The sequence below is a fragment of the Rhodococcus sp. IEGM 1354 genome (assembly GCF_030056855.1).
GTDB lineage: Bacteria > Actinomycetota > Actinomycetes > Mycobacteriales > Mycobacteriaceae > Rhodococcoides.
The window spans coordinates 1-57,083 of record NZ_JASHKT010000017.1 but is presented as its reverse complement, the minus strand read 5'-3'; the positions used below and the strand labels follow the sequence as shown (position 1 = coordinate 57,083).

General features: G+C 64.0%; 53 protein-coding genes and 2 pseudogenes (1 of these 55 running past the window's edge). 35 read left to right on the top strand and 20 right to left on the bottom strand.

Annotation, left to right across the window (positions count from 1 at the left end):
* A protein-coding gene (locus QM588_RS24030; RefSeq protein WP_283317098.1) for an MFS transporter crosses the window boundary here: on the bottom strand, positions 1 to 512 show its start. The gene continues 781 nt to the left of window position 1, outside the view; 512 of the gene's 1,293 nt are visible here — the first part of the coding sequence; its start codon is at positions 510 to 512; the stop codon falls past the left edge of the window.
* Positions 509 to 2,146 (bottom strand): class I adenylate-forming enzyme family protein, encoded by a 1,638-nt coding sequence (locus QM588_RS24025; protein WP_283317097.1) that lies wholly within the window; start codon positions 2,144 to 2,146, stop codon positions 509 to 511. The genes QM588_RS24030 and QM588_RS24025 overlap by 4 nt, the downstream gene beginning before the upstream one ends.
* A gap of 154 nt (positions 2,147 to 2,300) precedes the next feature.
* On the opposite strand from QM588_RS24025, the gene QM588_RS24020 reads away from it, so the two are divergent.
* The 3 genes from QM588_RS24020 to QM588_RS24010 all read left to right on the top strand — a co-directional run bounded on the left by QM588_RS24020 (position 2,301) and on the right by QM588_RS24010 (position 5,237).
* Positions 2,301 to 2,930: a TetR/AcrR family transcriptional regulator gene (locus tag QM588_RS24020; protein WP_283317096.1), complete on the top strand. Its 630-nt coding sequence runs from the start codon at positions 2,301 to 2,303 to the stop codon at positions 2,928 to 2,930.
* An 82-nt stretch (positions 2,931 to 3,012) separates the two neighbouring features.
* On the top strand, positions 3,013 to 4,221 hold the full coding sequence (locus tag QM588_RS24015; protein WP_283317094.1) for an acyl-CoA dehydrogenase family protein: 1,209 nt from the start codon (positions 3,013 to 3,015) through the stop codon (positions 4,219 to 4,221).
* The gene (locus tag QM588_RS24010) at positions 4,218 to 5,237 is read left to right on the top strand and encodes a phosphotransferase family protein (RefSeq protein WP_283317093.1); all 1,020 of its coding nucleotides are present in this window, start codon (positions 4,218 to 4,220) and stop codon (positions 5,235 to 5,237) included. The genes QM588_RS24015 and QM588_RS24010 overlap by 4 nt, the downstream gene beginning before the upstream one ends.
* A 14-nt stretch (positions 5,238 to 5,251) precedes the next feature.
* Here QM588_RS24010 and QM588_RS24005 read toward each other — a convergent pair whose 3' ends face one another.
* Both QM588_RS24005 and QM588_RS24000 read right to left on the bottom strand, forming a co-directional pair.
* Entirely contained in the window at positions 5,252 to 6,154 is a 903-nt protein-coding gene (locus tag QM588_RS24005; RefSeq protein WP_283317138.1) for an arabinofuranosidase, read from the bottom strand.
* 111 nt (positions 6,155 to 6,265) lie between these two features.
* Positions 6,266 to 7,873 (bottom strand): diguanylate cyclase domain-containing protein, encoded by a 1,608-nt coding sequence (locus tag QM588_RS24000; RefSeq protein ID WP_283317092.1) that lies wholly within the window; start codon positions 7,871 to 7,873, stop codon positions 6,266 to 6,268.
* Positions 7,874 to 8,065: 192 nt separating this feature from the next.
* On the opposite strand from QM588_RS24000, the gene QM588_RS23995 reads away from it, so the two are divergent.
* Positions 8,066 to 9,223 carry a beta-ketoacyl synthase N-terminal-like domain-containing protein gene (locus tag QM588_RS23995; protein WP_283317091.1) on the top strand — a complete coding sequence of 386 codons (1,158 nt, stop codon included), beginning with the start codon at positions 8,066 to 8,068 and terminating at the stop codon, positions 9,221 to 9,223.
* A gap of 56 nt (positions 9,224 to 9,279) precedes the next feature.
* On the opposite strand, the gene QM588_RS23990 is transcribed toward QM588_RS23995, so the two are convergent.
* Both QM588_RS23990 and fdhA read right to left on the bottom strand, forming a co-directional pair.
* Positions 9,280 to 9,486 carry a zinc-ribbon domain-containing protein gene (locus QM588_RS23990; protein WP_032368853.1) on the bottom strand — a complete coding sequence of 69 codons (207 nt, stop codon included), beginning with the start codon at positions 9,484 to 9,486 and terminating at the stop codon, positions 9,280 to 9,282.
* Between the two features lie 109 nt (positions 9,487 to 9,595).
* Positions 9,596 to 10,813, bottom strand: a complete 1,218-nt coding sequence (fdhA, locus tag QM588_RS23985) for a formaldehyde dehydrogenase, glutathione-independent (protein WP_027496167.1) — start codon at positions 10,811 to 10,813, stop codon at positions 9,596 to 9,598.
* Between the two features lie 207 nt (positions 10,814 to 11,020).
* Here fdhA and QM588_RS23980 point away from each other — a divergent pair, with 207 nt between their 5' ends.
* From QM588_RS23980 to araA, 9 genes are all read left to right on the top strand, one after another.
* Positions 11,021 to 12,031, top strand: coding sequence for an aldose epimerase family protein (locus tag QM588_RS23980; protein WP_283317089.1), 1,011 nt, complete (start codon positions 11,021 to 11,023; stop codon positions 12,029 to 12,031).
* Positions 12,032 to 12,147: 116 nt separating this feature from the next.
* Positions 12,148 to 13,149 (top strand): ABC transporter substrate-binding protein, encoded by a 1,002-nt coding sequence (locus QM588_RS23975; protein ID WP_283317087.1) that lies wholly within the window; start codon positions 12,148 to 12,150, stop codon positions 13,147 to 13,149.
* A gap of 10 nt (positions 13,150 to 13,159) precedes the next feature.
* The gene (locus QM588_RS23970; protein ID WP_283317085.1) at positions 13,160 to 14,809 is read left to right on the top strand and encodes a sugar ABC transporter ATP-binding protein; all 1,650 of its coding nucleotides are present in this window, start codon (positions 13,160 to 13,162) and stop codon (positions 14,807 to 14,809) included.
* Positions 14,806 to 15,870, top strand: a complete 1,065-nt coding sequence (locus QM588_RS23965) for an ABC transporter permease (protein WP_283317084.1) — start codon at positions 14,806 to 14,808, stop codon at positions 15,868 to 15,870. Before QM588_RS23970 ends, QM588_RS23965 begins: the two co-directional genes overlap by 4 nt.
* Positions 15,867 to 16,904, top strand: a complete 1,038-nt coding sequence (gene yjfF / locus QM588_RS23960; protein ID WP_283317082.1) for a galactofuranose ABC transporter, permease protein YjfF — start codon at positions 15,867 to 15,869, stop codon at positions 16,902 to 16,904. The genes QM588_RS23965 and yjfF overlap by 4 nt, the downstream gene beginning before the upstream one ends.
* Positions 16,905 to 16,936: 32 nt before the next feature.
* Entirely contained in the window at positions 16,937 to 17,962 is a 1,026-nt protein-coding gene (locus tag QM588_RS23955) for a LacI family DNA-binding transcriptional regulator (protein ID WP_283317081.1), read from the top strand.
* On the top strand, positions 17,952 to 19,625 hold the full coding sequence (araB, locus tag QM588_RS23950; protein WP_283317080.1) for a ribulokinase: 1,674 nt from the start codon (positions 17,952 to 17,954) through the stop codon (positions 19,623 to 19,625). The genes QM588_RS23955 and araB overlap by 11 nt, the downstream gene beginning before the upstream one ends.
* Positions 19,622 to 20,299, top strand: coding sequence for an L-ribulose-5-phosphate 4-epimerase (locus QM588_RS23945; RefSeq protein ID WP_032401214.1), 678 nt, complete (start codon positions 19,622 to 19,624; stop codon positions 20,297 to 20,299). The genes araB and QM588_RS23945 overlap by 4 nt, the downstream gene beginning before the upstream one ends.
* Before the next feature lie 35 nt (positions 20,300 to 20,334).
* A complete protein-coding gene (gene araA, locus QM588_RS23940) occupies positions 20,335 to 21,819 on the top strand; it encodes an L-arabinose isomerase (protein ID WP_283317078.1) in 1,485 nt (494 codons plus the stop codon).
* A gap of 18 nt (positions 21,820 to 21,837) precedes the next feature.
* On the opposite strand, the gene QM588_RS23935 is transcribed toward araA, so the two are convergent.
* From QM588_RS23935 to QM588_RS23920, 4 genes are all read right to left on the bottom strand, one after another.
* A complete protein-coding gene (locus tag QM588_RS23935; RefSeq protein ID WP_283317076.1) occupies positions 21,838 to 22,776 on the bottom strand; it encodes a TAXI family TRAP transporter solute-binding subunit in 939 nt (312 codons plus the stop codon).
* Between the two features lie 25 nt (positions 22,777 to 22,801).
* Complete coding sequence (locus QM588_RS23930; protein ID WP_135046222.1) at positions 22,802 to 24,166, bottom strand: MFS transporter; 1,365 nt, start codon at positions 24,164 to 24,166, stop codon at positions 22,802 to 22,804.
* A 123-nt stretch (positions 24,167 to 24,289) separates the two neighbouring features.
* The gene (locus QM588_RS23925; protein WP_283317074.1) at positions 24,290 to 25,705 is read right to left on the bottom strand and encodes a sensor histidine kinase; all 1,416 of its coding nucleotides are present in this window, start codon (positions 25,703 to 25,705) and stop codon (positions 24,290 to 24,292) included.
* Between the two features lies 1 nt (position 25,706).
* Positions 25,707 to 26,366 carry a response regulator transcription factor gene (locus tag QM588_RS23920; RefSeq protein ID WP_283317073.1) on the bottom strand — a complete coding sequence of 220 codons (660 nt, stop codon included), beginning with the start codon at positions 26,364 to 26,366 and terminating at the stop codon, positions 25,707 to 25,709.
* Between the two features lie 172 nt (positions 26,367 to 26,538).
* Between QM588_RS23920 and QM588_RS23915 the strand changes: the two genes are divergently transcribed.
* The 4 genes and pseudogenes from QM588_RS23915 (at position 26,539) to QM588_RS23900 (ending at position 30,009) form a co-directional block, all read left to right on the top strand.
* On the top strand, positions 26,539 to 26,826 hold the full coding sequence (locus QM588_RS23915) for an antibiotic biosynthesis monooxygenase (protein ID WP_283317071.1): 288 nt from the start codon (positions 26,539 to 26,541) through the stop codon (positions 26,824 to 26,826).
* Positions 26,827 to 26,895: 69 nt separating this feature from the next.
* Positions 26,896 to 28,293, top strand: a pseudogene (locus tag QM588_RS23910) (LLM class flavin-dependent oxidoreductase); the annotation flags it as partial.
* Between the two features lie 403 nt (positions 28,294 to 28,696).
* A complete protein-coding gene (locus QM588_RS23905) occupies positions 28,697 to 29,458 on the top strand; it encodes a hypothetical protein (protein WP_283317137.1) in 762 nt (253 codons plus the stop codon).
* Between the two features lie 41 nt (positions 29,459 to 29,499).
* Positions 29,500 to 30,009 (top strand): hypothetical protein, encoded by a 510-nt coding sequence (locus QM588_RS23900; RefSeq protein ID WP_283317070.1) that lies wholly within the window; start codon positions 29,500 to 29,502, stop codon positions 30,007 to 30,009.
* On the opposite strand, the gene QM588_RS23895 is transcribed toward QM588_RS23900, so the two are convergent.
* Complete coding sequence (locus QM588_RS23895; RefSeq protein WP_283317069.1) at positions 29,999 to 30,565, bottom strand: TetR/AcrR family transcriptional regulator; 567 nt, start codon at positions 30,563 to 30,565, stop codon at positions 29,999 to 30,001. The genes QM588_RS23900 and QM588_RS23895 overlap by 11 nt on opposite strands.
* Before the next feature lie 79 nt (positions 30,566 to 30,644).
* Here QM588_RS23895 and QM588_RS23890 point away from each other — a divergent pair, with 79 nt between their 5' ends.
* The 5 genes from QM588_RS23890 to QM588_RS23870 all read left to right on the top strand — a co-directional run bounded on the left by QM588_RS23890 (position 30,645) and on the right by QM588_RS23870 (position 35,669).
* Entirely contained in the window at positions 30,645 to 31,439 is a 795-nt protein-coding gene (locus tag QM588_RS23890) for an SDR family NAD(P)-dependent oxidoreductase (protein ID WP_283317136.1), read from the top strand.
* Positions 31,440 to 31,484: 45 nt separating this feature from the next.
* Positions 31,485 to 32,435 (top strand): alpha/beta hydrolase, encoded by a 951-nt coding sequence (locus QM588_RS23885; protein ID WP_283317068.1) that lies wholly within the window; start codon positions 31,485 to 31,487, stop codon positions 32,433 to 32,435.
* 42 nt (positions 32,436 to 32,477) lie between these two features.
* Positions 32,478 to 33,011, top strand: coding sequence for a DUF6924 domain-containing protein (locus QM588_RS23880; RefSeq protein WP_283317067.1), 534 nt, complete (start codon positions 32,478 to 32,480; stop codon positions 33,009 to 33,011).
* Positions 33,012 to 33,060: 49 nt separating this feature from the next.
* Positions 33,061 to 34,119 (top strand): GGDEF domain-containing protein, encoded by a 1,059-nt coding sequence (locus QM588_RS23875; RefSeq protein WP_283317066.1) that lies wholly within the window; start codon positions 33,061 to 33,063, stop codon positions 34,117 to 34,119.
* Positions 34,120 to 34,181: 62 nt separating this feature from the next.
* Positions 34,182 to 35,669: an FAD-dependent oxidoreductase gene (locus tag QM588_RS23870; protein WP_283317065.1), complete on the top strand. Its 1,488-nt coding sequence runs from the start codon at positions 34,182 to 34,184 to the stop codon at positions 35,667 to 35,669.
* 30 nt (positions 35,670 to 35,699) lie between these two features.
* Here QM588_RS23870 and QM588_RS23865 read toward each other — a convergent pair whose 3' ends face one another.
* On the bottom strand, positions 35,700 to 36,107 hold the full coding sequence (locus QM588_RS23865) for a DoxX family protein (protein ID WP_032364793.1): 408 nt from the start codon (positions 36,105 to 36,107) through the stop codon (positions 35,700 to 35,702).
* Positions 36,108 to 36,247: 140 nt separating this feature from the next.
* Between QM588_RS23865 and QM588_RS23860 the strand changes: the two genes are divergently transcribed.
* Positions 36,248 to 37,534, top strand: a complete 1,287-nt coding sequence (locus QM588_RS23860; RefSeq protein WP_283317064.1) for a competence/damage-inducible protein A — start codon at positions 36,248 to 36,250, stop codon at positions 37,532 to 37,534.
* A 9-nt stretch (positions 37,535 to 37,543) separates the two neighbouring features.
* On the opposite strand, the gene QM588_RS23855 is transcribed toward QM588_RS23860, so the two are convergent.
* From QM588_RS23855 to QM588_RS23845, 3 genes are all read right to left on the bottom strand, one after another.
* Positions 37,544 to 38,299: an alpha/beta fold hydrolase gene (locus QM588_RS23855; RefSeq protein WP_283317062.1), complete on the bottom strand. Its 756-nt coding sequence runs from the start codon at positions 38,297 to 38,299 to the stop codon at positions 37,544 to 37,546.
* Between the two features lie 79 nt (positions 38,300 to 38,378).
* Complete coding sequence (locus QM588_RS23850) at positions 38,379 to 39,173, bottom strand: SDR family NAD(P)-dependent oxidoreductase (RefSeq protein ID WP_283317061.1); 795 nt, start codon at positions 39,171 to 39,173, stop codon at positions 38,379 to 38,381.
* 54 nt (positions 39,174 to 39,227) lie between these two features.
* The gene (locus QM588_RS23845; protein WP_283317059.1) at positions 39,228 to 39,902 is read right to left on the bottom strand and encodes a TetR/AcrR family transcriptional regulator; all 675 of its coding nucleotides are present in this window, start codon (positions 39,900 to 39,902) and stop codon (positions 39,228 to 39,230) included.
* A 156-nt stretch (positions 39,903 to 40,058) separates the two neighbouring features.
* Here QM588_RS23845 and QM588_RS23840 point away from each other — a divergent pair, with 156 nt between their 5' ends.
* Positions 40,059 to 40,499 (top strand): DUF3237 domain-containing protein, encoded by a 441-nt coding sequence (locus QM588_RS23840; protein WP_283317057.1) that lies wholly within the window; start codon positions 40,059 to 40,061, stop codon positions 40,497 to 40,499.
* Positions 40,500 to 40,532: 33 nt separating this feature from the next.
* Positions 40,533 to 41,978: an amidase gene (locus QM588_RS23835; protein ID WP_283317055.1), complete on the top strand. Its 1,446-nt coding sequence runs from the start codon at positions 40,533 to 40,535 to the stop codon at positions 41,976 to 41,978.
* A 21-nt stretch (positions 41,979 to 41,999) separates the two neighbouring features.
* On the opposite strand, the gene QM588_RS23830 is transcribed toward QM588_RS23835, so the two are convergent.
* Positions 42,000 to 42,695, bottom strand: a complete 696-nt coding sequence (locus QM588_RS23830; protein ID WP_283317053.1) for an SDR family NAD(P)-dependent oxidoreductase — start codon at positions 42,693 to 42,695, stop codon at positions 42,000 to 42,002.
* A 101-nt stretch (positions 42,696 to 42,796) separates the two neighbouring features.
* Between QM588_RS23830 and QM588_RS23825 the strand changes: the two genes are divergently transcribed.
* Positions 42,797 to 43,672 (top strand): helix-turn-helix transcriptional regulator, encoded by an 876-nt coding sequence (locus tag QM588_RS23825; RefSeq protein ID WP_283317052.1) that lies wholly within the window; start codon positions 42,797 to 42,799, stop codon positions 43,670 to 43,672.
* 41 nt (positions 43,673 to 43,713) lie between these two features.
* On the opposite strand, the gene QM588_RS23820 is transcribed toward QM588_RS23825, so the two are convergent.
* Both QM588_RS23820 and QM588_RS23815 read right to left on the bottom strand, forming a co-directional pair.
* Entirely contained in the window at positions 43,714 to 45,093 is a 1,380-nt protein-coding gene (locus tag QM588_RS23820) for an alpha/beta hydrolase fold domain-containing protein (protein ID WP_283317050.1), read from the bottom strand.
* Positions 45,094 to 45,099: 6 nt separating this feature from the next.
* Positions 45,100 to 45,588 carry a nucleoside deaminase gene (locus QM588_RS23815; RefSeq protein ID WP_283317049.1) on the bottom strand — a complete coding sequence of 163 codons (489 nt, stop codon included), beginning with the start codon at positions 45,586 to 45,588 and terminating at the stop codon, positions 45,100 to 45,102.
* Positions 45,589 to 45,755: 167 nt separating this feature from the next.
* Here QM588_RS23815 and QM588_RS23810 point away from each other — a divergent pair, with 167 nt between their 5' ends.
* The 3 genes from QM588_RS23810 to QM588_RS23800 are packed head-to-tail and all read left to right on the top strand — an operon-like array spanning position 45,756 to position 48,466.
* Positions 45,756 to 46,355 (top strand): sulfite oxidase-like oxidoreductase, encoded by a 600-nt coding sequence (locus QM588_RS23810; protein ID WP_032401208.1) that lies wholly within the window; start codon positions 45,756 to 45,758, stop codon positions 46,353 to 46,355.
* A gap of 1 nt (position 46,356) precedes the next feature.
* Complete coding sequence (locus tag QM588_RS23805) at positions 46,357 to 47,109, top strand: ferredoxin reductase (protein ID WP_283317047.1); 753 nt, start codon at positions 46,357 to 46,359, stop codon at positions 47,107 to 47,109.
* Positions 47,110 to 47,158: 49 nt separating this feature from the next.
* Positions 47,159 to 48,466 carry an NAD(P)/FAD-dependent oxidoreductase gene (locus QM588_RS23800; protein WP_283317046.1) on the top strand — a complete coding sequence of 436 codons (1,308 nt, stop codon included), beginning with the start codon at positions 47,159 to 47,161 and terminating at the stop codon, positions 48,464 to 48,466.
* A 6-nt stretch (positions 48,467 to 48,472) separates the two neighbouring features.
* Here the strand turns inward: QM588_RS23800 and QM588_RS23795 are convergent, their stop codons facing one another.
* On the bottom strand, positions 48,473 to 49,033 hold the full coding sequence (locus QM588_RS23795) for a TetR/AcrR family transcriptional regulator (RefSeq protein WP_283317045.1): 561 nt from the start codon (positions 49,031 to 49,033) through the stop codon (positions 48,473 to 48,475).
* Positions 49,034 to 49,192: 159 nt separating this feature from the next.
* On the opposite strand from QM588_RS23795, the gene QM588_RS23790 reads away from it, so the two are divergent.
* The 6 genes from QM588_RS23790 (at position 49,193) to QM588_RS23765 (ending at position 56,355) form a co-directional block, all read left to right on the top strand.
* Positions 49,193 to 50,536, top strand: a complete 1,344-nt coding sequence (locus QM588_RS23790; RefSeq protein ID WP_283317044.1) for an alpha/beta hydrolase family protein — start codon at positions 49,193 to 49,195, stop codon at positions 50,534 to 50,536.
* 203 nt (positions 50,537 to 50,739) lie between these two features.
* Entirely contained in the window at positions 50,740 to 51,576 is an 837-nt protein-coding gene (locus tag QM588_RS23785) for an alpha/beta fold hydrolase (protein WP_283317043.1), read from the top strand.
* 222 nt (positions 51,577 to 51,798) lie between these two features.
* A complete protein-coding gene (locus QM588_RS23780; protein ID WP_283317042.1) occupies positions 51,799 to 52,245 on the top strand; it encodes a hypothetical protein in 447 nt (148 codons plus the stop codon).
* Positions 52,246 to 52,353: 108 nt separating this feature from the next.
* Positions 52,354 to 53,238 (top strand): universal stress protein, encoded by an 885-nt coding sequence (locus QM588_RS23775; protein WP_283317040.1) that lies wholly within the window; start codon positions 52,354 to 52,356, stop codon positions 53,236 to 53,238.
* A 23-nt stretch (positions 53,239 to 53,261) separates the two neighbouring features.
* Positions 53,262 to 54,815: an APC family permease gene (locus QM588_RS23770; protein WP_283317135.1), complete on the top strand. Its 1,554-nt coding sequence runs from the start codon at positions 53,262 to 53,264 to the stop codon at positions 54,813 to 54,815.
* A gap of 376 nt (positions 54,816 to 55,191) precedes the next feature.
* A complete protein-coding gene (locus tag QM588_RS23765) occupies positions 55,192 to 56,355 on the top strand; it encodes an epoxide hydrolase family protein (RefSeq protein ID WP_222089547.1) in 1,164 nt (387 codons plus the stop codon).
* Between the two features lie 27 nt (positions 56,356 to 56,382).
* Here the strand turns inward: QM588_RS23765 and QM588_RS23760 are convergent.
* Positions 56,383 to 57,083, bottom strand: a pseudogene (locus QM588_RS23760) (ABC transporter); the annotation flags it as partial.

Sequence of the window (57,083 nt, the reverse complement as noted above, 5' to 3'; positions counted from 1 at the left end):
GATCCACCGAAGATGGCGACGAACGCGACGCTGCCCCACATGCCACGTCGGTTCGGTGGTGCGATCTCACCGACGTAGGAGTACGCCGTCGCCGACTCGCCGCCGTGCGCGAAACCCTGCATGACGCGTGCGAGCAGCAGCAGTACCGAGGCCCAGGCCCCGATCGCACCGTAGGTGGGCATGATGCCGATCAGCAAGCTGCCGGTTGCCATCATGAGCATCGTGGTGACGAGGACGAACTTACGGCCCTTCTTGTCCGCGATCCGTCCGAACACGATGCCGCCGAGAGGCCGCATCAGGAATCCGACGGCGAACACCGCCAGCGTGGACAGCAATGCCGAGACAGGATCGGCCTGGCTGAACATGGCCGCCGCGATGAACGGCGCGAACACTGCATAGGCACTCCACTCGTACCATTCGAGTACGTTGCCGATCGTGCTGGCGAACAACGATTTCTTCCGCGAGGAGATGTCCGGTGCCGAGCGGGTGTCGCGCGATGATCCGACAGTCATGGAGTGCCACTTTCGATCGAATAGTCGTTCACAGGAACAGGTTTGAGTGCTGCACGTCGAATCTTCCCGGTCTGCGTCTTGGGAAGTTCGTCGATGATGTGGATAAATTTCGGACGCTTGTACGCGGCCAGTCGTTCACGCGCGAAGGCCATCAGTTCATCCGGCGTCGTGGTGGTGTCACGCCGGAGTGACACGTACGCCACCACCGATTCCCCTTGATAGTCATCCGGCCTGCCCACCACAGCGGCCTCGAACACCGCTGAATGTTCGTAGAGTGCATCTTCGACCTCTCGGGGCCACACTTTGTATCCCGACACGTTGATCTGGTCCTTGAGCCGGTCGACGAGATACACCCAGCCGTGTTCGTCGATGATTGCCACATCTCCCGTGCGCAGACGTCCCTCTGGCATCGTCGACTCGGACGCGTCGGGATTGCGCCAGTAGCCCGAAACCACCTGCGGACCCGAGATCTCCAGTTCCCCTGCAAGTCCCGGGGGTGTCGGCCGGCCCGAAGGATCGAGCGTTCGTAACGTCACGCGCGGAAGAGGCAACCCGACGGACAGTGAACCGCTGGCCGCGTCCACCGGCGCGCGCACGCCGGGTGGCACGGCAATGACTCCCGCCGTAGTTTCGGTCATCCCGTATGCGTTGTGGATGTAGCAACCGAATTGGGACTCGAACGCGGCAACGGTGGCGGGCGGAATCGGTGCGCCTCCGGAATACAACGCCTTCACCGACTCGAAGTGGGCCCTCGTCGCACCCTCGGTTGCGGAGATCGCGTTGAACACCGTGATCGAACCGATGGTGTAGGTGACACGATGCTCGACGAAAGCGTCGAGAGTGACTGCCGCGTCGAAACGATGCGCGAACACGAGCATGCAGTCGCGGATCAGGGCCACCGCCGCGTCGAGCATCGCGCCGGTGATGTGAAACAGCGGTGCGACGGCAAACACGACGTCGCCGTCGTCGAGACCGGCCCGTTCCCCGAAATCGAGGGCAGTCGCGAAGGCGTTCGCGTGCGAGATCTGCGCGCCTTTCGGCGGACCCGTGGTTCCTGACGTGTAGGCCAGTAGCGCGAGATCGTCCGGCTTGGGATCGAACCCGGGGAAAGATCGACCGCGGTAGCGGTCGATCAGACCCATCAGATCGTCGTCGGGCCGTGGTGTCACGCGTGACGTCGACGCAAAGACTCGTGGGTCGTCGCGTGTCTGCAGGTCCAGTCCGCTGGTGCTCACGAGCAGTCGAATCGAACTGCCGCGCAACGTCGCCCCCACAGAATCGAGATCGTGTTCGTCGCAGACGAGCGCGACAGGTTCTGCATCGTCGATCAAGGTGCGAAGTTCACGGTTGCGGTACATCGGGTTGAGGATCAACGCGACCGCCCCGATCTTCCACAGCGCGAGGAACGTCAAGGCGTACTGCGGAATGTTCTGCAGATAGATGCCGACGCGATCGCCCTGTGACACTCCTCGATCGAACAGTGCGGCGGCAAGTGCATCGGACGCCTCGTCCACCTCGCGCACCGTGAGCACCGCGTCGAAGTACGCCAGCGCCGGCCGGTCCGGGGTGTCGGCGACCCGGTTACGCCAGGCGTCGAGAACAGTTGCAGGCCCGGTCGCGCTGTCGAGGGTCATGAACGGCCCTTCCGCTCGAGCAGACTTTCGGCCCACGTGGACCGACCGAACACTCGTTCGGTCTGCTTTCTCGATAGTGTTGCGGATCACAACTTTGGTGTCAACCCGGTGCGTAACCCCCAGCCCTGCTCGCGCTGCCCTCTACGGTGATCGCATGACCTCCATCGACGACTGGCGAACGTACGACGGCGCGGCACTGTCCCCAGCGCTGGCGTCGGCCCTGCAGATCTTCGTCGAGCAGGGTTACCACGGCACGTCGGTGCGGCAGATCGCCGCGGGTGCCGGCTTGTCGGTTCCTGGCCTGTACCACCACTTTCCGTCGAAGCAGGCCCTCCTGGTCGGCATCATGAATGCGTCGATGGACGAACTGCTGGACCGAACTCGGTCGGCCATGGGCGGGGCGGGTTCGTCGCCGAAGGAACGATTCGACGCGGTCGTGGAGTCCTTGCTGCTGTTCCACATCCATCGCCGCGATGCCGCGTTCGTGTGCTCCACCGAGATTCGCAGTCTCGAGCCGGCAAACCGCGCCGCCTACATCGCCAAGCGCGACGAAGAGCAGCGGTTGCTCGACGCGATCGTCACAGAAGGAGTCGAGTCCGGGGTCTTCGACACCCCGCACCCGGCAGATGCCGGCCGGGCCGTCACCACGATGTGTATCGGAGTGGCCACCTGGTATCGACCCGACGGTCCGCTGACGCCGGCCGAACTGGTCGAGGTGTACCTCGATATCGCACGCCGAACGGTCGGTGCTGCTACCGGCCGGGGCACTGCGCACGGGACGTGAGTTCCTTGACCGGAACCGGCGTATATGTCAGTCTTCAATCAACCGAGCGAGTGTTCGGTCGGTATCGACCAGGGAGTGCAGAATGGCCATCGACCTCACCTTCGACGCAGACGTCGAGAAGCTGATCGACCGAACGCGTACGTTCACCCGGGAGTACGTACTTCCGATCGAGGATCGATTTCTGGGCAATATCGCCGATGCAGGCGGCGACGTCCTTCGGGTCGAGATGCAGTCCGCAGCCAAGGATGCGGGCGTGTTCGCACCGCATGCACCCGTCGAATACGGCGGGCACGGTCTGTCGATGAGCGACCGCGCACCGGTGTTCGAGGAAGCGGGCTACTCCCTGTTCGGCCCCATCGCACTCAATCTCGGCGCGCCCGACGAGGGCAACGTCCACATGCTGGCGCACATCGCATCACCGGCACAGAAGGATCAGTTCCTTGCCCCTCTTGCCCGCGGCGACCAACGATCGGCATTCGCGATGACCGAGCCGGCACCGGGTGCCGGCTCCGATCCCTCGGCCCTCACCACCGCGGCCGAACGAACCGACGGTGGATGGAAGATCAACGGGCACAAGTGGTTCATCACCGGAGCCGACGGCGCTGGATTCTTCATCATCATGGCCCGTACATCCGGAAAGCCGGGTGACCGAGGCGGAGCCACGATGTTCCTGGCCCCGGCCGACACACCGGGCATCACGGTCGGCCGTCATATCGGCACTCTGGACAAAGCCATGATCGGCGGGCACTGCGAGGTGTTCTTCGAGAACGTCTTCGTGCCCGACGAGAACGTTCTCGGAGCCGTCGACGAGGGCTTCGCCTACGCCCAGGTGCGATTGGGGCCCGCCCGCATGACCCACGTGATGCGGTGGCTCGGAGCCTCGAGACGGGCGCACGACATCGCTGTCGCCCAGGTGGCTCAGCGCGAAGGGTTCGGCGGCAAGCTCGGCGATCTCGGCATGATCCAGAAGATGGTCGCCGACAACGAGATCGACATCGCCGCATCCCGTGCCCTGTTGGTCAAGGCCTGCTTCGAGCTGGATCGCGGCGGCCACGCGAGCAACGAAACCTCCATCGCCAAGACGTTCGCCGCCGAGGCAATATTTCGTATCGTGGATCGCAGCATTCAGATGTGCGGTGGGCTCGGGGTATCGGACGACCTGCCACTGGCACGGCTTTCGCGCGAAGTACGTCCGTTCCGGGTCTACGACGGCCCGTCCGAAGTGCATCGCTGGGCCATCGCCAAACGAGCGGTCGGGGCCGCGAAGCGCGCCGCACAGGAGCAGTCATGAGCGACCTACCGGGCATGAATCGCGTTGCTCTGGAACGATTCCTGCGTGCCGAGGGCATCGATGTCGACGGTGAGCTGACGGTCGAGATGATCAGCGGCGGTCGCTCCAACCTGACGTACAAGGTGTACGACGACACCTCGACGTGGGTGGTTCGTCGGCCCCCGACCAGTGGCCTGACCCCGTCGGCGCACGACATGGCCAGGGAGTGGGCAGTGACCGACGCGCTCGCGTCCACCGCGGTGCCGGTGGCCGAGACCGTGGCCTTCGACCGAGACGGTGCCGTACTCGGTGCTCCGATGACGGTGGTCCGTTTCGTTCCCGGGCGCGTCGTGCGAACACGCGAGGATCTGCGCGATCTGACCGACGAGCAGGTCGCAGACAACGCCGCCGAATTGGTGCGGGTGCTCGCCGAGCTGCATGCCGTCGATCCTGCGGCCGTGGGTCTCGAAAAGTTCGGTCGCCCGGACGGTTTCGTTGCTCGCCAGGTCGCCACGTGGGCGCGTCAGTGGCAAACGGTGAAGACACGGGAGCTACCCGACGTCGACCGACTTCACCGCGCCCTCGAAGCTGCGGTGCCCACCACATCGACGGCGTCCATCGTGCACGGCGATTTCCGAGTCGACAATACGATCCTCGATTCCGAGGACGTCAGTTCTGTTGCGGCCGTGGTGGACTGGGAGATGTCCACACTCGGCGATCCGTTGACCGATGTCGCGCTGATGTGCGTGTACCGGCAACCCGTGTTCGATGCGGTTCTCGGTGCCGACGCAGCCTGGACGAGCGACCGCTACCCCTCGGCGGCGGATCTGGTGCAGCAGTACGCTGTTCGATCGGGCCGCGAGGTGGACAACTGGGGCTTCTATGTGGCGTTGGCCAACTTCAAGCTCGGTGTGATCGGTGAGGGCATCACCCATCGGGCACTGTCGGGCTCCGATACCGGTGCCGGAGCACGCAAGGCCGCCGAAGCAACTGGAGAATTCATCGCGGCCGGCCTCCGAGCACTGTCGGAGGCCTGACCGCAATACTGTTGCTACGCAGCTTCTCTCATGATACCGATGTGGCGAACGATTCCGGACAGGGCCGGAAGCTCCTGAGGTGCGGACCAGCCGCTCAGGTCGGCGCTGTCGGAGTAGAAGTACTTCTGGTTCGTGTAGTCGTCGTAGTACAACCGCCAGGTGCCGTCGGGCAACTCGACGACGGCGGGCCCTTCCTTGAAGGGACCGAAATCGCGGAAGGTGAGGTCCCGAACGTAGGGACCGCCCAGAGCGGGTGCGATCCAGTGTTCGATGACCTTGTTGCTCTCACCTTTGGTGAATGCGTGGTAGGTCGACCCGTCCTTCACCACCGTGGTGTCGATGTGGTCGTTGACGATTCCCACCAACGGAACCGGCGAGCTCCACGTCGTCAGGCCGGGATCGGTCGCCGTGATGAGATACGGCACGAACCCTCCGCCGGCAGACAACGACACGATGATGCTGACGCGGTCGCCCTCGACGAACCACTCCGGTGCCCACGCCTTGGTCGTGAACGGCGACAGCGACGGGAGTTCCGAGGACCCCGCCGAGCCGGTACCCGCCCCGGTACCGGGCAGCAGCAGGCAGCAGAACGGGATCGGAAGGTTCTGCAGAAATTCCCAATCGACACGATTCGCGCTGCGCGCGAAGCCGATTTCCGCACCGCCGCCCGTCGTGTACGTCACGTAGTACATACCGTCGGCGGCTCGGAAGATGCTCGAGTCACGAACCACACCGGAGGGCGGGGTGTATGCGGCGGTCTTCACCGTGGTGAAGTCCGTTCCGTTGCTGGACTGGTACACGTCCATGTTGCGATCGCTGTCGTTGCTGAAGGCCACCATGGTGTACGTCACCGCAGGCGCAGCTGCCGCCGTCCCTGCTGCGCCGAACAGCATTCCGACGGCGGCGACGAGCGTCATGGGAACGACGAGTGCGCGCTTGCGCAGGGTCCTGATCACCGCTGAAGTATGTACGACGCACGAGTCCCACGAGCAACAACAGTGAACAGTCGTGCCTGTTCGTTACCGAATCTACGACTGCGCCGAGTACTGCGATACCGGCTTGGACTGATACATCTCGTGGTCGGCATCGTCGAGAATGTCCAAGGCAGTGCGAGGATCACCACTGCCGACGGTCACGCAGCCGATACTGGCGGTCACCGTCAGTTCTCGGTCTGCGGTCGCGATCGGGGTTGCGAGTTCCGCCCGGACGTCGTCCGCCTCCGACCCCACACTGCACGGCACCACAGCCACGAATTCGTCACCGCCGATGCGTCCGACGAATGCGTCGTCGGGCAGAGCCCGCGTCAAGCGCGCGGCCACGATCCCGAGCACGGCATCACCGACCGTGTGTCCGTGCAGGTCGTTGATGGTCTTGAAGTTGTCGAGGTCGATGAACAACACCGCCATGGCATCCTCCCGACTCGACCGGGACAGCTCCTGGTCGAGCCGCGCCAGAATCAGTGGGCGATTGGGAAGCCCGGTGAGGTCGTCGTGTGTCGCCGCATGTTCGAGCTTCATGCTCGTCCGATAGGCATCGGTGACATCGACGAACGTTGCCACGATCGAGGGTGACGGGCCGCCGAAATTGAGCATGGTCGCAGTCAGAGACAGCCAGAAATGTCGACCGTCCCGTCGGCGTTCGACTCCGATCACCGACTGGCTGGGCTTCCCGGTCCTGCCGGTGACGGCCACGGGGTGTTCGAGTCGCCGAATGGGTTGCTGATCGGTGCCGTACACCCGGAAGGGCAGCACAGCGGACTGTCCCGCCGTCGCCGATCCCACCTGGATGTCGAGGATCGTCTTCGCTGCGAGGTTCGCCGACGTGATGCGCCCGGCGTGGTCGAGTACGACGACGCCTGCCTCCAGTGATTCCACCACGGCGGTGTAATGCTCCTCGGCCCGGCGGACGGCACTCTGGTCGGCGCAGACCAACACGTACCCGTCGGGCATCTGAGCCGCGGAGACCACCATCGCCAGCGCCGTCCCGTCCGCGCGCAGATGCGAGTCCCACAGCCGGCCGCCGGCCGCGAGGATGGCCACCGGGTCGCAGGGCACCCCCACCGCGTTCGATACGGAGAGGCCGAGCACATCTGCTGCGCGCCGTCCGTAGACCGACTCCGCGGCCGGATTCCAACTGGACACGACGCCGTCGGAGGACACCCCCACGATGGCGTCGCTGACATGATCGACCAGCGCAGCTTGATACTGCAGCGCCTTCTGTGCGGCCTTGTGTTCGGTCAGGTCGCGCAGGATGACCTGAAATGCGGGTTCTCCGTTCCACACCGTGCGGACCGAGACCGCCTCCATGGTCAGAGTCGATCCGTCGAGGGCGAGCACCTCCGCCTCGGAGGCCGAACTGGCGGTTCCGTGCACGTCCAGGGCGGCGATACGCTCGAGCATCGGCCCGATCGACTCGGCCGCGATGAAGTCCGTGATCGGACGGCCCACCACCGCACCGAGACGGTCGGCGCGCAGATACCGGAGCCCTGCAGGGTTGACATAGACGAGGTTGCCTCGCCTGTGGACGACGATCGCGTCCGGCGAGTGTTCGATCAGAACCCGATAGCGATCAGCGAGACCGGGCGACCCGGGATCGGCTTCGGGGTCGCCGACGACGTCGCGCTCCCCTGGGGCCATCTGCGGTCCTCGCGTTCGTAGGCGGTCGGTCGACACTCGATTCAACCACTTCTGTGGGCCGAGCCGGAATTTTCTGCGCGGTTCGATGCCTATGTCCGTTTTCCGGCTGGACCCAGTGCTTGTTTGCGGGGCTAAATCGAGGAACCAGCCGAAAACGGCTCGTACAACTCGAGAAGGAACGGGAAATCGATCATGACATCTCACGGCATCGACATCAGTGGGATCGGCGCAGTGTCCGGCTACGGCTGGGGTACGGCCGCGTTGTGGACCGGTCTGGCCAGCGGTAAGGCTGCCGCCACCTTGCACCACAACCGGTCGCAACCGGACCGCAACCCGGTCTGGCTTGCGAAAGTGCCCGACGGCGGGCAGACGAACGACGGCACCAGCCGCTTCGGGCGCGCACTGCGCGGCGCAGCACGCGAGGCCATCGACGACGCACTTGCTCGTGGCTGGCGGCCCGGTCGGCGCGTCGGTCTGGTGCATGCCGTCGTCCTGGGTGAAGTGGACGAGTGGCGCAACTTCTACCTGGAGGACGGCGGTTCGCGGCGGGTGCGTGACTACCTGACGCTGATGCCGTCGACTCCGGTATCACTGCTCATGCAGGAGCACGGCTTTCACGGCCCGGCGATGAACGTCTCGGCCATGTGCGCGTCGGGCAATGCCGGCCTACTCACCGCCAAGATGTGGCTCGACACCGGCTTCGTCGACGACGTCGTCTTCGTCGCCACCGATCTGTCTCTGACACCGGAGAACATCGAGCATTTCGTCGCGCTCGGCGTCGGGGTGGTCGACGTGGAACCTCAGGAGGGCTGCCGACCGTTCCAGGAAGGAAGCCGCGGGTTCGGAATGGGCGAAGCAGCAACAGCTTTCGTACTCACCAACCGTAGCGATGCTGCGTACGCCCGGGTACTGGGCGGTTCGATGACTCACGACGCGTTCCACGCGACGTCCATCGACCCGGCCCTTACCCAGGTGCGCGACTGCTTCGAAGCCGCCCTGACGGACGCCGGTGTCACGGCACGGCAGGTGCGCTATCTCAATGCGCACGGGCCAGGCACCGCTCAGTGCGATGCCGCAGAAACGGAGATGCTGAAGACGGTGCTGGGCTCACACGCGCAGGTGTATTCGGTGAAACCGCTGACCGGGCACTGCCAAGGAGCGGCGTCGGCCGTCGAAACCATCTCTGCCGTCATGGGATTCGATCGCGGACTGGTTCCCGCGGCCCCGCAGGTCTCCGACGGACACCCACTGTTGCTCGACGGATTCACAGCCGCCGAGCCGGGGCTGACGATGAAATCCTCCCTGGGAATGGGAGGACACAATTCGGTGGTGGTGCTGGCTCCTGCGTGAGCGACGGTCGGCCGGATGGTTCGCGCGCCCGCACCGTCACGGGCGCGCGAGCCCGTTCAGATCGACACCCCGGCCCCGCAGATTCCGCATTCCTCGAATTCGACGCGTTTCCACCGCGCAACCGGAACGAAGAACAGCGTGAATTGCTGGTATTGCTTCATTCTCGCCCACTGGGTCGTGTTGTGGCACCGCGGGCAGTTTCGCGTTGCGCCAGGGCCGACGTGTTTGCGCTTGCTGCCGAATCCGAAGAGTAGGAACATCATCCCAGCATAGGTGGCTCGAACAGGTGCCGGACTCTGCGCAGCAGTCGTTCGAGCCACCCTCGCGTTTCGAGGCGTCGGTGGCTCGAAACGAATGCTGGGCCGAACGCTGTCAGCTCGCGATCATGCCGTGCGGGTCGATGACGAATTTCTGTGCGACTCCGCTGTCGAATTCACGGTAGCCGCGTGGTGCGTCGTCGAGAGTGATGACCGTTGCGTTCACCGCCTTTGCAATCGAAACTCGTTCTTTGAGAATGGCATTCATCAGTTCTCGGTGATAGCTCATCACCGGGCACTGCCCGGTGGCGAACGAGAGCGACTTCGCCCAACCGGTGCCGAGACTGAGCGAGAGCGCGCCACGCTGTGCGGCCTCGTCCACGCCGCCCGGATCGCCGGTGACGTAGAGCCCGGGAATTCCGATGCCACCGCCCGCCGTGGTGATGTCCATGAGCGAATTGAGCACCGTGGCAGGTGCCTCGTGGGACGAGTCTCCGCCGTGCCCGCGGGCCTCGAATCCCACCGCGTCCACCGCAGCGTCGACCTCCGGGACACCGAGGATCTGTTCGATCTGATCCTGCGGCGCGCCCTTGCCCACGTCGACGGTCTCGCAACCGAATGTTCGCGCCTGTGCCAGCCTGTCGGCGTTCATGTCGCCGACGATCACCACCGATGCGCCCAGCAATTGTGCGCCGACTGCGGCCGCCAGACCGACCGGGCCCGCACCCGCGATGTACACCGTCGCACCGGGTTTCACGCCCGCGGTGACCGCGCCGTGATATCCGGTCGGGAAGATGTCGGAGAGCATGGTCAGGTCCAGGATCTTCTCCATCGCCTGATCCCGGTCCGGGAACTTCAGCAGATTGAAGTCCGCATACGGTGCCATGACGTATTCGGCCTGCCCACCCACCCAACCGCCCATGTCCACGTAACCGAACGCAGAGCCAGGTCGATCCGGGTTGACGTTGAGGCAGATACCGGTCTTGCGCTCCTTACAGTTTCGGCACCGTCCGCAGGCGATGTTGAACGGAACGGAGCAGATGTCGCCGACCTTCAGAAATTCGACGTCTCGCCCGACCTCGACGATCTCGCCGGTGATCTCGTGCCCCAACACCAGACCCTCGGGTGCCGTCGTGCGTCCACGGACCATGTGCTGGTCGCTGCCGCAGATGTTGGTCGAGACGACCTTCAGGATCACGCCGTGTTCGCATTTACGGCCGACATTGGCCGGATTCACGCCGGGGCCATCGGTCAATTCCAGGCCCGGAAATGCGATGTCCTGAACCTCGACTTTGCCTGGTCCGGCGTACGTCACTGCTCTGTTGTCTGCCACGATTTCTCCTGTTCGACGGTGTCCGGCTGCGATCGACAGACCGAGCTCCCCTGCGCACCAACTGTTTTCATCTCATCGAGCCAGTCGATACGCAGTGAAGTGGCCTGCATCACACCATAGTATGCGCACCTACGAATACACGGTGTGTCGCCCGCCGCACGAAGCAATCCGGGGGCCGATCTCACTCCACGGAGCTATCGTCGACCGGTGCCCACCGACGACGCTCACAACGAGACCATCACCATCGGAAGTTCGCCCGGGGTGGAGGTGGAGGTACTCCCCTACGGCGCGACCATGCAACGAATGTCGGTGACCGGAGGAGACGGCGAGCGCCGCGACGTTCTCGTCGGCGTGGCGGGCGAGCGCGAGCTTCGTTCGTCCACCGCCTATTTCGGCTCCACCGTCGGCCGGTACGCCAACCGGATCAAGGACGGCCGGTTCGAGATCGACGGACAAGCGGTGCAACTGACGATCAACGACGGCACCAACCACCTGCACGGCGGAACCGACGGCTTCGACTCACGACCCTGGACGGTGATCGGCCGATCACCGGATTCGGTCGAGTTCGAGTTGATCAGCCCCGACGGCGATCAGGGCTACCCGGGCGAAGTCCGTGCGCGGGCCCAGTTCTCCGTCACGACCGATCGCGTGCGGTTGGAGTCGACGGCGACGACCACCGCGCCGACGGTGGTGAACCTGACGTCGCACGCTTATTTCGATCTCTACGGCCACGGTATCGACGATCACACCCTGCAGGTGTTCGCCTCGACGTACACCCCGGTCGATGCCGAGGGAATTCCGACCGGTGCCGTCGATTCCGTCGACGGCACCGCGCTGGATCTGCGCAGGCCCGGACGGGTCGGAGACCTGGCCCGAGCCACTCATCCGCAGCTGCGGACCGCCCGCGGTGTCGACCACAACTTCGTCGTCGACGGTACGGGGCTTCGGCGTGCGGCGATTCTCGGCTCCGAGAGCAGCCGGACGGCTCTGGAACTGTGGACCGATCAGCCCGGCGTGCAGGTGTACACCGGCAACTTCCTGGACGGCAGCGACGTGTCTCGGCGCGGCGCGATGCTGCGCCAAGGCGACGGCATTGCGCTCGAACCCCAGCTGTTCCCCGATTCACCGAATCACCCGAACTTTCCCTCTGCGGTGCTGCGACCGGGCCAGACGTACCGGTCCGTGATCGAGTGGAGATTTTCTGCACTTCACGCTTGAGTGAGCGCTCACAAAATTTTGGAATTCAAACGTTTCAAGTCTTGACGTAGCCCGATGTTAACGCTCACACTGTGTTGCACACGTCACACCGGAGTGGCGACATTGAGGAGATCACCATGGCGTCGAAGACAATTTTTGCGGCGAGCGCGCTCATCCTGAGTGGTGCGATCGTCCTGAGCGCGTGCAGTAGCGGAGGCGGCGGCGACGCATCCGGCGGCGGTGACGGTGCAACGGTTCTGGGCTTTTCCCAGGTCGGTGCCGAGAGCGGCTGGCGCACGGCCAACACCACCTCCATCCAGGACGCAGCCAGTGCAGCCGGCGTGGACTTGAAGTTCTCCGACGCGCAGCAGAAGCAAGAGAACCAGATCAAGGCGATCCGCACCTACATCCAGCAGAAGGTCGACGTCATCGCGTTCAGCCCCGTCGTCGAGACAGGATGGGAGCCGGTTCTGCAGGAAGCCAAGCGCGCGAACATCCCGGTGATCCTCACCGACCGCTCCGTCGACACCACCGACGATTCGCTGTACGCCACGTTCCTCGGCTCCGACTTCGTGGAGGAAGGCAAGAAGGCGGGCGATTGGCTGGTGCAGAACAGCGCCACCGCGGACACCACCGGCGACGGCAAGATCAACGTGGTCGAATTGCAGGGAACCACCGGTGCCGCACCAGCCATCGACCGGGCCGAAGGATTCCGCGACGCAATCGGCGGCCAATCCAACATCGCGATCACCGCGTCACAGACCGGCGATTTCACCCGTGACGGCGGCAAGCAGGTGATGGAGTCGTTCCTCAACTCCAATCGGGGCCAGATCGACGTGGTCTTCGCACAGAACGACGACATGGGCCTGGGCGCAATCCAAGCCATCGAGGCCGCCGGACTGGTCCCCGGAAAAGACATCAAGATCATCACCGTCGACGCCGTCAAGGACGGAATGCAAGCTCTCGCGGACAAGAAGATCGACTTCATCGTCGAGTGCAACCCCCTTCTCGGACCGCAGCTGATGGAGCTGACGGACAAGGTCGTCAAGGGCGAGGACGTCCCCAAGAGGGTCGTCACCGAGGAGACCACCTTCACGCCCGATCAGGCGGCAGCAGTACTCGCCGACCGTCAGTACTGAGAGTCGACCGATGAATGCCGACGCCGTTGTCACCACGGATCCGAATTCCACTGCGCAGCAAGACTCTTCTGCGGTGCCGGTTCCGCTGGTGGAGATGAAGGACATCTCCATCACCTTCGGAGCCGTCCGAGCCCTCGACGGGGTGTCGTTGCGACTCTTCCCCGGCGAGGTGCATTCGCTGATGGGTGAGAACGGCGCCGGCAAGTCGACGTTGATCAAGGCACTGACCGGGGTCTACTCGATAGACAGCGGCACCGTCACGATCGACGGCACAGTGCACGAGTTCGCCACCCCGGGCGCGGCCCAGGCTGCAGGGATCAGCACCGTCTACCAGGAAGTCAACCTCCTTCCGAATCTGACGGTCGCAGAGAACATGCTCCTGGGCCGCGAGCCCCGACGCCTACCCGGAAAACTGTTGGGTGCCATCGGCGGCATCGACACCCGAGCGATGAACCGCCGTGCCAGAACGACTCTCGACCGGCTGGGGCTCGACATCGAGCCGTCGTCGGTCCTCGGGGACCATCCGATCGCCGTGCAACAGCTCGTCGCCATCGCCCGTGCAGTCGATGTCGACGCCCGCGTCCTCATACTGGACGAGCCGACCTCGAGTCTGGACAAGGACGAGGTCGAAACCCTGTACTCCGTCATCGAACGGCTGCGGGAAGACGGAACCTCGATCGTCTTCGTGTCACACTTCCTCGACCAGATCTACCGTATCTCCGACCGAATGACGATCCTGCGCAACGGAAAGCTCGTCTCCGAGCGCCTGGTCGCCGACACTCCGCAGTTCGAGTTGGTCGAGTTGATGATCGGGCGAGAACTGGACACCTTGCGCGAACTCGACAGCCGCGAGCCGGTGATCGTCCCCGCAGAACGAACGCCCGTCGTGGAAGTACTCGGGATCGGCCGCAAGGGCGCACTGGAAGCAACCGATCTGCGTCTGCATGCGGGACAGGTCGTCGGCATCGCAGGTCTGCTCGGGTCCGGCCGTACCGAGCTCGCGCGACTGCTCGGTGGAGCCGATCGATCGGACTCCGGATCGATCGAAGTGCATTCGACCAAGCGCAGCATTCGCAGTCCACGCCAGGCCGCCGATCAACGCATCGCCCTCACCAGCGAAGATCGCAAGGCCGACGGTGTCGTGGCCGATCTGACGGTGGCCGACAACATGCTGCTCGCGCTGCAGGCCAAGCGCGGATGGCTTCGGCCCATCCCGCGTTCCACCCGCACCAAGCTGGTGGAGAAGTACATCTCCGCTCTCGACATCAGGCCCGCCGATCCGAACGCGTTGATGCGCAACCTGTCCGGCGGCAATCAACAGAAGGTGCTCCTGGCCCGCTGGCTCATCACCGAACCCGAACTGCTGATTCTGGACGAACCCACACGCGGCATCGACATCGGCGCGAAAGCCCAGATCCAAACTCTGGTGGCCGATCTGGCCGAACGCGGGATGTCCGTCGTGTTCATCTCCGCCGAACTCGAAGAGATCCTGCGCCTCAGTGACCGCATCGTGGTCATGCGAGATCACCGCAAGATCGACGAACGTATCAACGACGGTGTGTCGGTCGGTGACGTGCTCGCCACCATCGCAGCCGGGGTTCGCACCGACGAGCCCGTCGCAGCCACCACATCGACCACCGACAGGAATGTCGCATCATGACCCGCACCCTGGAACCGTCGGCCACCGCGCCGGCACGCGTACGCGCCGCGTTCTCCCAGCCCGTCCTCTGGCCGCTGTTGGCGTTGATTGCCCTGATCGTGGTCAATGTCGTTGTCACACCGGACTTCCTCGACATCAGGATCGAGAACGGTGGCCTGTTCGGAAACGTCGTCGATATCGCACGCAACTCCGCCCCGCTCATTCTGGTGGCCGTGGGCATGACACTGGTGGTGGCCACCCGCGGCATCGACCTCTCGGTCGGCGCGGTCGCGGTGATCGCTGCTGCCGTTGCGTGCACTCGGATAGTCGCGGCACCGGACGAGGGTGCCACGACGACCATGATCATGGCCGTCGTGTGGGCGCTGGCAGCGTGCCTGCTGCTCGGTCTGTGGAACGGGCTGCTGGTCTCGGTCTTCGGCATTCAACCCATCATCGCGACGCTGATTCTGATGGTCGCGGGCCGCGGCCTCGCCATGTTGATCACCGACGGAAACATCACGACCGTCAACAACCCGGCTTTCAGCACGCTCGCGTCGGGAACGCTCCTCGGATTGCCACTGGCACTGATCATCGCGCTCGTGGTGGTCGCGGCGACCGCACTGCTGACTCGGCGGACTGCACTGGGAATGCTCGTCGAGGCCGTCGGAATCAACCCGGAGGCAAGCAGATTGGCCGGTGTCCAGTCGCGGACGATCGTCTGGACGGTCTACGTGTTCGCCGCAGTGTGCTCGGGAATGGCCGGGCTGATCATCGCTGCGAACACCAACTCGGTGAATGCCAACAGTCTGGGCCAGTGGATCGAGCTCGACGCCATCCTCGCGGTCGTCATCGGCGGCACCGCCCTGACGGGTGGTCGATTCTCGATCGCCGGCACGGTCGTGGGTGCCTTGCTCATCGGCACTCTCACCCGCACCATCACCAACGTCGGTATCCCGTCCGAGGCCAACTACCTGTTCAAAGCGGTCGTCATCATCGTGGTCTGCCTGTTGCAGTCACCGCGAGCCCGCGCATCCCTGCGGACGTGGTTCCGCACCGACTCCTCCAAGGCGGTACGACCGTGAGCGACCTTTTGACAGCTCCCCCCACGACGACCGCCGCCGCACCCGGCCCCGCGCCCTCGACCTGGGATCGCGTGAAGCGATACTCGCCACCGACTCGTTTTCTCCCTGTCATCGCCACGTTCGCTCTGTTCGTCGGCCTGTTCGGACTCGGCGAGTTTCGCTACAGCGGCTTCGCCGATCCTCAGGTGTTCCTCTCACTGTTGATCGACAACTCGTTCCTCATCGTCCTGGCGGTAGGAATGACCTTCGTCATCCTCACCGGCGGAATCGATCTCTCCGTCGGGTCCGTCGTCGCACTGTCGACGATGATCGCCGCGCGCACACTGCAATTGGGCTGGCCACCGCTGCTGGTCATGGCCGTGGTGTTGCTGTGCGGCGCCGTGCTCGGCACCGTCATGGGTGTCCTCATCCACTACCTGCAGATTCAGCCGTTCGTCGCCACCCTCGCCGGGATGTTCCTCGCCCGGGGCCTGTGCTACATGATCGGTGTCGAGTCGATCCCGATAACCGACGACACGTTCTCCTCCATCGCATTCGCCGTCATCGAACTACCCGGCGGCTACACCATCACCTGGAGCGTGGTGATCGCGCTGGTCACGGTGGCGATCGCTGCATACGTGTTGGCCTGCACTCGTTTCGGACGTTCGGTTTACGGAATCGGTGGCAACGAAGCGTCCGCGCTGCTGATGGGGCTCAAGGTGGCGGCTGTGAAAGTCGGCGTCTACACGATCAGCGGATTCTGCGCGGCGCTCGCCGGCCTACTGTTCTCCTTCTACGCCCTCTCGGGCTACAGCCTCAACGCCGTCGGCATGGAGCTCGACGCCATCGCTGCGGTGGTGATCGGCGGAACGTTGCTCACCGGTGGGCGCGGGTACGTCCTCGGCTCGCTGGTGGGGGTCCTGATCCTCGGTGCCATACAGACTTTCATCGCCTTCGACGGAACCCTGAGCTCGTGGTGGACGCGAATCACGATCGGAGTGCTGCTCCTGGTGTTCGTTCTCGCCCAACGTCTGCTGACGGCGAGAAAGAGGTGACCAACACAGGGATCGACGGTAAGGCGCCGGTCATGACCGACGTCGCCCGATTGGCCGGGGTATCCCATCAGACGGTCTCGCGAGTCATCAACGGCCAGAACAACTTACGCCCCGAAACCCGCGACCGGGTACAGAATGCCATCGACCAACTGGGCTATCGTCCCAATCGTGCCGCCAGGGCACTGGTCACCAAACGCTCCGCGTCGATCGGAATCATCGGCTCCAAAGGCGGGTTCTGGGGGCCGAGCACCACGCATCGCACCGTGCAGAGCGCGGCACGTGATGCCGGATTCTCCGTCAGCGCAGTCAGTCTCGCAACGCTGACACACGACGAACTCGTCGGCGCACTGCATCACCTGCACGACCAGGGCGTCGAGGGCATCGTGTTGATCGCCGCCACCGACGACGCTGTGGCAGCGGCTCGATCCGAGGAGTCCGTCGTTCCCGTCGTGGTCGTCGAAGGTGACCCCTCCACCTCGACCTGGACCGTGGGCATCGATCAAATCGGCGGCGCTCGGTTGGCCACCCGACACCTGATCGAGGCAGGTCACCAACGGATCGTGCATCTGTCCGGCCCGCAGGGATGGACCGAATCCCGCGGCCGTGAACAAGGGTGGCAGGATGCGCTCGACGAGGCCGGGCTGGCGTGGACGCCGGTCCTCCGCGGCGACTGGTCCGCACGCAGCGGCTACGAGAACGGGCTCCGCCTCGCCGAGGACCACACCGTCACGGCTGCATTCTGTGCCAACGACCAGATGGCCCTCGGCTTGCTGCGCGCCTTCCACGAGAGCGGCCGCCGTGTGCCCGAGGACTTCGCCGTCGTCGGATTCGACGACATCCCCGAGGCTGCTTTCCTGATTCCACCACTGACGACGGTCCGCCAGGACTTCACCGAAGTCGGCAGACGCGCGATCGACGTCCTGCGCGCGGCACTGGACAACACTGGCGCGCCCGAGGCGTCCATCGATCCTGAACTCGTCGTTCGATCGTCCAGCACCACTGCACCGAAACCGACCACAACCGTTGCACCGCAACAAGGAGAATCGCATGTCCAATGACCGCTACACGGTAGGAGTGGACTACGGCACTCTCTCCGGCCGTGCCGTAGTCGTCCGTGTGTCCGATGGTGCCGAAATTGCATCTGCCGTACACGAATACCGCCACGCCGTACTCGAGGAAACCCTGCCCGGCGGTACCGTCCGACTGCCCGACGCGTGGGCTCTGCAGGTGCCGGACGACTATCGCGACGTCCTACGCCGCGCGGTCCCCGCTGCGATGGCCGCCGCGGGCATCGCGCCGGAGCAGGTGGTGGGTATCGGGACCGACTTCACCGCATGCACCATGGTGCCGACCTACGCGGACGGCACGCCGCTCAGCGAGGACCCGCGGTTCGTCGATCGCCCACACGCCTACGTCAAACTGTGGAAACACCATGCGGCGCAGGGGCAGGCCGACCGCATCAACGAACTGGCCGCCCGTCGCGGCGAGAGCTGGCTCCCCCGCTACGGCGGCTTGATCTCCTCGGAATGGGAATTCGCCAAGGCGCTGCAGATTCACGAGGAGGATGCCGAGATCTACGAGGCCATGGACCGGTGGGTCGAGGCGGCCGACTGGATCGTCTGGCAATTGTGCGGAAACTACGTGCGCAACGCCTGCACCGCGGGATACAAGGGCATATATCAGGACGGCAAGTACCCTTCCGTCGATTTCTTGACCGAGCTCGCGCCCGGTTTCGGCGGATTCGTGGCCGACAAACTCGATCAGCCGCTGGGCGAATTGGGGTCGCGTGCAGGCACGTTGACCGCGGAGGCCGCGGCATGGACGGGGCTGCCCGAGGGGATCGCCGTCGCGGTCGGCAACGTGGACGCTCACGTCACGGCGCCGGCTGCGGGTGCAGTCGAGTCGGGCCGAATGGTCGCCATCATGGGAACTTCCACCTGCCACGTCATGAGTTCCACCGTGTTGAACGACGTTCCCGGCATGTGCGGCGTCGTCGACGGCGGCATCGTCGCGGGGTCGTACGGGTACGAAGCCGGCCAGAGCGGGGTCGGCGACATCTTCGGGTGGTTCACCCGCACCGGAGTTCCCGCGTCCTACAGTGAAGCGGCAACTGCCGCAGGCGAGTCCGTGCACGAATACCTGACGCGGCTCGCGTCGGCCCAAGAGGTGGGCGAGCACGGTCTGGTCGCGCTCGACTGGCACAGCGGCAATCGGTCGATCCTGGTCGATCACGAACTGTCCGGCCTGGTCATCGGATCGACTCTCGCGACGCGGCCCGAGGACACCTACCGCGCACTGCTCGAGGCAACGGCGTTCGGTACCCGCGTCATAGTCGAGACGTTCCGCGACAGCGGCGTGCCCGTCGAAGAATTCGTCGTGGCGGGAGGGCTGGCCCGCAACCCACTGCTGATGCAGATCTACGCCGACGTGCTACGAATGCCATTGTCCGTCATCGCGTCCGCACAGGGCCCCGCATTGGGCTCCGCCATCCACGCGGCAGTGGCCGCAGGCTGCTACCCGGACGTGCCGGTGGCGTCGAAATCGATGGGCAAGGTTCGCCGCGGTGCATTCGTTCCGGACGAGTCCCGGTCGGAGGCATACGACTCGCTGTACGAGATCTATCTGGAACTGCACGACCGCTTCGGTCGGGACGTGCCGACCATGCGCCGGCTGCGATCACTTCGACGCGCCGCCCTGACGAGGAAGCTGGAAGCGAAATGACAGTTGTCGACGATGTTCGCGAGGTCGTCGAGGAGATTCGCAAGGACGTGTGCGCACTGCATGCGGAATTGGTGCGCTACGGATTGGTCGTGTGGACGGCGGGCAACGTGTCCGCGCGCGTTCCCGGTCGAGACCTCATGGTCATCAAGCCGAGCGGCGTCTCCTACGACGATCTGACACCGGGCAACATGGTGGTGTGCGATCTGCACGGTCGAGTGGTCGAAGGTGACCACGCGCCGTCCTCGGACACCGAGGCGCAGGCATACGTCTATCGGCACCTCGACCACATCAACGGTGTGGTGCACACTCATTCGCCCTACGCGGTGGCGTGGGCCGCGCGAGGAGAACCCATTCCGGTCGTGACCACGATGTGCGCCGACGAATTCGGCGGCGACATTCCGGTGGGTCCGTTCGCCGTGATCGGCGACGACTCGATCGGGCGCGGCATCGTCGACACCCTCGCAGACAGCCGCTCTCCGGCAATACTCATGCAGAACCACGGCGTCTTCGCGGTTGGCCCGTCGGCCCGATCTGCGGTGAAAGCGGCGGTCATGTGCGAGGACGTGGCCCGATCGGTACACCTGTCTTATCAACTGGGACAACCACTTCCCATCCCCCGCGCGTCGGTCGACGCACTCTACGACCGCTACCAGAACGTCTACGGCCAGCGCTGATCAGCGCCACATTTTTCCACGGAAGGTACATCTCCATGTCCGAAGTATGGTTTCTCACCGGCAGCCAAGGCCTCTATGGTCCCGAGACGCTCGAGCAGGTAGCAGTCCAGTCACGGGAGATCGCAGACAAACTCGACGGCGCACTACCGGTATCCGTCGTCTGGAAGCCGGTGCTGCTCGACGCCTCGTCCATCCTGCGGTGCATGCGTGAGGCCAACGCCGCCGAGGACTGCATCGGCGTCGTCACCTGGATGCACACTTTCTCGCCGGCCAAGATGTGGATCGCGGGCCTGGACGCGCTGGATGTTCCACTGCTGCACCTGCACACCCAAGCCGGAATGTCGTTGCCCTGGTCCACGATCGACATGGAGTTCATGAATCTGAACCAGGCTGCGCACGGTGATCGCGAGTTCGGGCACATCGAGTCCAGGGTCGGCGTACTGCGCACCACCATCGCGGGCCACGTCGACAATCCGTCGGTACGGACGCGGGCGGAGCAGTGGGCGCGCGCGGCACTCGGCCGGGCAGAATTGCGTTCGCTGAAACTGGCCCGCTTCGGCGACAACATGCGCGACGTCGCGGTCACCGAGGGCGACAAGGTGGAGGCGCAGCTGCGGTTCGGCGTCTCCGTGAACACCTACGGCGTCAATGATCTCGTGGACGTGGTCGACAGCGTCGGCGAGTCGGCCGTCTCGGAACTCGTCGACGAGTATCGGTCGCTCTACGACATCGCACCGAGCCTCGACAAGGACGGGGACCGGCACGACTCGCTCCGCTACGGCGCACGCGTCGAAGCGGGAATGCGTCAGTTCCTGACCGACGGTGGCTTCAAGGCATTCACCACCAATTTCGAGGATCTCGGCGGGCTGCGTCAGTTGCCGGGGTTGGCAGTCCAGCGACTGATGGCCGACGGCTACGGCTTCGGCGGCGAGGGCGACTGGAAGACCTCGATGTTGTTGCGCGGCATGAAGGTGATGGCCGAGGGACTGGACGGCGGCACGTCCTTCATGGAGGACTACACCTACCACCTCGTCCCCGGTGAGGAGAAGATCCTCGGTGCACACATGCTGGAGGTGTGCCCGTCCATCACGACGTCTCGCCCCACGCTGGAAATCCATCCACTCTCGATCGGCGGCCGCGAGGATCCGGTGCGGCTGCGGTTCACCGCCGATCCGGGGCACGGCGTCGTCGTCGGACTGTCCGACGTCGGTGAGCGATTCCGACTGACGGCCAACGTGATCGACGTGGTCGAACCCGACGAGGCGCTGCCGAAACTACCCGTGGCATGCGCAGTGTGGGAACCGCGGCCCTCACTGTCGGTCTCGGCCGAATCGTGGCTGACCGCAGGCGCACCCCACCACACGGTGTTGAGCACCGCCATCGGTCTGCCTGTGCTGGAAGCGTTCTCGGACATGATCGGTGTCGAGCTGCTCGCCATCGATTCCGGGACCACGACGCGTGGGTTCCAGCAGACTCTTCGATGGAACGCGGCGTACCACCGACTCGCAGCGAGATTGTGAGCTGGTAGCGCCCACCGTTCAACCGTGTCGAGCGCGGTATTCCTCTTCGGCCCCGGGGTGCAGAGGAATACCGCCCGTCATGATCAGCGAGCGTGCGTCGAGAAATTGGCTGCCGATCGCCTGCCCGGGGACCAGCGCCGACGATCGGTCGAGCAAGACGCTCACCAGTGCGGCGACAACCCGGTTCGGCACATCGGGATGGGCCAACAGCAGATTCGGAATTCCGACGGTCGTCACCTCCGGGTGCGAGCCGTACACGTTCGCCGGAACCGGGACCGCCTCGTACGCGGTGCCGAACACCCGACGCAGGTTCGGAACCAGACTGCCCAGTTCGAGCAACCGGATCTTTTCGCGCGGGTCGGCGAAGGCCGGGGTCGGCAATCCACCCGCCCACATCACCGCGTCGATCTCGTTGTCGGACAACGCGGTCGCGGCGGAACTCATCGACAACCGAACTTCACGAACTGCATCCGGTCCCGAGACGCCGGCCGCGTCGAGGATCCGATGCGAGAGAACCGTCGCCCCCGATCCGGGCGCGCCGGTACTCACCCGTCGCCCCCGCAGATCACTCGCTGAGAAGATGGTCGAGTCCGCCCGCACAGCGACCTGAAAGTAGTTCTCGTAGACGCATCCGACCGCGGCGAGGTCGGTACTCGGGTGGCTGTATGCGGCGTCGATCAGCGTCATCGCCAGTTCGGCACGACCGGAGATCAACGCGTCGAGGTTGTCGAGGGAACCGGATGTCGTGAGCGGCACGACCTCGACCTCCGACAGTCCGGCAGCCGCGTCGGACAACAGGCCGGAGAACTCCCAGAAGAAGCCGCCCACCTCACCCGCCGCCAGGCGCAGTTGCATCGGCGGGTCCGAGGCGCAGGCTCCCATGGCCACCGCGGTCAGCGAAACGACACCGGCCCGCAGAGCTGTTCTTCGAGAGAACAACGCAGCGGGCCGGAGCATGTCACTCACTGTAAGTCGTCACAGGTCACGCGAAGGCCTTGCCCTGCTCCCTGTCGAGGACGGTCTCGGTCTTGTTCCGCAGCACGAAGATGTACACCAGTAGCGAGATGCCGATGACGACGGTCACGTACAGAATGAACCACCCGACGTGCCCACCGTTCTTCGCGGCCTGGTAGATCAACGGAGCGGTACCGCCGAACGCGGAGTTCGCCAGCGCGTAACCGAGGCCGACTCCCAATGCGCGGATGTGCGAGGGGAACAATTCGGCTTTGACGATCGCGTTGATCGAGGTGTAGCCGGTGAGGATGACGTAGCCGACGCAGACCAGCGCCAAGGACTGCACCACCGACGTCGCCGACGGCAAGTACGTGATGAGCACGTAGGTGTAGAGCACGCCGCCGATGCCGAAGAAGACGAGCAGCGGCTTGCGACCGACCTTGTCGCTGATCAACCCGCCGATGGGCTGGAGCAACATCAGGAATATCAGCCCGAACAGGTTGATCCAGGTTCCGGTCATTCCGCGGTCTTCGTACGCTGCCTTGATCATCGAAGGTGCGTTGACGCTGTAGGTGTAGAACGCGATGGTGCCACCGGCGGTCACCATGAAACAGATCACCAGAGCGCGCCAGTGCTTGCCGACCAACTCCTTGAGAGATCCGGACGCCTGGTCGGCACCGCTACGAACTGCCTCGAGCTGATCCTTGGTCAACGACTCGTCCATGCTGCGGCGCAGCCAGAAGACGACCACCGCGGCGACGCCACCGATGAAGAACGCTATGCGCCAACCGAAGTCCTCGATCTGCTCCCGCTCGAAGAAGACCTGCATGAGCAGCAGCGTGACTTGCGCCAGAACGTGGCCGCCGATCAGCGTGACGTACTGGAACGAGGAGAAGAATCCGCGACGCTCACGAGTGGCGGCCTCGGACATGTACGTTGCCGATGCTCCGTACTCACCACCGGTGGCGAAGCCCTGCACCAGACGGCACAGGATCAGAATGACAGCGGCCCACACACCGATGCTCTCTCGGCCGGGGGTGAACGCAATGACCATCGAGCAGGCCGCCATCAGCGAGACGCTGAATGTCAGTGCGGCTCGGCGTCCGTTTCGGTCTGCGTAGCGTCCGAAGAACCAGGAACCGACCGGACGCATCAGGAACGTGACCGCGAAGATGCCGTAGACGTAGATGGTCGAATTCTTGTCCGCCGAATCGAAGAACTGATTCTCGAAATACGTCGCGAAGACGGTGTAGACATACACGTCGTACCACTCGACGAGGTTGCCCGACGACCCACGCAGAGTGTTGTAGACGGCGCGACGGGTGGCTGCGGGAGACGAGACCGGCGGGTTCGCACGAGACGAACCAGCGGTCGAAGTGGCCTCGTTGGCCATGGGCAGGTCCTTCCACAGATAGCTTGCGGGTGGGTCGCCGAACGCATGACGGCAACCGAAGTCCCTCTACTGTGACCCCCGGCACAGCCAGAACCAAGCTGTTTCGAGTTTCCTAACACTCCCTTAGGACAGGGACCCGCTCGAGCCGTGACGCGGGAGCAACAACCGGACGATCAATCCGGACGGTCGATGAGCGTCGACCTCGAGGCGTCCGCCCACACGCTCGATCAGGGCCGCGACTATTGCCAGGCCGAGCCCGGTTCCGGCCCCGTGAGCACTCGATGCCCGAAAGAACCGGTCTGCGATCATCGGCAATTCGGCAGCGGATACACCCGGGCCGGTATCGGCGATCGACACCGCGACGTGATCGTCGCCGGCCCGACAATCGACGTCGACATCCGCTCCCGAACCGGCGTACTTGGTCGCGTTGCTCAGGATCGCGTCGAGCATGCGCACCAGGTCCTCCTCCGGTACCGCAGCAGTGTGATCGGCTCCCGCGTCGGGATCCGCCAGATGGACGGTCAACCCGGCCACTGTCAGTGCGCTCGACCAGAATCGGACTCTGTCCGTGAGCACGAACAGCACGTCGCACCCGGTGTCGCGGTGCAGTACCGGCGTCTCGGCAGCAGCGAGAACGAGAAGATCCTCTACGACGGAGTCGAGCCGATCGACCTCCAGTGTCGTTCGCTGGTGCGCTTCGGTGACCGATTCGGGCACCCGCATTCCCAACACGTCCAGTCGAATTCGTAATGCCGCCAGCGGGTTACGCAGCGCGTGAGCGGTGTCGGCCACCAGACGACGCTGCGCAGCGGTCGCGTTCTCCACATCCTCGGCCATCGCGTCGAACGCGCGCGCGAGCGCTCGGACCTCGGGTGGACCGACGTGTGCGTCCGACTCGATACGTGGCGCGTCGTCGAGGGGACGGCGATCGTGAAAGGCGTCGCCGAACGATTGGACTCGCATCGACAACGACGTCAGTGGACGAACGACCCAGCGCGACAACGCAGCAGCGATCAGCGCCACCGTGGCCAAGATCAGCAGCGCACCGACAGCGATCACCGCCCAACCGATCGCGACATCCCGGCGGGCCGCGTCGGTGGACGCTGCGATCACCACGGCACCGTCGACCTGCGTTCCCCCACCGATCGGCGCAGCCACCAGAACCGACGACGGCGACCACGGCGTCACACTCGACGGAAGGCCACCGCGTTGATTGCGCAGGGCACCGGCCACCGCCTGTTGCACGTCCGTGCGCGTCGTATCCAGACCCGACGCAGCACGCAGACCTCCGGTGCGGTCGACCACCACGATCCCCTCGCCGTACAGATCGTTGTAGCGCTGCACCGACTCTCGGATTCGAGAATCACCCGACTGGTCCTCCCGGGAGCTCAGTTCTGCGAAATACGTTGCAGCGGCAGCTCGATTCTCACCGAATCGTTGGGCGCGTTCGCGCCCCAGCAGCAATCCCAGCGGAATCGAGAGCGCGAGAACGACGACGGCGGAGTAGACCATCAGCACCACGAGAACCCGGCGCCGCACGTCAGCTGTCCCAGCGGTAGCCGAAGCCGCGGATCGTGGCAATGGTCCCGGGTCGGCCGAGCTTGGCACGCAGCGTCGTCATGTGCACATCGAGCGATCGTGAGATCGCCACGTACGCATCGCCCCAGATCGCGTCCATCAGCTGTTCGCGGCTCACCGCTTCACCACGTCGAGTCGCCAGGTGCGCGAGCAGGTCGAACTCTTTGGTGGTCAGCCCGATGTCTCGTCCGTCGACTTCGACACTGCGCCCGACCAGATCGACGACCACGTCGCCCAACTCGAGCCGATCCACCGCCGCATCACTCGTTGCGCTCCGACGCCGCGCCGCCACTTCCAGCCTCGCGTGCAACTCCCCCAACCGAGCGGGCTTGACGACGTAGTCGTCCGCGCCCGCGCGCAGAGCTCGGACCACCGACCGCTCGTCGTCCCGCGCGGTCAGCACCACCACGGGCACCCTACTCAGGGTCCGCAGCTTGCGAAGCGCCTCGAGGCCGTCCATGTCGGGCAGGCCGAGATCGAGGAGAACGACACCCATGCCGTGGTACCCGAGCAGCAGGTCGGCACCGCGGCGCATCCGGACAGGGTCGTGCCCCACCTCGGTCAGCGCGTCCACCAACGCGTCGCCGACGCCGTCGTCGTCCTCCACCACCGCTATTCGCATCGCCTCGAGATTAGGCCACCATCCGCTCTCGCACGCTCGGCGACCGTTGGCCAGGCTTCGAATCAGGGTGATTCGAACCGTCGCTGCACGGACTCGGACGGGTTAGCTTCGGTAACGATGCTCGATTCGTGGTGGACGTCGGTCTGCCAAACAGTGAGGACAGTCGCACCGCATGGCGCTCAACAACGGAACTCTGATCCACCTGGTCGCACGAGAGGGAAAGCAGGACGAGGTCGCCGCGATCCTGGGCGAAGCACTCGGATCGGTGGCGCGGGATCCGCAGACCGCGACGTGGTACGCGTATCGAATCACCAACACCGAGTTCGGAATCTTCGGTTCGTCCGAAAGCAAGGCACCCCTCGGCCAGGACGGCCTTCCGGTGCTCACCCGACTCTCCGACGACCTGCTCGCGCACGCGCCGTCGGTGCAGTCTTTCGACGTGCTCGCCGCCAAGGTCTGATGTCGACCGACCTGCGATGAGCAGCAGGTTCACCCCAGTACCCCGACCCGCTGATCGAAAGAGCCGAACATGAACGCAGGGCCCGACACCGCACGCAAGCAGCTGGTACTGAGCGCTTTCGACATGGCGTGCGTGGTGCACCAGAACCCCGGCATGTGGACCGACGCCGATGACCAGACCCACCGCTACACCGACATCGAGTACTGGGTGGAATTGGCCCAGACGCTGGAAGCGGCGGGTTTCGACATCCTCTTCCTGGCCGACGTCCTGGGGTTCTACGACGTGTACGGCGGCAACCGAGACGCTGCACTGCGTACCGCTGCGCAGGCGCCGGTGGCCGATCCACTGTTGACGATCTCGGCCATGGCCGCGGCGACGAAGACGCTGAGTTACGGTGCGACGGTCTCGTCCACCTACGAGCTGCCGTACAAGTTCGCCAAGACCATGACGACACTCGATCACCTCACCAAAGGCCGGGTGGCGTGGAACGTCGTGACGTCCTACCAGCAGAGCGCAGCAGTCAATCTCGGCCTGACGCAGCAGATCTCGCACGACGAACGGTACGAGATCGCCGACGAGTTCATGGAGGTCTGCTACAAGCTGTGGGAGGGCTCGTGGGAAGAGGACGCGGTGGTGCGCGACCGCGCTCGTGGCGTCTACACCGAGCCGTCCAAGGTGCACGACATCGGCCATGCCGGTAAGTACTTCACCGTTCCCGGTGCGCATCTGGGCGAACCGTCCCCGCAACGCACGCCGTTCCTGTTCCAGGCCGGGGCGTCGGCCCGGGGGCGCAAGTTCGCTGCCAAGCACGCCGAGGCCGTCTTCCTCGTCGGAGTCAACCCCCACGATGTTCGCCCCATCGTCGACCAGTACCGCATGTTGGCCGCCGAGCAGGGACGCGATCCGCGAAGCCTGAAGATCATCATGATGCTCACTCCGATCGTCGCCGAGACCGACGAACTCGCGCACGAGAAGCTGCTGCAGGTTCAGAAGCACGCCCAGGTCGACGCCGCTCTGGCACTGTGGGGCGGATGGACTGGAGTCGATCTCTCGGGAGCCGACCCCGACAAGCCGTTGGATCAGTTCCGAGGCGACGGCATCCGCGCGTTCAGCGACATGCTCACTCGGGTCGACAGCGAATTGGTCTGGACACCACGCAAACTGGCGGAGTGGCTGTGCGTGGGCGGAATGAGTGCCAGCATCGTGGGCTCACCGAAGACGATCGTCGATCACTTCGAGGAGTGGATCGAGGTTGCGGACGTCGACGGCTTCAACATTGCGCGCGTCACGAATTTCGAGACGTTCCGCGACTTCGGTGAATTGATCACCCCCGAACTCCGTCGCCGCGGATTGATTCCCGACACCAACCGCACCGAGGCAACCTCCCTGCGTGAACTGGTGCTGGGGCAGCCCCGGCTGCGCGACGACCATCCCGGCGCGGCATTTCGGCCCGCCGCGACGACGGGTCCCCGTCCGGCCCCGCCGACGACGATTCGCGTCGCACCCCGCAATGTCGGACTCCTGGTCACCCTCACCGCCAAACCCGACACGGCAGACGCCCTCGAAAACTGGCTCACCGAGATGCATGCTCACGCGCTCGACGAGCCGGGCACCACAACCTGGTACGCAATCAAATTGAGCGAGAACACGTTCGCGATCTACGACACGTTCCCCGACGAGGACGGCCGACAGGACCACCTGCACGGCAGCATCGTGAAGTCGCTTCGCGAACGTCAGCAGGAGCTTCTCGCCGAGCCGCCGACCATCCGTCAGGTGGACCTGCTCGCAGTGAAATCCTTGTTGACGGTCTGATCCACGAACGCCAGCAACTGGATTCTGCTGATACCAGAAATGACTGGACGTGGCTGACATGATCGAAGACATGATTGTCACCCCGTCCGTCGAACAGTTCCGTCGATTGGCACAATCGTCTCCGTGGCGGTGGAGAACTGTCGAGCTCGCATTCGTGCGCGCCGGTCACACATCTTCGGTGCACGCATGGATTCGACGCCCGGGTTATCTTCGCGTGGAGAACGCCGCTGGTGAAGTCGTCGAATTATCCTCCGCTGCAATCCCGTTCGATGGGAGGGCAGCTGTGTACTCGAACGGAGCCGATGCCGACCGTCCCAGTGCACTGTGGGCATCGGATACGACACCGGTGTTCGACGCCGATGGGTTGGTGTCGGCGTTACCATCGGAAACGGATTCATGGTTCGTGGACTGGGACGATCCGTTCTACGAGAACTACCAGTGGATCGCGATGCTCAACCCGATCGAACTCACTCGTTCACCGCACGACCATTCGTCCGCCGCGACAGGCACCGCCGTATCCGAGGTCGAGGTTGTCGAGCACGGCGGGCGGCAAGCGTGGGAGGCAACCGTCTGCACCACTCCGGAGTACGACGCTCGATGCGAATGCTGCGCGTTACTGAGCGGGTACTACGACTTCGATACCGGGCACTGGGTTCCCGGGCCACCGGTATCCGTGAGGCTCGACGTACAGACCGGAATCTGCGTCTACGTCGGTCCGACGACGGAGGGTCCGACCGATGACTGCGACATCGACGTGACGATCCTCGCCGTCGACGAAGCTATGGACGACGGCATGTTCCTGCGGGGTGGCCGAACATAATTCGGTGTCGCCCCTGCACGCTCGTATGCCAGCCTGAAGCGATGGAATGGCAGGCTTTCGAATGCGTCGAGGAATGGCGTCTTCCGTTCGTCCCGGACTCCGGTCACGGTGCACCCACTCAGATCGTCGACGCGTGCGGTGCCGTGGGGCGTGATCTGTACTGCCGCAAGCACGGCAGCGAACAGCACATCGAGCGGTCGGAATGGACGATCGCACTGATGGAGACCGGGCACTGCCATGTCGGGCTCGAACCCGTCCCGCATCACCGGAGGCCCGCCATCGAGCAGTTCCGGGGCTTCTCGTTCGGCGCGTTGCACATCGATGACACGCTCGCCGAGGCCACGGTCGTCGTTGCCGACTCGGTACAGGGCGAACTCGCAGGCTATTACCCGTTCATCCAGTGGCCGATCCAGGAGAAGCGACTGCTCCTGCCGGTGGTGCGTGACGGAACGGCCGTGTGGCGGGACCCGCGGACCGACCTGACTGTTGCCGAGATCGGGCTGCTGACCGACCGACCACGAGATCCGCAGCGCACCAGAGTCATTCGATAGAGCTGGTACGAGAAACAGGCGGTATGGTCGCGACCAATCGATCGATCACCGAACGGACGACCTCCGGAGCCGGGGCGTGCGTCAGCAATCCCTCCACGACGAACGTCCCGATGCGCAGCATCGCATCGGCTTCGGACCCGGACAGTCCAGCCTTCTCGATATCGGAAGCGAACAACGATTCCGCGAAGTGGTGGAAACCGTTGTGCCAGTGTTCGATTGCTGCCGACTTGGCAACTCGATCGTGCACCGTCGATACCAGAGGGCCCACCCTCTGCAGTTGCTCCACGAGCCAGACCAAACGGTCGGCCAGGGATCGATCCGCGACGGTCGCATAATCTGCCGCGTCCTCGGCCGCGATAGCGGTCAGCACTGCGACGAGGATGTCGTCCTTGTCGTCGAAGTACCAGTACACGGTGTTCGGGGTTATCCCGACAGCTTTCGCCAGACGGCTGATCGATGCGCGCTCGAAACCGTCGGATACGAACATGTGGCGGGCCGCTGCGACGATGTCGTCTCGTTTGCTTTCTCTGTCGTGCAGTCCGCGGTTCTTGGGCATGCCCCAAAGTTTATCTTGAATGCCATTCAAGACGCTGCTACCGTTCTTGATGACCGTTCAAGAGATGGAGACGTGGCAGATGTCGAATACCGGACGCACAGCCCTGATCACCGGCGCATCAGCAGGTATCGGCGCGGCCTTCGCCCGTCACCTCGCCGCCGAGGGCCACCACCTCGTTCTTGTAGCCCGTCGCGAGGATCGGTTGACTGCACTGGCAGACGAGCTCAGCACCCGCCACAGCGTGCGGTGCGACGTGGTGGCCGCAGACCTGGCCGATCGCGACGCTCCCCGCGCGATCATGGAGCGCACGCGAGCCCTGGGTGTCGATATCGACATACTCGTCAACAACGCTGGAATGTCCGGGAATTCGAAATTCGCCGACGCCCCCTTCGAGTCGCTGGCCGCGGAGATACAGGTGATGGTCACCGCCGTCACCGAACTCGCTCACCTCACGGTTCCCGGCATGAAAGAGCGAGGATACGGTCGTATCGTCAACCTCTCGTCGCTGGCGGCCCTGCTTCCCCCCGCGGCCAGTTTGCTGTACACCGGCATCAAGTCCTACGTACTCGACATGTCGCAATCACTCGACATGGAGCTGCGTCCCCACGGCATTCACGTCACGGCGCTCTGCCCGGGCTTCACGCACAGCGAGTTCCACGACGTCATGGGGACCAGGGAGGCGGCCACTTCCAAGCTCCCCTCCATGCTGTGGCAGAACCCCGAGGACGTGGTTCGCGAGGGATGGCGCGCGGTCGAGAACGGCACTCCGGTGTGCGTGCCCGGATTGGTCAACAAAGTGACTGCTGTTGCGGCCAAACCGATTCCGACTCGTATCGGGTACTACCTCGGCAGGACACTCAATCCCTTCAAGTGACGAGTTTCGATCCATACAGTCTTTGCTGAACAGAGGAACAATCGCATGATCACCGACGACCACACCGGTTTCACCCGTACCGAGACGTCATTCCACTCGAACGGAGTTCGTTGCGCTGCTACGGTTTTCCGGCCGCGCAGCCCCGCCTCCAACCTTCTGCCGGTGATCGTCATGGCCCACGGGTTCGGTAGTCCCCGAGCCATGCGCCTGTACGCCTACGCAGAGCGTTTCGTCGCCGCCGGTTACGTGGTGTGCGTCTTCGACTACCGGTTCTTCGGGGACAGCGAGGGTGAACCTCGCCAGCTGTTGGACGTGAACGAACAGCTCACCGACTGGCGAAACGCAGTCGACTTCGCTCGCGTACTGGACGGAGTCGACGAGAATCGAGTCGTCGCATGGGGGACATCGTTTGCCGGTGGGCACGTATTGACGTTGGCGGGCAGCGGGGTTCGATTCGCAGCCGTCATCGCTCAGGTACCCCACATCGACGGCATCGCTGCCGTTCGTGCAACCGGATTCAGACAGGCTGTGCGGCTGGCACCGGCCGCGATCTCCGACAGCGTCCGCGCGGTCCTCGGGCGATCACCGCGCTACGTCGACAGCGTCGGACTACCCGGCCAGCGCGCCGTGATGGTCTCGCCCGACGCGATGAAGGGACGTGACCGTCTCGTCCTCGAGTCCGGACTGTCCGACGGCGACTACCCAGAAACCGTGGCTGCACGAATCCTTCTGAAGATCTGGCGCTACTCCCCCGGAAAAACGATGTCGGACATCGACTGCCCCACTTTGGTGCAGATCGCGTCCGAGGACACAGTGACCCCGGCGTCCGTCGCACAACGCGCCGCGGCGAAAGTTCGCGGTGCGACGGTTCGAACCTACGTAGGCGGTCATTTCGACCCGTACGTGGAGCCGCTGTTCTCCTCGGTGATCCGAGATCAACTGGCCTTCCTCGCCGACACTGTGCCCGTGCAGCTCCGGGCTGTCCCCTCCGCCTGAACGCACGTTCGGTGCACCCCACAGTTCTCGGATTGGATCACCATGCCCGACGGCACGAGCAGCTCCGAACTTTGGCTGTTGCGAACATATTTCGGTGAGGAGGACGACGCTACCTGGACGTCTTTGACGGAGTCGGCGCGCAGCACACGATCTTCCGTCCCGAGGGCCGAGCTGGTCGTTTCCTCGGACCGGACGCAGTGCCAGCAGCGCATTCGGCGGGTCGTCGTGCGACTGGCGACGCGCGCCGAGGCGAACGACGGACTGTATGTCGCGCTGGCCGACAAGCAGACGTTCGCTCGCCCGGATCGAACGCTGCTCACCATCGACTGTTCGGCGGTTCCGCGCAACGCCGAACGCATACCCTCGACTCGAATGACTCCGGACAGTGCCTTCCGGTTGGGCATCGACGGGCATGCACCGAAGATCGAACCGGCCCGGTTGTCGAAACCGAAACAGGCGACTACGTTTCACCACTCCGAGCCCCTCGCCGCCGACCTCGCCGACCGTGTCGGGGAGGCAGTCCGAGCCAGTCTGCGCTGGCGATCGGACATGACACGAGACGGTTTCGGTGGGTAGACATCGGGACTCACCGGCAAGACGTGCGCCCACCGAGCGACCGGCCGGCATGCGGGCGAACGACGAGACACCCGACCCGCTGCTGCGGACGGGGGTTGTCGTTCAGACTCTGCTGTTCGGGCTGCTCGGCATCGGCACCACGTTCACGCAGGACGGCCCCACCGAAGGACTCGGCACCGTACTGACCTACGCCGTGTGCATCAGCACGATTCCCGTCGCCCGGATCATGAGCAAAGCCGAATTCGGGATGGACTGGTGGTCTCGCCGCGCACCCGTCAACAACTGGTTCGTCGTGTATTGCGAACTCGGTGTCACCGTGGTGACGGCAACCTACGCTGATCCTCTTGCAGCGCTCCAGGGTGCGATGCTTCTCGCACTGGTCGGTGCGTACGCCGCGCACTTCGCTAGACCGAAAGTGGTCTGGTTCCACGTCGTGTGGAGCACGGTGTACATGCTCGTACTCGGATATTCAGCGCTGGCGAAGACCCCTACCGACGCCGTATCGGTCGTCCTCCGAGTCGTGGTGGCCATCACGGTGATCAACGGCGCTGTCACGCTGCTGTCGGCGTTCTCACGAGCAGTACTGCACTCCTCTCGGGTTCATCTGTCCGACGCGATGACCGACCCACTGACCGGAGTGCTGAACCGGCGCGGCCTGGAAGCCAGAGCAGTCGGTGCCGGCAACGACCCCGTTCGTCCGGCCTTGTTGCTGATCGATATCGACCACTTCAAAGCCGTCAACGACCACCACGGCCACTCCGCGGGTGATGTCGCGTTGAGGCTGACGGCAATGCGATTGACCATGAGCGCCGGCCGACACGCGACGGTCTCACGACTGGGCGGCGACGAATTCGTCGTCCTCGCCCCGGATCCGACGCCGACGCTCGGCGAATTCGCCGAGCGCCTTCGACAGGCCGTCCATAACGTCGCAGACGACATCCCGATCACCGTCAGCGTCGGTGCCGCACTGCCACAGGTAGATCCACGCTCCACCCGCACCGTGTTCGACCGAACACTCGCCGCCGCCGACGAGGCTTTGTATCGCGCGAAACGCAACGGCCGCAATTGCGTCGCTCTTGCGCGTCCGCCCGGCGATATCGTTCACTGACGACGGCGTACGGCGATCTGGTTTCCCGGGTTTCGCGACGACGAAGGCGGGAACTCGGTTGTATGCCGCCCAACTCGCTCTGGCTCGACCGACCCGACCGCTTGCCCTACCGCGCGATCGATTTCACCCAGAAGTACGACACCGTGGTCATCGGGGCCGGACTCACAGGTTTGGTCACCGCCCTGCTGTTCGCACGAGCCGGAGAACGCGTCGCGGTGCTCGAAGCCCGCACGATCGGTGCCGTCGCGACGGGAAACACGACAGCCAAGATCAGTGTTCTGCAGGGCACGAAGCTGTCGTCGATAGCGTCGAAACATTCGCAACAGCAGGTGCGACGTTACGTGCAGGGCAACACTGCTGGGCAGCAATGGCTGCTCGACTACTGCGCGGAGCGGGGTATAGCGGTCCAACGCGAGACGGCGTACACGTACGCCACGACCAGCTCCGGTCTCACCGCCGTTCGCGATGAATTGCGCGTCGCTCTCGGTGCCGGACTGAACGCCTCCTACGGCACCGACACCGAACTTCCCTTCGATGTCGCCGGTGCCGTGTCTGTTCCGGACCAAGCTCAATTCGATCCGATGGACGCCCTCATTGCCCTGGCCGAGGACGCCTCGAGCGCGGGTGCGGACATCACCGAAGGCACCCGAGCACTCGGTGTGAGACGAAGGCTTCGTCACGTCGACGTCAAGACGGATCAGGGTCCACTCCGCGGGTCGCGGGTCGTCTTGGCCACTGGCACACCCATTCTCGATCGCGGTGCATTCTTCGCTCGAATGGAACCGATGCGGTCGTATGCCGCCGCGTACGAGATCGACGGCGACGTTCCACGCGGAATGTACCTCTCGGCCGACTCCCCCAGCCGATCGATCCGGTACGCGCCCACCCCGGCCGGCGATCTACTCCTCATCGGTGGAAACGATCACGTCGTCGGGCGCGAGTCTTCTCCGCAGGCACAGGTGAACGACCTCGACGAGTGGACCGCAGAGAACTTCCCCGGGGCCCGACGACGATACAGATGGTCCGCGCAGGACTACGGGTCGATCGACGCGCTGCCGTACGCCGGACCACTGCTGCCCGGCGACGATCGCATCTGGGTCGCCACCGGGTACGACAAATGGGGAATGACGAACGCCGCGGCGTCCGCGCTCGTTCTTGCACAGCGGGCGTTCGGCGGTCGAACCGACTGGGCCGGCGCGTACGACAGCTGGAATCTGCGCCAATTCACCGGCATCGTCGACGCGATCCGTATCAATGCCAACGTGGGACTGAACATGACGAAAGGATGGGCGAAGCCGATCACCGGGGGCTCGAAAACCCCACTGGTCGAGGGTCAAGGCCACGTCGAGCCCGGCATCGCACCGAAGGCTGTCTGCACCGTCGACGGCGTCACCCACCGCGTGTCTGCGGTGTGCCCACACCTCGGCGGCATCGTGGCGTGGAACGATGCCGAAAAGTCCTGGGACTGCCCGCTGCACGGTTCGCGTTTCGCTGCCGACGGCTCCGTGTTGGAGGGTCCCGTCACGTCGGGTCTGAATCCGTTGTCCTGACCCTTACATGTGTCGACAGGCGGCGTCTCGCTACCGCACTATCGGCATGACCTGACGCACCTTCGGATCCCGTAGGTACAGCGCACCCCATGCAAGAATCCCGACGTAGACCGCGAACAGGACCGTGCTGAAGAGCGGCTTGTCGACCCGCCAGTTGGTGAGAACGGCACCACCGAGATAGCCGGTCAGGAGAACGGCACCCAGAAATGCGGTGCGGGGCACCACGTACAGCACCAAGCACACCAGTAGCACGACGCCGATGACGGGCGTCATCTCGTCGCGCAGCCCCAATTCCACCGTCGCGTCTTTCACCTGCTGCACATTCAGCAATTTGCCGACGATATCGAAGATCAGAAACAGCGCCAGCAGGCCGGTGAGGACCCAGCCGACGCGCGCAGCGGTACGTGACGTGGTTGCAGGAGTGGTCGTCGTGGTCATGATGTTCTCCGATGTTCGAGATGCACGATGTCGCCGGTATCGACTGCCGTCGGTACGGAAACTCACCGCGGCCCCGGATTCGGTGTCGATCGAACCACCGTCACGAGTCCACTCGAACCCGGTGACAGTAAAGTCGAAGAATGTCAGTGCGAGCAGGTGTTGTGGTTACGGGAACCGAGGTTCTTTCGGGTCGGGTGTCCGACAGGAACGGCCCATGGGTCGCCCAACGTCTCTTGGAACTGGGCGTCGACGTCGCCCACATCACCGTGTGCGGGGACAGGCCCGATGATCTCACCGCACAACTTCGTTTCCTCGCCGATCAGCGTATGGACCTCATTGTCACCACTGGCGGGTTGGGGCCGACCGCCGACGATCTCACGGTCGCGACCGTTGCCGCGCTCTACGGTCGAGAACTGCAACTCGACGTCGAACTGGAGCAGCGCATCCAGCAGATCGTGCAGCGTTGGCGGAGCCGCCTGAGTTCCTCGACCGATTCGGAGCCCCTTCTCGCGGGGATCCGCAAGCAAGCCATGGTTCCGCAAGGCGCGCAGTCCATTCCGCCGACCGGCACTGCTCCCGGCGTCGCGATACCAGCGAGTGACTCCGGGATGCTGCCTGCGGTTCTGATTCTGCCGGGCCCACCGCGCGAACTACAGGCCATGTGGCCCGAAGCTGTGCAGACAGCGACTGTCTCGCGAGTGTTGGCCAGGAGTACTGCGGTTCGCCAGGACACCATCCGCGCGTACGGTCTGTCGGAGGCCGACCTCGCGGCGACCTTACGAACAGCGGAGCGCGAGGTAGCGGGATTCGGCGACCTCGAGATCACCACCTGCCTGCGCCAGGGTGAACTCGAAATGGTGACGCGCTATGCCGAATCAGCGGCGGCCGCATACGCCGACGTCGCAGCACTCATCGAAAAACACTATGGAGCACAGGTCTTTTCGACCGACGGATCCACTATCGACGACATCGTGGCGAGTCGCTTGACGGGCCGTCGCATCGCAACGGCGGAATCGTGCACGGGCGGCATGATCGCCGCGCGTCTCACCGACCGTGCCGGGTCGTCGGCATATGTGATCGGCGCGGTGGTGTCGTATGCAAACGAGGCGAAGACCGAACTTCTCGGTGTTCCAGCCGAGGTCATCGAGCAGCACGGAGCCGTGAGCGAACCGGTGGCAGCACTGATGGCGGAGGGCGCGTTGAACCGGGTGGGCGTCGACATCGCTGTCTCGACCAGTGGCATCGCGGGCCCCGGTGGTGGCACCGAACTCAAACCCGTCGGCACCGTGTGCTTCGCAATTGCCGTGCGAGATCAGCCGACTGTCACCCGGACACTTCGACTGCCCGGTGACAGGGCAAGTGTGCGTTCCCTTTCCACCACCGCAGCAATGCACATGCTCGCCGACGCTCTGGAGCCGACGGTCTGATTCTTATGGTCAACGACCGACGATGGACTCCTCGATCGTCTTCGCCACCAGTGCCGCATCGTCGATCATCGGCACATGGCCGACGTTTGCCAGCGTGACGAAATGCGCCCCGGGTAGCCGCTGACGGGCCGCAGGGACGAAATGTTCGGGCGGGAAGATGCGGTCTCCACTCGACCACGCCACAGTGACGGGGCATGGCATTTCGGTGAACGGTGCCACGCTCTCGCGGGTGTTCAACAGGTCGTGAGCCGCATCGCATCCGACGAGGTCTTCGAATGATTCGGCAGCCTGCTGGTGCGTCATCTGCTTGCCGCGCAACGCAATATCACGCATGGCGAGCTGGCGAACGAACCCGAACCGCATCAGCGGCGGCATCAGTGAGCTGGTGGCGTCGGCCAGCTTCTTGGTTCGGATCAACGTCGCCCGACTCTTACCGGGATCGGCGTCGGGCTCCCAGAAACCGGCGGGCGAGAGTGCGCACACCGAACGGGCCCGGCCTCTGCGAGCGAGCTCGATGCCCATCCACCCTCCCATCGAATTGCCCGCGATGTGCACGGTGTCGAGACCACGATCATCGAGGAGTTGCTCGGTGACATCGGTCAGAGCTTCGATGCTCGCGTGATCGAGACGACGTCCACCGCGATGACCCGCTGCGGTCGGGACGAGGAGGTCGTAGTTCCTCGCGAGCAGCGGTGCGACGGTGTCCCACGCTCGAGCCGACATCGTCACTCCGTGCAGCAACAGAAGTGGAGGTTTGGTGCTCATCGATTTCTCTCGTTCCGTCGAGGGTGCCAGCTCTGCGTCGCCGTCGAGTATCCGCTACTCGACGTTGGGGTTCGAGTAGTCACGCGTGCGTGCCGCGGCCTCGCTCTTCGGCGATGGAGTTACCGCCGTCGACAACGAGGACCTGGCCGGTAATGTACGACGCCGATGCGGATGCGAGGAATGCGACGAGTGCCGCGACTTCGTCGGGCCTTCCGGAACGCCCCAGCGGGCTGGCCGCTCCCATTGCGTTTTCGTGTTCGGTTGCCGATCCCGTCGCGATCCAGCCTGGCGCAACGATATTGGCAGTGATTCCGCGATGCGCGTTATCGATCGCTATCGACCGCGTCAAACCCACCAATGCTGACTTGGCAGCGTGGTACGAGGCATCTCCTCCGTAGGCCATCACCGAGCCGGATACCGACCCTACGTTCACGATTCGTCCGAACCGCTGCTCCGCCATGGGCTCGAGCGCGGCGCGGGTGACGAAGAAGTTCGTGTCGAGGTTGCGTGAAATTGCCGCGTGCCACTGATCGTCCGAGGTGAGCTCGGCCGGGGTCTGTTCTTCGCTGCCCGTTGTTGCGGTCATGCCCGCGTTGTTCACCAATACGTCCACCCGGCCGAACTGTTCGACTGCGTCGTTCACCAGTTGCTTCGCGATCGACGAGTCGGTGAGATCGCCGACGAAGCCGACAACCTGCGCACCGGTAGCAGTCAACTCCGCGACACGAAGCTCGATCCGCGACGACGTCGCAGCGATGACGAGCGAGTGTGTTGCCGCCAATGCTCGTGCGCAGGCGAACCCGATACCGTCGGGGCCGCCTGCACCCGTCACCACCGCCACGGGCCTATCGATCTGGGCCGCAGTCGAAACCATGAGTCGAGCACCTCCAAAATCGAACGAGCGAACGATGAAACCTGGGGGAAGGACCTAATCTCGGTCCCTCGAAGCAAGAGCCTCGAGCGCATCGAGGTACATCTCGATCTGCTTGGCGAACACCTCTTCGTAATTCATCCGTGCCAGTGCGGCTTTGGCTTGCTCCGCATACGGGAACTTCTCGGGATGCTTCGGGGCGTAGACCTGGACCCACCCTTCCTCCACTTCGCGCGGGTCCGACGCACTGAGCCGAGCGCCCTCGGCACTGACCGAACCGAGAACCAGATTCGCGAAGACCTGATACTGGATCACCGCGGCACGGCCTCGCAAACCGGCCATGTGCATCGCCCGAAGAACCCATTCGACGGCCCTGAGTTCGTTCGGTCCGTTGGTTATCAGGAAGAACGTGGCAGCGGCCGCCGCCGGGTGCGCCGTCGTCGTTCGCCACGCACGCCACGCGAGATCTTCGAGATCCGCGCGCCAGTCGTCGGTCGGCTCGTAGCCGTCCAGAGACAGCTCGTCGAGATGATCGGCCACTGCGGTGAGCAGGTCGTGGCGACTTGCGAAGTGTCGGTAAACCGCCGTCGGGGACGCCTTCAACTCGTCACCCAGTCGCGAGAATTTCAACGACGGCTCGCCCTCGGTATCGAGAATTCGCAATGCCGCGGCGATGATCTCCGCCTGCGACAGCGATCCCCTCTTGCGACGCTTGCGTACGTCCGAACTCATCGACACATCCCTTCGCGTCCGACGCATCGAGCGCGTGTGGACGTATTTCCGTCTCGCTCTACGCAATTTCTCTTAGTGAATGCTATTGACTATCACCCTGACTATGACCATAGTCACTGCAACACCAAAAAGATACGACCCGAGACAGGACGAGCCATGGACGCCCCCACGGCACCCGAGCTGCGATTCGCATTCCGCATCGTCGCCGACACCGGCCCCTATCTACCCCTCGAACAACGAGCCACCGAGCTGCTCGAGTTCATTCCCATCACCGGCGGAACCATCGAAGGCGATGTTTCCGGAACGATCATTCCCGGCGGTGGTGACTGGTGCCTGACTCGCGCGGACGACGCCTACCGGGTCGAAGCGCGATACCTGATTCGTACCGATCAGGACGACATCGTCGACGTGGTCAACCTCGGGATAGTCCGCCACCTCCCCGGTGAGTCGGGCGAAGAGATGGGCTACTTCCAGTCCACTCCCCGATTTCGCACGACGTCACCACGACTTCAGTGGCTCACGCGTTCGGTGTTCGTGGGCCGCGCGACATCCCACGCAACCGACACCACGATCGACGTCTTCGAAGTTCTGGCCTGATCACTCCCCGTCCCACTCCACAGGAGGCACAGCATGACTCAGGCACACCCCGTTCTCTGGACGCTCAAAGCCCGCGAGATAGCACGACTGGTTCGATCTCGCGCGGTCACCGCACGCGAGGTGATCGACGCGCACCTGGACCGCATCGCCGAGGTCAACGGTCACCTCGGCGCTCTCACAGTCGTATTCCACGACCGCGCATGCGAACTCGCGGACACTATCGATCGCCGAATCGCCGACGGTGAGGATGTCGGTGAGCTCGCCGGGGTACCGATCTCCGTGAAGGAGAACATCGATCTGACGTGGTCTGCGTCGACGCAAGGCTGGACCTTCCTCGCGGATGCGATTCCGTCGTCGGATTCGACGATGGTCCGACGGCTGATGGAAGCAGGCGCGATCCCGATCGGCCGGGGAAACATGCCCGACACCGGATTGCGTTGGGACACCGACAACGAACTCTTCGGGCGGACCTACAACCCCTGGGATCGTGACCGAGTCGCCGGCGGCTCCAGCGGCGGAGACAGCGTCGCCGTGGCCACCGGCATGTCCGTCATCGGACTCGGCAACGACTACGGCGGATCTCTACGATTGCCGGCCTACGCTGCCGGTATCTGCGCACTGCGACCGTCGGCGGGCCGAGTGCCTGCACCCTCACCCGTCGAGGCCTGGCCCCTGACGGAGCAATTCTTCGCAGTGAACGGACCGATCGCTCGCCGGGTCGACGACCTGGACACCGCCTTCTCGCTGATGCACGGGTCGGACGGCCTGGATCCGATGGCGTCCTCGATTCCTCACCCGACCACCTACGACGGCGTACGTCGCGTCGCCGTCACGCGCGATCCCGCCGGCTGGGGTGTGGATCCGCAAGTGGCCGAAGCAATCTCGGTAGCTGCCGATGCTCTGGCCGCTGCGGGGTGGGAGGTCGTCGAGGCCGAGGCACCCATGATCGAGGAAGCTGCGGTGCTGTGGCGTCGACTCTCGGTCACCGAGTTCGTCGGCAATTTCCAGCCCGACAGCGGTGCCGAGCCCCTCGGCGCGGGCGCAACGCAGTATTTCCTCGACAACTCCTCGGAGACCGAGGTCTACGAGTCGATCGCGGAGTACAAGGCTGCGTGGGGTCAGCGTGTGCTGATTGCGGCAGCGTGGGAGAGATTCCACGCCGAGTACCCCATCGTGTTGGGCCCGGTCTCGGCGCGGCGGATGACGGCCATCGGCTACGACTTGTCCGGTCCCGAAGCGACCACGCAACTGTGGCGTGATCACCGGTTACTGGTGACGGTCAACCTCCTCGGCCTGCCCTCGGTCGCCGTGCCCACCGGGCTCGACTCCGACGGCATCCCGTCCGGCGCTCAGTTGATCGCTCCGCGCAACGGCGACCACATCGCACTCGCGGCGGCCCGAGCCGTCGAGCAGAGCGTCGGAACGTTCACTCCGCTGAAGAAGCCGGCGGGGATGGACCTGCAGAGTGTGATCGGCTGACTCCGACTGCCATGGAACCGGTCACCAGCTGACGGTTCCGTGGCGGTCGATGAACCGCCCGGATCCGTAGCCGGGCCCTTCGGTGGCGAGCTGCACGATGGCGTCCGTCCCCTCGGTGACGGTCTGCGGCCCGCTGTTTCCGTTGAATTCGGTTGCGGTGTATCCCGGATCGGCGGCATTGATGCGAATGTCACTCAGGCCCTTGGCATACTGCGTCGTCAACATCGTGACAGCCGACTTCGACGCGGTGTAGGCCGGAGCAATCACGCTGGATTCGACGCGAGACGGATCGTGTGTCACCGCGAACGAACCCATTCCACTGCTGACGTTGACGATGACGGGATCGGTGGAGCGGCGCAGTAGTGGAAGGAATGCTGTTGTAGTGCGGACGATTCCGAGGACGTTGACGTCGAGTACCGACTGCACATCCTCGGCGGTCAACTCTTCGATGGCGCTGTGCGGTCCGGGAATGCCCGCGTTGTTGATCAGTACGTCGACAACCCCCTCCCGCCGTTCCACGTTCGCAGCTGCAGATGCGACGGATTCGGCATCGGTGACGTCGATCTGCACGAATCTAGCCCCCACTGCTGTGGCAGCTGTCCTACCCCGCTCGGCGTCACGTGCTCCGAGGATGACGGTGTGGCCTCGGTCGATCAGTCGGCGCGCCGTTTCGTAGCCGAGGCCTTTGTTTGCTCCGGTGATGAATGTGATGGTCATGTCCTCAGTGTTCAGGTCGCCGAGTACGTGTTCCAGGCACGCTTCGACGGTAGGAAAACCGATACCACCCTCTCATCCGCCCGCGGAGAGACAATGGTTCCGTGACCTCGACAACGGACGGACTCGGCCCGACGATCAGATCGTGGCGTGATCGACTCTCGCCCGACGCTGTCGGACTGCCGACCGGACGCTCTCGACGGGCCACGGGGCTCCGACGCGAGGACCTCGCCGATCTCGCGGGCATCTCCGTGGACTACATCGTGCGGCTCGAACAGGGTCGAGCGACGACACCGTCGGTTCAGGTGGTGTCGTCCTTGGCGCGTGCACTTGCGCTGACTCTTCCCGAGCGAGACCATCTCTACCGCCTGGCCGGTCATATTCCGCCGGCCGACGGAACGATCTCCGACCACATTCCGCCTGGGGTGAGGCGGGTTGTCGGCCGACTCGACGACGGTGCGGTTGCCGTGTTCGCAGCCGACTGGCAACTGCTCTGGTGGAATCGGAGTTGGGCCGCGCTGGTCGGCGATCCGTCGTCCGTCTCACCCTCGAAGCGCAACTTCGCTCGTGACTGTTTCCCTGTCGGCGCGGACACGCCCGGAATGTCCGCCTGGCCGGTGACGCCGTCCGGCGGCGACGCAGCAGTCCGAGCTGCCGTGGTGTCCGACCTTCGGCGAGCCACTGGACGGTTTCCCCGAGACTCGAGACTGAGGGGTCTGATCGAAGAATTACGCACCGGCAGTTCAGAATTCGAGTCTCTGTGGTCGGTCGGTGCCGTCGGTTCACATCGCGAGGATCACAAAGTGGTCCACCATCCGACCGTCGGACCGATCACCGTCGACTGCGACGTACTCACCGACGGAGACGCGGAGCTGAAAATTGTCATCATGACCGCGGCCCCCGGTTCGGAAGACGACACGAAGCTACGATTGGCCACCGTTTCCGGGTCCGCCGGCCAGATGCGATTGCCAGTGCAGTAGCGGCCAGGCGAGTGCGTCAGCGACTGCTCTGCTCTGCTCTGCTATCCGACGATGCCGCGGAGGAACTCGATCCTGAGCCGGTTGTACTCGTCGGTCCACTCCGAGCCCGTGGTCATGAATGCATGCTCGAGGGTCCCCTCGTTCTTGCTGTACAGATTCAAGCGATTGGCAACGCCCACTCTGTCCAGCTTGGCGCTCAGTTCGGCCGCCTGATCGGGGAAGGTGCCGGTGTTGCCGTCGGCGATGAAGCTCGGCGGGAAATCGGAGGTGGCGTTCTCGGTGACGTTTGCGCGCGCCAGCCAATCGACATCGGTGGTGTCGAGGTAGCTGCGTGCACCGATGTCGTACAGAAAGCCGTTCGACGGACTCGGAGATTGCGGCGAGCCGGCCCTCCCCACATCGAGGACTGCACTGTCGAACACCACGGCCTTCAGAGCGCTTCGATCCATCGTGGGTTCGATGCCCAGCGCACGTGCGTAGTCGGGGTTGGTCCGAACATTGGCGTAGCTACCCACGATCTGACCAGCCGCGCTGCTTCCGGCGAGCACGACGCGGCTCATGTCCAAGCCGTATCGGTCGGCGTTCGTTTCCAAGAACTGCAGAGCCTCGCCCAGCTGGATCGTCTGTGTGGGAAAACGGTATTCCGGTGCGAAGGCATAATTCACCGACACCAGGTTGAACCCGGCGTCGAGTACTGGGCCCGCCCCCGACGCGAAGTACGGGTTGTCCGTCCCGAGTTCGGAATCACCGTCGGCCTTGTCCCCCGCTATCCATCCCCCGCCGTGCACCATGACGTACGTGGGACGGCTGACCGACGGATCGTTGTCGGCGATGTAGATGTCGAGAAACGAATTGGGAAGCGTCGAGCCGTATTCGATGTCACTGGTGCGACCTGCCCCGTTCACTACCGTCATCGCTGTCGGCGCGGCAGAAACGAAGGAATTGCTTTGCCCCAAGGCCTGCAGCGCTCGAACCAGCGGTGCCGGACTGGCGGCCAGAGTGATCGTCACTGCGGAAACCACCAACGCAATCGAGGCAGCGAGGCCGGCCGGTACGCCGAGAGTCGCCCGGCGAGTGCCATCCGAGGAGCCCGCCCACGCCGATCCGAGCAGAAAGAACCCCAGCGCAGTCCCCGCGGTTGCGCTCACGACCCACAGCCCGTGAAAGGGCGTCACCAACCAGGCGACCTGAGCGACAACGGTCACTGCACCGAGCGAAGTTCCTACGGCTACATGCTTTCTGGCATCGGACGCGACGAGACAGGTGGCCACGACGGCCACGACGATGACCCACAATCCTACGGCGAACTGCTGACGGATCAGAAGACACTGGAGCCACGCGAGTGCAACACCGATACCACCGGTCATCACGAGTGCCGTTGTCGACGTTCTCGTTCGGCGGCCTTCGAGAATTTCGCTCACCCTTCGCTACGCCGTGGACGTGTGACGTTGCCTGTGCAGGTCACGGACAGCGTCGCTGAACTCGGCGACCGGCCCGTCGACCACTGCTCCCGGCACGACCTGCGTGATGGTGAGCGGCGTGATCGCGAGCGGCGCAGCACCGAATTCTTGGAGCCACATGAGCAATTGGGCCGTCGAGGTGGCGTAGACGATACGTCCGAGCCCGACGATTCCGTGGCTCGCAACGCACATCACACAGTGCTCACCGGAGGTGTACACCGTCGACGATCGTCGCTCACTGGGGTTCAGATTGGTCGCAGCCCACCGCGACAGTGCGATCTCGGGGTGCTGGGTGGGATCGTGTCGATCGCCGACGCGATTGCGGTCTTCCGCAAGCACTTCACCGCTACCCGACACCAGCACCGAGCCGAACGGATCGTTGCCCGTACTCACTGCGACTGCCGCCAGATCCACAGCACGCGCCAGAAAGGCACGGTCGTCGGCGGAAATACTCATGCCGCACCACAGGGTGCGTCGACTATAGAAGTGTCCACATCTCGACCGTACCGGTACCAAGCACAGCGAACTCCACATCGATCCCACGCGCTCCCGCCGAAACGCAGGTAGCCGACACCGTCACCCGACTTGTCAGACTCCCGACAACGAGCGCACAATTCTTCACCATGGCACTGATCTCGAAGGGCTTCGTGGGCCGACGGCGCGGCGACGACGGGCGCACTCCCCCCGGTCAGTATCTGACCAAGGATTTTCCCGTCCTCGCGATCGGGCCTGCGCCCGTGGTCGCGACCGACACGTGGTCGTTCTCGGTCACCACTGAACGGGGCGACACTCGCAGTTGGACCTGGGACGAATTCGCGGCACTTCCGCACGAGACTCCGACCGTCGACATCCACTGCGTCACCAAGTGGTCGAAGCTCGACACCACCTGGAAGGGCGTGAGCCTGGACGTTCTGCTGGACGGTCTCGACACCGATGCCGGGTACGTCGTGGTGCACGGCTTCGACGGTTACACCACTAATCTCCCCCTCGAGGATCTCAGGGACGGGAAGGCCTGGCTGGTCACCGAGTTCGACGGCGCTCCCCTGGCGCGCGAACACGGCGGTCCGGCAAGGCTTCTCGTTCCGCATCTGTATTTCTGGAAATCGGCGAAGTGGATCTCACGCATCGAGCTCACCCTGGAGAACGAACAAGGTTTCTGGGAACGCGGTGGGTACCACGACTACGGAGACCCGTGGCGCGAGCAGCGCTACCAGGGCGACTGACGTGACTTCGGCGGCTGGAGCAAAACCCTGGCTCGTCGCCACGACGGCGGCCGTGCGGCGTGAGACACCCACTGCGTCGACCCTCGTTCTGGACGTCGACGGATGGCCCGGCCATCTCGCCGGGCAGCACGTGGACGTCAAGCTCACCGCCGAGGACGGCTACAGCGCACAGCGCAGCTACTCCTTGGCCTCGGCACCCGACGGCACGTCGCGCGTCGAGATATCGGTCCAGAACGTCGCGGACGGCGAGGTGTCGCCCTACTTGGTCGAGTCCGTCGAAGTCGGCGATCGCATCGAGCTCCGCGGGCCGGTGGGTCGATGGTTCGTCTGGCGGCCGTCCCAACCGTCGGAGACCCCGTCTCCCCCGATTCTGTTGGTGGGTGGCGGTTCCGGCATCGTCCCGCTCCGCGCCATGGTTCGCGCACAGGCGTCCGCGACGGGCGGACGAGTGCCTTTCCGGGTGCTGTACTCGGTGCGAGAACCCGCAGAGGTCTACTTCGCCGACGAGTGGGCTCACCCTCCGGCCGGCGTGGACGTCACCATGATCCACACGCGGCGTGCTCCTGCCGGGAGCGCACGGCCCCTCGGTCGGATCACGTTGGAAGACATCGACGCTCACGGATGGCCGGCGGAATTCGAGCCGCGCTGCTACATCTGCGGCCCCACGAGCTTCGTCGACACCGTTGCCGACATGTTGGTGGCGCGTGGTCACTCGGCAGCGAACATCCGAACAGAGCGTTTCGGACCGAGCTGACACCAGCTGTCGACATTCCCGCGTTGATCTCGAACCATCTGGAGGAACGGTGCCCCGATCGACCGATGTGGTAGTCGTGGGAGCGGGGGTTATCGGTAACTCCATTGCCTATGAACTCTCTGCACGCGGATATCGAGTTCTGGTGGTCGACAAGGAAGGTGGGCCGGGATTCGGATCCACCAGCGCTTCCAGCGCGATCATTCGGTTCAACTATTCGACCTTCGACGGTATGGGCATGGCATGGGAGTCCGCTCAGTGTTGGAAGAACTGGCCGGAGCACCTGGGCAACCCGGGGTCGACCGACCTGGCCCGCTTCCACGAGTGCGGCATGGTGTTTCTCGATGTGGACCTCGCCCCACGCGCGCGCACGGTTCGACTCTTCGACAAGATCGGCGTCGCATATGAACTCTGGGACTCGACCACGTTGGGCGAACGAGTCCCGGGAATCGATGTCGGCTCCTACTTTCCTCCGAAACCTGTTGACAGCGATGCTTTCTACGCAGATGCTGCTACCTCGCTCGGGGCGGTGTTCACGCCGCAGGCAGGCTTTGTCGACGACCCTCGGCTCGCGGCCGCCAACCTGGGTGCTGCCGCCGCCTCTGCGGGCGCTCGATTCGCCTTTCGGACGCGGGTGGTCGGTATCGACCAGCAAGTCTCCGGGAGGTGGGTCGTGCACTTGGACAACGGCGATACCGTGGAAGCCCCGATAGTGGTCAACGCAGCCGGCCCCTGGTCGGGTGCGCTCAACGCAATGGCGGGGGTAGGTAGCGATTTCACTGTCGAGGTACGCCCCCTACGGCAGGAGGTCCACCACGTCTCTGCGCCGGAAGGCTACAACCAGGATGCACGTCTCGGACCGATGATCGCCGATCTGGACCTGGGCACCTACATGCGACCGGAGCGGGGCGGGGGCCTGTTGATCGGCGGTACCGAACCGGAATGCGACCCCCTGGAATGGATCGACGACCCAGACAGCGCCAACCCGAGCCGCACTGCTGCGCGCTTCCAGGCACAGGTCACGAGAGCCGCTCGGCGATTACCTCGATTGTCGGTTCCGTTCCAGCCCAGAGGAATTGCCGGCGTGTACGACGCTTCCTCGGATTGGACCCCGATCTACGACAGGACCGATCGGGCAGGCTTCTACATTGCCATGGGCACCAGCGGGAATCAGTTCAAGAACGCACCCGTCGTCGGCCGAATGCTGGCAACTCTGATCGACAAGGTCGAGGCCGGACACGACCACGACGTCGACCCGGTCGTATACACGGGAGCTCACACCGGGGTAAAGATCGATCTCGGGTCCTTTTCTCGCCGAAGAGAATTCAACACCGAGTCGACCGGAACCGTCCTGGGTTAGCCGCGATCACTCGCGCTTCGAATCTGCCGGGGCACGCTGACAGCAACCCATTACAGCATTCACCAGGCTGTCGATGAACTCGCGGTCGCATGGTTGCCGGGTCAGCAGATGGCGGAAGTGAATCGGTGAAATCAGTAGCTCGATCGCGAGGCCGGCATCGACGTCAGCTGGCACCTCGGAACGCTCGACCGCGCGATGGATGATCACCTGTACGGACCGCAACCGTTGCGACCAGAACGTAGTGCGTGCTTCTGCGGTGGCAGGCGAGTCGGTGATCGAGGCGAGAACTCGAATCAGGCCCTCCCCCAGTGCAGATGCGAGATATCCGTCGAGCGCGGTAGCGAATGCAGTCAAGTCGTCCTTCAGCGCGCCCGTGTCAGGCACCCGAAGAATCCGCTCACTCCCGGTGAGCATGACGTCGAGAATCAGGTTCTCGCGTGTCCCCCACCGCCGGTAGATCGTGGTGTCACGCACTCCGGCCCGTCGACTGATATCAGGAATGCCGACCTTGTCGACACCGACCTCCACGACGGCAGCGAACACAGCCTCGTGGACAGCTTCTGTCACCTGTGCAGCTCGACCGCCGGGTCGCCGCCGTATTTCAGGATGGGTAGGTGTCTGCTCCACACCCCAAGGCTAAAGCAGAAAGTCTTGCATTTACCGATCGAGCACCCTACCGTGCGTCTAAAGCAGATCAATCTGCGTTAAGGGACGGGGAGCTACACGATGGCATCGTTGATCGAATGGCGAAAGAGGGCAACAGTCAGCGCGAGAGCACTGACCCACACCACCGAAAGGGCCTCGCACAGAGGCGGTGTCGCGCCGTTTCTGCCTCGTCTGTTCGTGGACCGTTTCACCCACCTCGGCGGCATACCCGATGACGAGTTCCGCGGCCAGTTGGCTCGATGCCGCTCCTTCGAGGACGGCAGGTGGGTTTCCTACTGGTCGACTTTCGCCACCGAGCACCTCGAACGCGCCGATGCGGCATTGTCACGGTTGCATGCGCCCGTGAGTACTCGGCTGCTCGACACAGATGCTCCGACCGGCGCGGTACTGTCCGAATTGGGCGGCGCACTCGCCCCAGCCGCGTCGATCCTCGCCGACCGCGGAACGGTAGCCGATCCACACGCGACCGCACGCTTCATCGCCGAGCACCCCGACGCATCCGACGCGGCGGTCGCTGTCGACGGGTTGATCAAGGCGTTGGTGTACTACTTCGTCGCCGCATGGCCGGGCGGGACGCCGCGACGCCAGGACGCCTATCGCAGCTCGACTCGATTGTCGGAGTCGCTGTTACTCGCTCTCGCACCGGTTATGGGGTACGTGGTGGAGGTAGTCGACATCGCCCTGCCCGGTACCTCCGACCGGGTCCACGGAATTCTCGCGTTACCGCTGAATGCGATACACGTTCCGACGGTCCTGGTTACGAACGGCCTGGAGGGGACTGTCGCCGAAACACTGCTACCCCTACTGGCGCAACGAGATGCAGGGCTGGGCACGTTCGTCATGGAAATGCCCGGAACCTACTCGTACGACGACCCCATGACAGCTGCGTCCGAGAACGTGTACTCGGCAGTGATCGACTTCCTCGCAGCCGATCAGCGCGTCGATGCGGACCGAATCGGCATGATGGGCTTCAGCTTCGGTGGGTATTGGGCCGCACGCATGGCCGCGTCGGATCCACGATTGAAAGTGGCGGTGTCCAACGGTCCGCTGACGCACCGCAGTTTCGGCGCGATCAATTCGATCGGGATGCCCGAGGTGATGATATCGACGCTCATCCGTACACTCGGCGCGACCGGAATCCTGGACTTGGCACACAAGACTTCGAAGATGTCCCTACGCCATCGCTACCGAGATATCGATATCCCACTGCTGGTGATCAATGGAGCCGCAGACACGTTGGCCAGCACCCGTGACTCGATCGAACTCGCCGTCGACGCACCGAACGCCCAATTGGTTCTGTACGCCGACGACGATCACTGCGCGATGGGCAACGCAGAACACTGGTCGGTACTGTCGACTCGATTTCTTCGGGAGCATCTACTCGGCCGGTCGGACGGAAACTGAGAATCTACGAGCACCTCCCAGTCGACACTTCGACCCTCCTCCTGGGACCCGAATTCACAGCAAGAAGGCCGAGTCGAAGCTCGTTGTGCCGAAAGACCGTGTCCGTCACGATCGGGAATACAGAGGAACAATCCATATTTCGGCGTACGCGGTGGGTGAGGAATCCATCCCCATTGGAGCCTGCTTCCCATACTGTCGGCACCATGACCATCGATCGAGTAACTGTACCCGGCGGAGACATCGTCGTCGAAACACACACCGGCACCAGTGAGCCCGTCCTCGTGGTGCACGGCGTGTCCAGCCAACGCATGCTGTGGGGTTGGCTCCGGACGGAATCGCCACACCTGACGCTGGTCGCACCGGATCTGCGCGGCAGAGGCGACAGCGTCGAGGTCACGGGACCGTCGTCGCTCGCTCGGCACGCCGACGACCTGGACGCCGTCATGGATGCCCTCGGACTCGACGCCGCGCACGTGTGCGGAATGTCCATGGGCGGATTCGTGGCGGTCGAGTTCGCGGCCCGGTATCCATCTCGAGTGAAGAGTCTCGTTCTCGTCGACGGAGGCGTTCCGGTGGCACCGCCCGCCGGTCTCACCCGCGAAACCGTAGGAGCTGTGTTCGCGGACAGAATTGCTCGAACTCAGAAGCATTTCGACGCCGTCGACGACTACGTCGACTTCTTGGTCTCGACGTCGCTGCCGCTTCTCGACCCAGCCGATCCACTCCTCCGGACGTACGCCGAACACGATCTGGTCGACGGGTCGGTGCGACTGTCGACCGATGCAGTCGTCTCCGACGCAGAGGATGTGTTCTTCGGCGAGTCACGGTTTCGAGAACTGACGATGCCGACTCGATTCCTGCACGCGCAGTGGAGCGTTGGGGAGAACTCGGCACCGATGTACTCGCCCGAAGACATCGATGCGCTCGACCTGACATCGATAACGCCGATGATGGAACTCGACCATGCCGGCACGATCATGACCCCTGCCGGTGCCACCGCCGTGGGAGCACGAATCGACGAGGCGCTGCGGAACGGGTGATGAAGCAGTGACCGTTCGCGGCAGCCACAGCACCGTTGCGGATCGTCGATCCGAGACCCCTACGTTCACCCTCCGCGTACAGGTAGTGCACAAGGACCGGAATGGAGCGGTCCGAGGACTTCGGCTGTCCATTTCGTCAGCTGTGTCGTGCGTCTCGTTCAGCCAGACTTAGCCGACAGTGAGCGTCGCCTCACCCTCGTCGAGCATGGTCAGGAGAAACAGATGAGTGGTGCCAGTGCACTTCAGGAGGCAGCCGACTCCGTCGATTCCAGCAACAGCACCGCCTCGGCGTCGGGGGCAAACAGGGGTGTGCGGCTTCGTTTCATCGACACTGCGGACCGACAGATGCCCGTTGCCATCCTGGAGTGGCAGCGTCGCGCTCCACTTCTCGCCGATCTGGTCGCATTGTTCGCCGATCTCGGGCTGCGTGTGGCGAACCACGAGTTGTTGCCCTCGGGCGACGACAGCGACGCCCACGCTCACAGATTCGGTTTCGGTACCGATGAAATCAATTGGCCCGCAGCAACTCCGAACCTGCTGCGGTCCTGTCCGAGGCGGTACACACCGAATCTGCTACCGACGCCGTTGCCGCGTGGCCGTCTGTGCACACCGAATCCGTCGAACGATTGGCGCAGATGGTCGGTGAACTCCACAGCGTGGAAGGGCTGAGTAATTCGCAAGTCTGCGTGGTGGGCGCAGAACTGTCGCTCGCCCTGGCTCGGTGCCGATGATTCTCACTACATCTACTTGTTCCATCGAAACGAAGGAGCCGTCCCCATGCGCTTGATCGTCGGATATCTCGCCACCCCCAGCGGTAAGGACGGTCTTACCCTCGGGGTGCAGCTCGCCCGGAGCCTGGGTGCTCAGCTCGACATCTGCATGGTGCTACCGCCGGACCGCACTGTTGCGTCGAGAGTCCCCGCCGAAACCGGCTACGAGGACGTCCTGGTCACCCGAGCGCAGGGCTGGCTCGAGGAGGCAAAATCGTTGGTGCCGTCCGACATCGAGGTCGCCGTGCATGCGAGTTTCAACGATTCGTTCGCCCAGGGACTGCTCAACGAGGTGGCTCGGCTGGGGGCCTCGGCCATCGTGGTGGGTGCGTCCGGAGACGGCCTGCTCGGACGGCATTCCGTCGGCTCGGTCTCGACCGAACTGCTGCATTCGGCACACGTGCCGCTTGCACTCGCGCCGCGCGGCACCCGGCACTCGTCTGCTCGCGAGATTCGTCAGGTGACCTGCGCACTCGGGACCAGGACGGGAGCGGATGTGTTGCTCCGGACCGCGGTACGCACGTGCGAGAGAATGCACACTCCACTGCGGCTCGTGTCCCTGGTTGCGCTCGACCCCCGCAACGATCTTCGCGATGCCCGGGACAGCTACGACAGCGCGCGTGATCGTGCCGTCGCGCACGCACGTGCCCTTGTAGACGAGGCGAAATCCACCTTGCCGGAGGACTTTCCGTTATCGGTGACCATCGCGGACGGGTCGTCCGTCGAGTCTGCGGTGCGGACGCTCGACTGGCAGGACGGCGACCTCGTCATGGTCGGCTCCAGCCGCCTTGCCCAACCGCGCCGACTCTTTCTCGGTTCGACGGCAGCGAAGATGCTTCGCGTCCTGCCCGTCCCGATGGTGGTCGTCCCCAAGCAGGAGTTCGAATCATGAATCCGTCGACGGAAGGCTCGAACATGGGCAAGAACGCAAGCGGGCCCTCGCCCGCTGCCGGTGAAGTCAGCGCCAAGGGGCTGGCGACAGGCACAGTCGGCACCTTATCGGGTGCAATACTCGGAATCTCCTCTGTAGCACCGGGTTACACTCTCACGGCAAGCATCGGCCTGATCGTCGCTGCCGTAGGTCTGAAGATGCCGGCAATCCTGATCGCGGGCTTCGTTCCGATGTTTCTCACCGCATATGCCTACCGCGAGCTGAACTCCGAGTCTCCCGATTGCGGTGCGTCGTTCACGTGGTCGACCAAGGCATTCGGACCTTACGTCGGATGGATGTGCGGTTGGGGCATGGTGATTGCGACGATCATCGTGTTGTCCAACCTTGCGGCCATCGCGGTGCAGTTCTTCTATCTGTTCATAGCGAAGTTGTTCGACACACCGTCGATCGCCGATCTACCGGGCAACAAGTTCGTCAATGTCGGTACGACGCTGGTGTTCATCGCAGCGGCTACCTGGATTGCCAGCAGAGGCATCACTACGAGCGAAAAGCTGCAGATCGTCACGGTCGGCTTCCAGATGGTTCTCCTCGTCGTCTTCGCCGTCGTTGCGCTGATTCATGTCGGCGCAGGCGACGCCCCGGGCGAGGTCACTTTCGACTTGGACTGGTTCAACCCGTTCACAGGCGTGGCCGTCGGTGCGTTCGTCATCGGACTCACGGGGTCGATCTTCGCCTTCTGGGGTTGGGATACGTGCCTGACGCTCGGCGAGGAATCGAAGAACCCCAAGACGACGCCCGGCCGCGCCGGGTTGCTCTGCGTGGCAACCATTCTGCTCACCTACCTCCTCGTCGCGGTGGCCGCCATGATGTACGCAGGGGTAGGCGAGGACGGCCTGGGCCTGGGTAACCCGGACAACGCCGAGAACGTCTTCGGCTCTCTGGCCGACCCGGTGCTCGGCAAATGGGGCGGGCTGCTGCTGTTCCTGGCCGTGCTGGTGTCCTCACTGGCGAGCCTGCAGACCACGTTCCTCCCGGCCGCGCGAACGATGCTGGCGATGGGTTCCTATGGTGCCTTCCCCAAGAAATTCGCCGAAGTGTCACCTCGCTTCCTGGTGCCTTCCTACGCAACCGTCGTCGCAGGGGCCATCACCGCAGGGTTCTACACAGTGGTCACCTTCCTGTCCGAGCGCACTCTGATCGACACCATCGCGGCCCTGGGCATCATGATCTGCTGGTATTACGGCATCACGGCTTTTGCCTGCATCTGGTATTTCCGCGGCAGGCTGTTCGACAGCGTCCGTAACACCGTCTTCCGCTTCCTGTTTCCACTTCTCGGTGGCCTCATGCTGCTCGCCGTTTTCGTCATATCGCTCGGCGAGAGCATGAATCCCGACAACGCCAGCGGAGCCTCGATCGGCGGCATCGGACTCGTGTTCTTCCTCGGCTTCGGCATCCTGGTCCTCGGCGCTGTGCTGATGATCGTCATGAGGTTCCGCCATCCCGCATTCTTCGAGGGCAAGACACTCGATCGCAATACTTCCGCGTTGCGAGACGAAAGCGATCTGGCGGGCAGATAGCCGAGGCCCGAGAAGCTCGTGACTGCTTCGTAACGTACCGCAGCCTGCCGTGAGTGTTCGCACGACGACGTCGACGCCGAGGACGGCGGGATTGCTCGGCAGCTGCGGTTCCGCGTCCCGCCGGCACAGCGGTGGCGCTGCTCGACGACGAATGCGGCACGAAGTTCCCGACGGGACAACTTATCTGACCGACCATCCGATTGGCCCCTATCGCCGAGCTGGATGGCCGAGGACTTCGACCCCTTCGGTATCGAATCGTTCGGTAGTGGCCGAAGCTCTGTAGCGACGAAACTGGCTCCGGCACAGCGGCGGACATGACCACTTGCCCCCACCGACTCACCTGACCGCGGCCACATCAGGACGTAGACTCCCCTTCATGACGCGTCCCGAACCATTCGTTTCGACGACTATTGCTGCGGCGCTGGATGACCTGAGAACACGACTTCGCGCAACACGGTGGCCGGACAGCCCTGCCGATGCTGGGTGGTCACTCGGTGTCGACGTCGGTTACCTTCGTGAACTCGTCGAATACTGGTCCGACGAATTCGACTGGGGAGCGCAGGAGTCTGCCCTGTCGAAGCATCCTCGATTCCGGGTCGACGTCGGCGATCTGGGCATCCACTTCGTGCACGCGCGGGCAGTGGCACCTGTGGGCCCGGTTCTTCCCGTGGTTCTCAGCCATGGATGGCCGGACTCGTTCTGGCGCTACTCGAAAGTGGTGTCGCTGCTGACCGATCCGGGCGCACACGGTGCCGACCCCGCCGATGCATTCGACGTCATCGTGCCCGACATGCCGGGCTACGGCTATTCGGATACACCGGCAGGCACCCCTTTGAATTCGATTGCGGTCGCTGGTCTTTGGGCCGAGCTGATGCACATTCTGGGGTACACCCGTTATGGGGCTGCCGGAGGCGACATCGGCAGCGCCGTGAGCCGGTACCTCGCACTCGATCACCCCGACTCTGTCGTGGCCGTCCATCGTATGGATGCGGGACTGCCCGTGTTCACCGGCGACCGCGCCGAACTGTCACCGCAGGAGCAGGACTTTCTCGACAGGTCCGCCGCGTGGGGCAGTACAGAGGGTGCATACGCTGCGATGCACCGCACGAAACCGCAGACCGCTGCCGTCGGGTTGACCGACTCCCCGGCCGGGTTGGCCGCATGGATCGTCGAGAAGCTGCGAGGGTGGACCGACGGCGACGGTGACATCGAGCGCAATTTCACCAAGGACGAGATCCTCACGAACGTCACCCTCTACTGGCTCACCGAGACCATCGGCTCGTCGATGCGTATGTACAACGCCAACGCGTCCATTCCCTCGGAGCAGCACGCCCGCCGCGTCGAGGTGCCGTCAGGGTTCTCGTTCTTTTCGGGTGACCTCTTCACGAATCCGCCCCGCGCGTGGCTCGACCGCGTCGCGAATGTTGTTCGTGTAAAAGAACTTCCGCGCGGTGGGCACTTCGCGCCGTTCGTGGAGCCCGAGCTGTACGCTCGAGAACTACGCGAGTTCTTCCGACCGTATCGTGCAGCCCTTGCGTAGAGCGCCCCTGCAAGATGAAGCGCCAGTTCAGGATTGGAGTCGGCGGGCCAGATATGATCCCGTTCTGCTGTTCGGGGACACCGCCACTTCGGCGGGAGTGCCGGTGGCGACCACGGTGCCCCCGTTGTCGCCGCCGCCGGGACCGAGGTCGATGACCCAGTCTGCGGAGGCTACGGCATCCAGGTCGTGTTCGACCATCACCACGGTGTTGCCCGCGTCGACGAGCAGGTGCAATTGACGCATGAGCAGGGCGACATCGGAGGGGTGCAGCCCTGCTGTCGGTTCGTCCAGTAGGTAGAGGGCAGTGCCGCGGCGAGTGCGCTGCAATTCGGTGGCAATTTTGATGCGCTGCGCTTCTCCGCCGCTCAACTCGGTCGCGGGTTGACCGAGCCGAAGGTAGCCCAGCCCGATATCGCGCAAAGTCTCCAGACTGCGGGATGCTCCCGTGACATCGGCGAAGAACATCGCAGCCTCGTCCACCGACATGCCCAATACCTGGGCAATTGTATTGTCGCGCCAGGTGATTTCGAGAGTTTCCGGGGTGAACCGGGCACCGTGGCAGGTGGGGCACGGGCCATAGGTGCCGGGAAGGAACAACAGCTCCACCTCGACGAAACCGTCGCCCTGGCACGTGGGGCATCGTCCGTCGGCGACGTTGAAGGAGAACCGTCCGGGTGCCCATCCTCGAGCCTTGGCCTCATCGGTGGCGGCAAACAGTTTGCGGACGA

What these genes read in the sequence shown, in the direction of transcription:
- QM588_RS24025 (WP_283317097.1), bottom strand. Translation starts at nt 2,146, where the DNA reads ATGACCCTCGACAGCGCGACCGGGCCTGCAACTGTTCTCGACGCCTGG.
- QM588_RS24020 (WP_283317096.1), top strand. Translation starts at nt 2,301, where the DNA reads ATGACCTCCATCGACGACTGGCGAACGTACGACGGCGCGGCACTGTCC.
- QM588_RS24015 (WP_283317094.1), top strand. Translation starts at nt 3,013, where the DNA reads ATGGCCATCGACCTCACCTTCGACGCAGACGTCGAGAAGCTGATCGAC.
- QM588_RS24010 (WP_283317093.1), top strand. Translation starts at nt 4,218, where the DNA reads ATGAGCGACCTACCGGGCATGAATCGCGTTGCTCTGGAACGATTCCTG.
- QM588_RS24005 (WP_283317138.1), bottom strand. Translation starts at nt 6,154, where the DNA reads ATGACGCTCGTCGCCGCCGTCGGAATGCTGTTCGGCGCAGCAGGGACG.
- QM588_RS24000 (WP_283317092.1), bottom strand. Translation starts at nt 7,873, where the DNA reads ATGGCCCCAGGGGAGCGCGACGTCGTCGGCGACCCCGAAGCCGATCCC.
- QM588_RS23995 (WP_283317091.1), top strand. Translation starts at nt 8,066, where the DNA reads ATGACATCTCACGGCATCGACATCAGTGGGATCGGCGCAGTGTCCGGC.
- QM588_RS23990 (WP_032368853.1), bottom strand. Translation starts at nt 9,486, where the DNA reads ATGATGTTCCTACTCTTCGGATTCGGCAGCAAGCGCAAACACGTCGGC.
- QM588_RS23975 (WP_283317087.1), top strand. Translation starts at nt 12,148, where the DNA reads ATGGCGTCGAAGACAATTTTTGCGGCGAGCGCGCTCATCCTGAGTGGT.
- QM588_RS23970 (WP_283317085.1), top strand. Translation starts at nt 13,160, where the DNA reads ATGAATGCCGACGCCGTTGTCACCACGGATCCGAATTCCACTGCGCAG.
- QM588_RS23965 (WP_283317084.1), top strand. Translation starts at nt 14,806, where the DNA reads ATGACCCGCACCCTGGAACCGTCGGCCACCGCGCCGGCACGCGTACGC.
- QM588_RS23955 (WP_283317081.1), top strand. Translation starts at nt 16,937, where the DNA reads ATGACCGACGTCGCCCGATTGGCCGGGGTATCCCATCAGACGGTCTCG.
- araB (WP_283317080.1), top strand. Translation starts at nt 17,952, where the DNA reads ATGTCCAATGACCGCTACACGGTAGGAGTGGACTACGGCACTCTCTCC.
- QM588_RS23945 (WP_032401214.1), top strand. Translation starts at nt 19,622, where the DNA reads ATGACAGTTGTCGACGATGTTCGCGAGGTCGTCGAGGAGATTCGCAAG.
- araA (WP_283317078.1), top strand. Translation starts at nt 20,335, where the DNA reads ATGTCCGAAGTATGGTTTCTCACCGGCAGCCAAGGCCTCTATGGTCCC.
- QM588_RS23935 (WP_283317076.1), bottom strand. Translation starts at nt 22,776, where the DNA reads ATGCTCCGGCCCGCTGCGTTGTTCTCTCGAAGAACAGCTCTGCGGGCC.
- QM588_RS23930 (WP_135046222.1), bottom strand. Translation starts at nt 24,166, where the DNA reads ATGGCCAACGAGGCCACTTCGACCGCTGGTTCGTCTCGTGCGAACCCG.
- QM588_RS23920 (WP_283317073.1), bottom strand. Translation starts at nt 26,366, where the DNA reads ATGCGAATAGCGGTGGTGGAGGACGACGACGGCGTCGGCGACGCGTTG.
- QM588_RS23915 (WP_283317071.1), top strand. Translation starts at nt 26,539, where the DNA reads ATGGCGCTCAACAACGGAACTCTGATCCACCTGGTCGCACGAGAGGGA.
- QM588_RS23905 (WP_283317137.1), top strand. Translation starts at nt 28,697, where the DNA reads ATGATCGAAGACATGATTGTCACCCCGTCCGTCGAACAGTTCCGTCGA.
- QM588_RS23900 (WP_283317070.1), top strand. Translation starts at nt 29,500, where the DNA reads ATGGAATGGCAGGCTTTCGAATGCGTCGAGGAATGGCGTCTTCCGTTC.
- QM588_RS23895 (WP_283317069.1), bottom strand. Translation starts at nt 30,565, where the DNA reads ATGCCCAAGAACCGCGGACTGCACGACAGAGAAAGCAAACGAGACGAC.
- QM588_RS23890 (WP_283317136.1), top strand. Translation starts at nt 30,645, where the DNA reads ATGTCGAATACCGGACGCACAGCCCTGATCACCGGCGCATCAGCAGGT.
- QM588_RS23885 (WP_283317068.1), top strand. Translation starts at nt 31,485, where the DNA reads ATGATCACCGACGACCACACCGGTTTCACCCGTACCGAGACGTCATTC.
- QM588_RS23880 (WP_283317067.1), top strand. Translation starts at nt 32,478, where the DNA reads ATGCCCGACGGCACGAGCAGCTCCGAACTTTGGCTGTTGCGAACATAT.
- QM588_RS23875 (WP_283317066.1), top strand. Translation starts at nt 33,061, where the DNA reads ATGCGGGCGAACGACGAGACACCCGACCCGCTGCTGCGGACGGGGGTT.
- QM588_RS23870 (WP_283317065.1), top strand. Translation starts at nt 34,182, where the DNA reads ATGCCGCCCAACTCGCTCTGGCTCGACCGACCCGACCGCTTGCCCTAC.
- QM588_RS23865 (WP_032364793.1), bottom strand. Translation starts at nt 36,107, where the DNA reads ATGACCACGACGACCACTCCTGCAACCACGTCACGTACCGCTGCGCGC.
- QM588_RS23860 (WP_283317064.1), top strand. Translation starts at nt 36,248, where the DNA reads ATGTCAGTGCGAGCAGGTGTTGTGGTTACGGGAACCGAGGTTCTTTCG.
- QM588_RS23855 (WP_283317062.1), bottom strand. Translation starts at nt 38,299, where the DNA reads ATGAGCACCAAACCTCCACTTCTGTTGCTGCACGGAGTGACGATGTCG.
- QM588_RS23850 (WP_283317061.1), bottom strand. Translation starts at nt 39,173, where the DNA reads ATGGTTTCGACTGCGGCCCAGATCGATAGGCCCGTGGCGGTGGTGACG.
- QM588_RS23845 (WP_283317059.1), bottom strand. Translation starts at nt 39,902, where the DNA reads ATGAGTTCGGACGTACGCAAGCGTCGCAAGAGGGGATCGCTGTCGCAG.
- QM588_RS23840 (WP_283317057.1), top strand. Translation starts at nt 40,059, where the DNA reads ATGGACGCCCCCACGGCACCCGAGCTGCGATTCGCATTCCGCATCGTC.
- QM588_RS23835 (WP_283317055.1), top strand. Translation starts at nt 40,533, where the DNA reads ATGACTCAGGCACACCCCGTTCTCTGGACGCTCAAAGCCCGCGAGATA.
- QM588_RS23830 (WP_283317053.1), bottom strand. Translation starts at nt 42,695, where the DNA reads ATGACCATCACATTCATCACCGGAGCAAACAAAGGCCTCGGCTACGAA.
- QM588_RS23815 (WP_283317049.1), bottom strand. Translation starts at nt 45,588, where the DNA reads ATGAGTATTTCCGCCGACGACCGTGCCTTTCTGGCGCGTGCTGTGGAT.
- QM588_RS23810 (WP_032401208.1), top strand. Translation starts at nt 45,756, where the DNA reads ATGGCACTGATCTCGAAGGGCTTCGTGGGCCGACGGCGCGGCGACGAC.
- QM588_RS23790 (WP_283317044.1), top strand. Translation starts at nt 49,193, where the DNA reads ATGGCATCGTTGATCGAATGGCGAAAGAGGGCAACAGTCAGCGCGAGA.
- QM588_RS23785 (WP_283317043.1), top strand. Translation starts at nt 50,740, where the DNA reads ATGACCATCGATCGAGTAACTGTACCCGGCGGAGACATCGTCGTCGAA.
- QM588_RS23780 (WP_283317042.1), top strand. Translation starts at nt 51,799, where the DNA reads ATGAGTGGTGCCAGTGCACTTCAGGAGGCAGCCGACTCCGTCGATTCC.
- QM588_RS23775 (WP_283317040.1), top strand. Translation starts at nt 52,354, where the DNA reads ATGCGCTTGATCGTCGGATATCTCGCCACCCCCAGCGGTAAGGACGGT.
- QM588_RS23770 (WP_283317135.1), top strand. Translation starts at nt 53,262, where the DNA reads ATGGGCAAGAACGCAAGCGGGCCCTCGCCCGCTGCCGGTGAAGTCAGC.
- QM588_RS23765 (WP_222089547.1), top strand. Translation starts at nt 55,192, where the DNA reads ATGACGCGTCCCGAACCATTCGTTTCGACGACTATTGCTGCGGCGCTG.